Raw genomic sequence first — 57027 nt, 5'->3', positions numbered from 1 at the left:
AATTCAAGCTGCCCAGCGAGGTCGCGACTGCCACGCTGTCGCTACCCGTGCTGACCAACGGTGAGCCGATCAAGCGTTGGAGACAGTACCCAAAACTGTCGGATCGAGCTCCAGGCCGATGTACTCCTCGGCATGCGTCGCGAAGCCGTCCTCAGTTTTCACGATGATGGTGTTGTGGATCTTCTGGCCGTTGATCTCGCCGGAGAACTGCACGAGGAAACCGGTATCAGTCACAGTGAAACGGCGGTTGGTCATCGTGGGCAGACCCCCGACAGTGTGTACGTTCTCGATCGCCTTTTCGAACGAAATCCAGATGTTGTCGTTGGAATGCCAAACCTGTGCGCCGGGCGCGCAGAGCGGGGCGAAATTGTCGACGTTGTCCAGTGCGTCGAGCCATGCCTGCGCGAGCTCTGCGTTCGTACGGGTGCTGGTTGTCATCGTTGACTCTATTCTCTTGGCCCGACGGGGTGCCGGGATTTTGTGAATTGCTGTGCGGATCAGGTGTTCCGACAGCGGTGATATTCAGTTGTGGTCCGGTGGGATCTCAGACGGCTTGCGTCCACGTGTGTAAGGCGTCGAGATCGACGAGCGCGCCGAGTGCGGTGCGCATGATGCCTGCCATATCGACTGCGTCGGGTTGCACGGCCCACTGCAGCTGCACGCCGTCGAGCAGGCCGATCACGCTCGACGCGGCATCCGCGTGGGAGAACTTCCCGCGGTATATCCCTCGCTCGTCAGCCAGTGCGAAACGCTGGGCCAGCAAGTCGCGGTAGGTGTTTCGGCGAGAGCGAAAGTGTTCGTAGGCCGGATGTGCGGGCGAGGTGGCCTCGGCGACGAGCATGACGTACACCCGAACCAATTCAGGCGTGTGACTCAGGGCGTCGGCCAGATCGATGATGCCGAGTAGTAAGCCGAAGTCTCCGGGCCGGAACGCGACAGTCTGCGCCCACTCGTCGCGCTGCTCCAGCACCGCGAGAAGCAGCGCTTGTTTGTCGGCGAAGTGATGGAAAATGTTTGCTGGACTGATGCCGGCATGCTCGGCGACGTTGCGCAATGTGCCGCACGCATAGCCCGAATCAGCGAATACCTGAAGTGCGCTGGCCAGAATGGCCTCACGCTTCGCCTCGCTCTTGGCGTAGCGGCCGCGCGTCCCGCAGCGGGTTCTGAGCTGGGTCATCGTCGTCCCGTCCATGTGCCCGGCAGGCCGGGATGCAAACACTATATTAAATATCTACCAGATGTTCAATATTATATTTTGTATGGCGATGGCGTGCTAGCTTCAGCTCGGTAGCCGCCACACGGAACATCTTTCGACCCTGGTGCCCCCGATGCGGGGGACCGACAGAACGGAGCAGTCGGTGCCGACTGACTTGGAACGATTGATCGCGATCGAGGACTGCAAGCAGGCCCGATACAACTTCCACCGGTCCCTGGATACCAAGGACCGCGACCTCTACCTCTCGACAGTGTCAGCCGACCTGGTGTTCATCCCGAAGGACGCGAACAACCCCGACCTCGGCGAGATCGTCATGAACGGAGCCGACACGTTCTGGGGTTTCGCCGAGCAGGTTCTGCTCTCGCGCAAGTCGATCCATCTCGGCGTCGCGCCACAGATCACGGTGATCGACGAGAACAACGCCACCGGGTTCTGGTACATCTACGGCTATGGCGAGCTCACCGAGGCGGAGGCGGCAGAGAAGGCCGCCGAGGCGAAGGAGATCGATGAACACGCCAAACAGGCACTCGAGATCTTCGCCGCGGATGCGGGCGGCAGCAAGAAGAGCCTCGCCTTCGAGAGCATCGAGGACGAGTATGTCCGGATCGATGGCAAGTGGGTCATCTCGAGGATCCTCGTAACCGCCCTCGCGAGCCTCTGAGGTCGCAGCCGCACGACGGTGTTCGGTCACCGCAGGTACGTGCCTGCGGTGATACGGAATCTGGTGAGGGGTGTTCGCGGCGCTTCTTGGGAACAGATTCTCCCCTGCAACGGGTGGTCGGCGGGTGCCACCATCGACTCGGACATCGCCACGGCACGACGCCGTGGGCCGTGCGCCACCCACCGTCTGGACGCGGATAAGCGGTTGGCGCCGAGTGGATCGAGGAGACCGTCATTTCTACCAATATTTCCGAGCAACCGTCGCTCCATGCGGCGACACTGATCGTCGGTGGCTCGTTGGGTGGGTTGACCACAGCGCTCGCGCTGGCGGCTCGCGGAAGGGCGGTCACCGTTCTCGAGCGGACAGGTGGGCGCACACAGCGGGGCGTGGCCATTCTGGTATCCGGCGCGAGCTTGCGTGGGGCGCTCGGTGCGCAAGCGCGCGAGATCGTCGGTAAGGCACTCGGTCCCGCGTCGATGCGGCAAGGGGTCTACCCACACTCCTGGTGGGACGTGTATTCGGCACTGCGCGATGCCGCCGATGCGGAGCCGCTCATCACAGTGGTCGAGAACGCTCACGTCACCGAGGTCGGACAGGACGACGACGCTGCCTGGGCCCGCCTAGCGGACGGATCGGTGTGGACCGGCGACGTGCTGCTGGGCGCCGACGGCTACCGCAGCGTGGTTCGCCGCTGGGTGGATTCGGCCCGGCCTGTCGCCGACTACGCGGGATACGTTGTGTGGCTGGGGCAGTCGGATCTGCCGGAGTACTACCTCGAGCGGGCAGGCGGCCCCGACTTCTTCTCCGGGGAGGACGACATGCTCGCCGCATACCCGTTGATCGATCGCGACGGCGGCGTCACCCGCTACGGATGGGGCTGGTTCGATCCGCACCACACCTCGTTGTTCCGGCGGATCGGAGCAATCGACGGTGCGGAGGTCAAGTACACGCCGCGCGTGGACGCTGTCCCCGGCGAGGTCTACGACGAAATGATCCGCACCGCCGAGGCTCGGTGGCCCGAACCCTGGCGCACGGGTGTCGTCGAGGCGTTCCGGGCGAGGGATGTGGTGGCCACCCCGATCACCGAATACCTGCCGCATCGGGTGGTCAACGGCCGCATCGGCGTACTCGGTGACGCCGCGCACGCTCAGACGCCCATGACCGGTGCCGGATTCGAAGAAGCAGTAGCGGATGCGGTCGCGCTGGCAGAGGCGCTCGACGGCGTGGATGCCGAGCAAGGCCTCGAACGCTATGAAACGGCCCGGTTGGCCGGAATGCGCAGTCGGGTATCGGCAGGGCAGTCCTTCAGCCGGTCCTTCGCGGGCATCTAGAATTCTTCGGAGCTGCGAGAATCATGGTCGTCGAACTCGATGTGATTGCGGCGCAACAAGATCCACCCTGACGCCGCAAGCGGACCTCGACCGGTGTCGAGCCCCGCTTGCCGTGCCGGTGCGGCTCGTCAGTCCAGGTTGATGTAGACCGCTTTCGGGTAGAGGTAGGACTCCACGTGTTCCTTGGCGCCCTTCCATCCGTATCCGCTCATCTTGTACCCGCCGAAGCCGATCGAGGGGTCGAGGACGCCGTAGCAGTTCACCCAGATCGTGCCGGCCTGGATACCGCGGGAGACGTTGTGCGCGGTGGACAGGTCACGGGTCCATACCCCGCCCGCCAGTCCGTATTCGGTGTCGTTGGCGATGCGGAGGGCGTCGTCGACGTCGTCGAAGGGAATGACCGAAGCGACGGGCCCGAAGATCTCCTCGCGCGCGATGGTCATGGTATTGGTGGCATCAGCGAAGATGGTCGGTTCCAGAAAGTAGCCCGCACCGAGTTCGTCGAGGCGCTTGCCGCCGGCGACCAGTTCGGCGCCCTCGGTGCCGCCGATCTGGATGTACTGCTGCACCCGGTCGAGCTGACGCTGATTGATCAGCGGTCCCAGCTGCGTGTCCGGGTCGAGGCCGTCGCCGACGCGCACGGTCTTGGTGAATTCGCCGATGCGGGCGACGAATTCGTCGTAGATCGGGCGCTGCACGAGGATGCGGGAGCCGGCGACGCAGACTTGACCGCTGTTGGTGTACACGCCCATAGCGGCTCCGGGCACGGCCTTGTCCAGGTCGGCGTCGGCGAAGACGATGTCGGGTGACTTGCCGCCCAGTTCCAGCTGCAGTCGTTTGAAGTTGGTCGCCGAGGCGCGCACGATCGACCGGGCGGTGCCGACCGAACCGGTGAACGCGAGCCGGTCCACATCGCGATGTTCGGACAGCGCCTGGCCCGCTTCAATGCCGTAGCCGGTGACGACATTGATCACGCCGTCGGGTACGCCGGCCTCGGCCAGCAGTTCCGCGATACGCAGTACTGACAGCGAGGCATCCTCAGCGGGCTTGAGCACCGCGGTGCAGCCGGTAGCGAGCGCGGGCCCGAAGATCCACCACAGGCCGATCAGGGGGCCGTTCCACGGAATGACGCCGCCGACCACGCCGACGGGGGCGAGGTGCTTGAGGGTGAGGAAGTTGCCCGGCAGTGAGTTGGGGGGAGTGGAGGCAGTCGCGAGGTCGCACTGGGAGGCGAAGAACTGCAGGACCTGCGAGGTCCATTCGGCCAGCCCGCGCGTGCGCTGCAGGGGGGCGCCCATGTCGAGGGTCTCGATGGTGGCGAGCTCCTCGAAGTTGTCGAGCACCACATCGTGGACCTTCAACAGCAGCTTGCGTCGCTGGTGCGGCGTCCAGCGGCTCCACTCACCTTCGAACGCGCGCCGGGCGGCGGCGACAGCGCGGTCGATATCGGTGGCATCGCCCGCGGCGATCTGCGAGATGACCTGCCCGGTGGCCGGATTGACGACGTCGATCTGTCGCCCGGAGGCGGCGTCGACCCACTGGCCGTCGATGAGATGGCGCTTCGGGCCGGAGATGAACGCGGGCACTTCATGAACTGATGCGAGCATATACGGCATAATATATTCTCTTGAAGGCACTTGTCGCTGTTTCGGCCAGGCATCCGAAAACAGGCCGAGCCCTCGGATGGAACCGGGATCGGTAGTGGTGTTGCGGTCAGAGATCGTCGTCGAGGTGGTCGTCGTCCACGGGGCAGGTCAGCAGCTGCTCGATGAAAATTTTCGTGGCGGGGCTGAATTCGCGTCCGCGAGCGGTAGCGAGGTGGATCCGCCGCTCGGCCCATGGCTCGTCGAGGTCGAGTACGGCGACGCGACCGGTCCATTCGTGGCCCACCAGGCATTCGGGCTGCACGGTGACGCCCAGCCCGGCATTGACCAGGCTGATCGCGGCGCCGCCGCTGCGCAGGACGTGCTTGGGCGTGTACTCCTCGCCGACACGCTGGGCTGCCGCGCGCAGCGCCCCGACCAAGGCGCGTGGAGCGATCAGATTCTCCGGCAGCAGATCCCGGATCGTCACGCTGGGCCGCTCGCTGAGCGGGTGCCCGAGTGGGACCACCGCGACGATGCGGTCGCGCCGATACGGGGTCACCTCGACACCGTCGAGGTCGAGCCCGTACGCCGAGGCGAAAACGCCCAGGTCTGCCTCGCCTCGTGCGACCTCCTGGACGATGTCAGCGTTCTCGACCTCGTGCACGACCAGATCGACCAGCGGGTATTCGCGGTTGAAGTCGCCGAGCTCACGGGCCAGGAACGGCACGATCACCGACCGCGCCGACACGATCCGCAACTCGCCCTGCACGCCCTCGGTCAGTGCGGCGAACTCCGTGCGCATGTCGTCGAGACTGTCGAAGATCATCCGTGCGTGACGGGCCAGGATCGCACCCGCCGGACTCGGCACCACGCCCTTGGGGCTGCGGTCGAGCAGCTTGACACCGGCGATGTTCTCGAGCACTTGGATCCGCTTGGTCGCGGTAGACGCGGCGATGTTCTCGCGGATCGCGGCCAGGCCGATCTGCTGTTCTTCGATCGCGGAGAGGAACAGTCGCAAGGTGAACAGGTCGACCTGTCGAATCAGGTGCAACCGGTTGAGCGTGCCCATCTCACCTCCGCGGACGATCTGTGGCCGGTGACTCCGAGCATAGTCCAGATGCCGACAAAGAATATTTAATATCTCGCATTCAGGAAGTCGGCACCCGTTCGATGAGAGCGACCTTGACATGGTCGGGGCGTTTCAGGGTGCCGTCGGGCACCAGCTCCACGACCGACTTCACATTGAGCGCCGAACGCACCCGCCCTTCGATGGTGGTGCGCAGGTCCTCGCGCTGCTCGGCGCTCAGATCGTGGGCGTACTCGACCACCAGCGGCAGTGGACGCTGGGTCGAATGACCCTCGAAGTCGGCTCGGATGCGCATCTCGCCGGTGGTCGCGGGAACCAGTTCCATGACGAGCTCCTTGACCGCCGACGGGAACAGGTTGATGCCACGCACGATGAGCATGTCGTCGGTGCGTCCGACGCAGCGCACCTTGTAACCCGTTCGGCCACAAGCGCAGTCGGTGCCGGTCACCACCACGTGGTCGCGAGTGCGGAACCGCAGCAGGGGAGAGGCCTGGCGGCGCAGGGCGGTGTAGACGAGCTCACCGCCGGCGCCGGCGACCGGCGCCACCTGTTCGCCGGTCTCCGGGTTGATGAGTTCGGCGATCATCAGATCCGGCGACAGGAAGTGCATGCCGTCGCCGACCTCGCATTCGCCCCAGTAGGTGCACGCGATATCGGTGCCACCCAACATCTCCCGTGCCGTGGCGCCCCAGAGCGACTCGAGCTTCTCGCGCACCGCGGGCAGCCCGCCGCCGGGTTCGCCGCCCACGCTGATCGCGCGCACCCCTAGCTCGGCGGCGGCGCGGCCGACGATCTGCGGAGCCTGCTCGGCCAGGTGGGTGAGGAAGTAGGGGGTGCCGATCAGGGCGTTGGGGCGCTGATCGGCCTGCACACGAAGCAGTCGCTCGGCGCCGGCCTCCGCGCCGATCGGGATATCGACGATGCCCATGTACTGCAGGATCTGCACGATCGGCAGGCCGCCGACAAAACCCTTGCTCATGCCGAAGCCGTGCAGCAAGCGGTCGCCGGGCCGAAAACCGTTGGCGTACAGGGCGCGTGCGCCCAGCTCGCTCCAGGTTCGGATATCGCTGACGGTGAGGCCGACGTAGGACGGTGAGCCGGTGGTGCCCGACGAAGCCTGGATCTGCACGATATCGGCATCGGCGGCCGCCACATGCGCACCCAGCGGCGGAGCGGCGGCGAGGCTGTCGCGCAGTTCCTGCTTCTCGGTGAACGGGAGATCCGCCAGATCGGCGACCGTCTCGATCTTGCCGACGTCGACACCGTGCTCGGCGAACTTTGCCTGGTAGAACGCGCTGTTTGCGGCCAGATAGGCGAGCTGCTCCCGGAGGCGCTCGTCTTGGACCCGCCGCGACTGAGTCGCCGACAAGGTCTCGACGGCACTCCAGTACTGCGCCGAGAAAGGAACACTTCTCATGATGACTCCCGAATGGCCGTTGCAACGTCGCCGCGCTACCGTTGCGGTTCGGCGACGATTGTTCCCTGACCATAGTTGGGCTATTACAGCTATTCAATTCACTGTCTTCGAACTACCACTTCGGAATTTTTCACTTGCTAACAGACTGGGTGCGGGTCAATCTCGAACTATCGGCGGCATGCCTGCCTGACCTGCTGGTTCATGGGCGGTTGTGGGTAGGCCGGCTCGATTTGGTCGAGTATCGGACTCGGATCGGACCACCCGCCGGGGGATTCGAAGCTGTCGAATGACGAATTCGAAGATCATCACTTGGCGCCCGAGTGGGCGGGAATTAACGTACTGCTCGGCGAAACAATTATCCGAAACATCGCATTACGGAGCGCAAGAATGAATTCGAACTTCCTGGACGAGTCGCAGGCCGACTGGCTCGACACCGTGAACAAGTTCATGGACAACGAGATCACCGTGGAGTACGTGCGCAAGTGCGACACCGGCCGGGAGTACCCGTACGAGGCATACGAGAAGATCGCCGCGCAGGGCTGGCTCGGCATCCTCATCGACGAGGCCGAGGGTGGCTCCGGCGGTGACATCTTCGACTACTCGCTGATGGCCGAGGGCCTGGGCAAGTACGGTTTCGACTTCGCCTGCTCGGTGCTGGTGCCGACCTTCACCGCGATGAACATTCTCAAGTACGGCACCGACGAGCAGAAGGCGCGCTACGTCAAGCCGTTCATCGACGGCCAGATCCGGTTCTCGGTCTCGATCTCCGAGCCCGACGCCGGTTCCGACGCCTCCAACACCAAGACCCGCGCCCGCCAGGAAGCCAACGGCGACTGGGTGATCTCGGGCCAGAAGCTGTGGTGCTCGGGTGCCGCGGCCAAGGACACCGTCATCGCGATGCTGGTGCGCACCGATGCCGACGACAAGCACGGTGGTCTCTCGGTCCTGCTGATCCCGAACGACACCCCGGGCCTGGACATTCGCAAGCTGCCGACCCTGTCGCGTCATGCGACCGGTACCACCGAGATCTTCCTCGACGAGGTGCGTGTGCCCGCCGACGCGCTGCTCGGCAAGGTCGGACAGGGCTGGAAGATCATCACCGATCACCTCGAGCTCGAGCGTTGTGCCGTCGCCGCGGCTTACGTCGGCAACGCCCAGGAGGCGGTCCGCGCGGCCAACAAGTACGCCCATGAGCGTATCCAGTTCGGCAAACCGATCTACGAGTTCCAGGTGCTCAAGCACATGCTGGCCGAGAACCAGACCCGCGTCGACGCCGCGCGTCTGCTCTGCTACCGCGCCGCCAAGATGAAGGCCGCCGGTCTGCCCGCCGCCCGCGAGACCTCCATGGCCAAGCTGTACGGCTCCGAAACCCTCAAGCAGTGCGCCCTCGACGGTATGCAGATCCTGGGTGGCTACGCCAACCTGCCCGAGGCCGACATGGAGCGCTACCTGCGCGAGAGCGTGCAGTCCACCATCGGTGGCGGCACCTCGCAGATCCAGCGCACCATCATCGCCAAGTCGATGCGCCTGTAGTCCGGCGTGTAAATCACCCTCCCGAAAGCACTCTGAGGAGAACTTCGATGGCCACCATCAACAATCGCATCGACATGCCGCTCGACGAGATCGAGGTCGGCACCGTGTTCCGCTCCGGCGGACGCACCATCACCGAAGCCGACGTCGTGAATTACTGTGCGCTGACCGGCAACTGGATCGAGATCCACTCCAACGTGCACTACGCCGCGCAGACCCGCTTCGGCAAGCGCCTGGTGCAGGGTTCGCTGACCTACTCCCTGATGACCGGCCTGATCCAGTTCGGCCCGTCGATCCAGGCGAACTACGGCATCGACAACCTGCGCTACCTCAAGCCGGTGCTGATCAACGACACTATCTACGTCACCGCCGAGGTCATCGCCAAGAAGGACAAGGACGAGAAGTTCGGTGTCGTCACCTTCCTGATGAAGGCGCTCAACCAGGACGGCGACGTGGTCCAGCGCAGCGAGTGGAGCCTGCTGATGCTGCGTAAGCGCGAGGACCTCGACGCACTCGTCGGCGCCTCGCTGCCGACCGAAAAGGTGCGGGGCTGACCTCATGACCGCACAACCCGTCGCAGCGATCGTCGGCATGGGCGATGCCTATGCCACGCGCGCCAATCGCAAAGACCCGCTGCAGCTGGCCGTCGAGGCCACCGTGGCGGCACTCGCCGACGCGGGGATCACGAAGAATCAGGTGGACGCCCTGTTCACCGGTCGTTCGCCGTGGGCCGACAAACGCTCGCAGTGGAACAACATCTTCGCCTCGCACATGCAGATGCCGTTGACGTTCACCAGCGAACTCACCCTGCACGGCGCCGGCCTCACCGCCACCCTTGCCCAGGCATCACAGATGATCGCCGCGGGCAAGGCGGAATACGTGCTGTGCCTGCAGAGCGATGCGACGGAGTTGTTCGTCGACGCCGTGGCCATGGGCGCGGAGGCCGACGCGGATCCGCAGTTCGAAGTGATGTACGGACCGACGATCCCGTCCCTCTACGCCCAGGCCGCGCGCCGGTACTTCCACGAATTCGGCATCACCGAAGCCGATCTCGCCGAGGTCGCCGTCGCCAACCAGCGCTGGGGCGCCCACCACCCGCACGCGGCCAAGGCCAAGCACGGCGAGATCGATGTCGCCACGGTGCTCGCCTCGCCCTACGTGGCCACCCCGTTGCGCCGGTGGATGTGTTCCACCTGGGGCGGCGGCACCGGCGGTGCGCTGGTCGTCACCGCGCCCGACAATGTGCGGGCCGACCAGAAGCCGGTCTACCTGCACGGGTACGGCTCGGCCACCACGCACGAGTACCTGTCGGACCGGATGAACATGCGCACCTGCAAGTTCGCCGACTTCGGCACCCTGCCCAACCTCACCCACACCGCCACCATCGAGGCGGCGCGGCAGGCCTACGCGATGGCCGATCTGGGCCCCTCCGACATCGACATGGTGCAGATGTCGGTGAACTTCGCGCACATGGGCCCGATCGTCATGGAGGACTTGGGTTTCGCGAAGAAGGGGCGTGGTATCGACATCTATCGCGAAGGCCGCACCGGCGTCGACGGCGACCTGCCGACCGACACCAACGGCGGCTGGCTGTCCTTCGGCCAGCCCGGCATCTCCTGCAACATGGACACCATCATCGAGACCGTGCGCCAGCTGCGCGGACAGGCACTGGGACTGACGCCGACCCGCAAGCCGGAAACCGCACTGGTGCAGGGCGCGGGCGGCATGTTGGCGGCGGGCAGCGTCCTGGTGCTGGCGTCCTGAGCGGGAATCGGAGAACATCATGAGCGAATCAACCAACGACTGGCCGCATCCGTACCAGCTGCTCGACGCCGCGCCCTATTGGGCGGCGCTGGACGATCAGCGCTTGACCTTTCAACGCTGTGCCGACTGCGCCGAAGCCGTCTGGCCCGCGCATTCGTACTGCCCGTACTGCGCCTCCGCAGCACTGGCCTGGGAAGAGTCGGCCGGACGCGGCACGGTCTATTCCTTCAGTACGGTGATGCGCGGCCCGACCCCGGTGTGGGCGTCTATCACGCCCTACACCGTCGGATTCGTCGAGATGGCGGAGGGCTACATGCTCTTCGCCCAGATCGAAGGCGACCCGGAGTCCATCGCGATCGACCAGGACGTCACCGTCCGCTTCGTCGAACGTGGCGCCCAGACCATCCCCGTTTTCACCGCCGCGAACCCCGGGTAGAGGTGCACGATGACACAAGACGATCGATCACGACCAGGGCAGGAGTAGGCGATGCAGAACGAACTTCCGCTGGCCGGGATCGTCGTGGTCGAGCTCGGTGACAGCGCCTCGGCGCCGTTCACCGGCAAGATCCTCGCCGAACTCGGCGCCGAGGTGTGGAAGGTCGAGCGGCCGACCGGGGATTCGTCGCGAGGCTGGGGCCCGAGTATGTGGAAGGGCAGCGGCGCTGCGTTTCACGCACTCAACCGCGGTAAACGGTCCATCAAGATCGACATCAAGGACCGCGATCAGCTTGCGCTCTTGCACCAGTTGATCGCAGAACGCGCCGATGTGTTCCTGCACAATCTGCGACCGGGCTCGGCGGCCAAATACGGCCTGGATGCCGAAAGCCTGCGGGTGACCAAGCCCGAACTCGTGCATTGCGAGGTCGGCGCCTTCGGACACAGCGGGCCGATGAACATGCTGCCAGGCTATGACCCGCTGATGCAGGCGTTCTCCGGAATCATGAGCATCACCGGCGAGAACACCGGACCGCCGGTGCGCGCGGGGGTGTCGATCATCGACTTCGGCACCGGCATGTGGGCCGCGATCGGCATCCTGGCCGCGCTGCATCGCCGTCAGTCCAAGCTCGACGGCGCCGCGGTGAACGCGTCGCTGCTGGAAACGGCGATCGGATGGATGTCGATCGGCGCGGCCGGCTACAACGCCGACGGCGCACCCGGCGAACGCCACGGATCCGGCGTCGCGTTCATCGTGCCGCACCGCGCGTACTCGGCCGCCGATGGCGATCTGATCGTCAGTTGCGGCAACGACGGCCTGTTCGCACACCTGAGCCGGGCGTTGGATCGGCCGGAGTGGGCGAGCGATGAGCGGTTCGCCACGAACGCGGGACGGCTGGCCAATCGGGCCGAGATCGACCGGCTGATCGGCGATCGGCTGGCCGAACACCCGCGCGAATACTGGCAGAAACGGTTGCGGGACTTCGGTGTCCCGGTCGCGCCGGTACAGACGACCGCCGAGATGGTCGCTCACGAGCAGACCAGGGCGCTCGGCATTATCGGCGCACCCTCCCAAGACGAGATCGGGGTCGTGGGTCTGCCGTTGTCGTTCGACGGCAAACGGCCACCACCGTTGGCGGCCGCGCAAGATATCGGCGGAGCCGACGACCAACTGCGCGACAGTCTCCGAATGGGTGGAAACGGCAATGGGTAGTGCCAGTGGCCCGCTCGCGGGCATCCGCATCGTCGAACTGGGCGGGGTCGGACCGACCCCGTTCGCCGCGATGCTGCTGTCGGATCTGGGTGCCGACATCATCCGGTTGGATCGCCCCCCGGGCTACGACGGTGGCGCGCCGATCAACGCGCGGTTCAATCTGCTCAACCGGGGCAGGCGCAGCGCGGTCTTCGACTTGAAGAAGCCCGCGGCGGTCGAAGCGGTGCTGCGACTCGTTGCTGAGGCGGACGTGGTGCTCGAAGGATTTCGGCCCGGCGTCGCGGAGAAGCTCGGCCTCGGCCCCGAACAGTGCACGGCGGTCAATCCGGCGCTGGTCTACGGCCGGATGACGGGCTGGGGCCAATTCGGCCCGCTCGCACAGGATCCCGGCCACGACGTCAACTACATCTCACTGACCGGCGTCTTGCACTCGGTCGGCCGCGCCGGTGAACCGCCCGCCATCCCGCTGAACCTGGCGGGTGATTTCGGCGGGGGCTCCTTATATTTGGCGCTGGGTGTGGTGTCCGCGCTGCTGGAAAGCCGCACCTCGGGTCGGGGCCAGGTGGTCGACGCCGCCATGGTCGACGGCTCGGCCTCGCTGATGACCCTGTTCTACGGCCTGTTCGCCGCCGGCTACTGGAGCGACGAGCGCGGCGTGAACCGGCTCGACTCGGGCGCGCCTTGGTACAACGTGTACGAAACCGCCGACGGCGGCTGGGTCAGCGTGGGCGCCAACGAATCCCGCTTCTGGCGCAACCTGCTGCGCATCATGGAAATCGACGAATCGGAGATGCCCGATCAGCACGACAAATCGCAGTGGCCGTCGGTGCACAAGCGGTTCACGTCGGTATTGCTGACGAAGACCCGCGACGAATGGTGTGCCCTCGCAGAGGGGCAGGAGGCGTGCCTGGCCCCAGTGCTCTCGCTCACCGAAGCACCGCGACACGCGCACCTGCGTGCTCGCGGGACCTTCGTCGACATGGACGGCGTGGTACAGCCCGCTCCCGCACCGCGATTCAGCCGTACACCGGGCATGATCCAGCGCCCACCCGCCGAACCCGGCGAGCACACCGACGAGGTTCTGCATGATTGGGGCTTCACTGCTACCGAGCTCACCGCCCTGCGTGATCAACAGGCCATCGCCTGACCGCAGTGTGACCGACGAAGCGCTCGGCGCGAAACTTCCGCCGAGCGCGTTCTCGTTGCCCGGTGTGGCTACTTCGAGCCTGTCGGCCCGAAGTTGAATTCCGAGGGTTGGAGAATGACAAACCCTTCGCCGAGGAATCGCACCTGCGCGACCTCACCGGACCCGCCGCGCAGCATCGATCCGAAACTCTGGGTGCGCACGATGGAGGTCTGCAGGCTTGAGGACCAGCCGATCAGGGCATCGGAATCGGCGAACACCGGTTGCTGGTGACTGACTGGGATGACGATCGGCTGACCGTGGCTGGTGATCGCCAGCCGACCCTGTCCTTGGAACACACAATTGAACAATCCGCCACCGACGAAAGCGCCTGCGCCGGAGACCATCTGGATGTCATAGCCGAGCGAAGGCTCGTAGACGAGGATGTGTTTGCCGTTGATCGACAGTGAATCGCCGGGGTCGAGGTCGATCAGAAAACACTCCGAGGAATGGTGCGCGAACCAGACCTCGCCCTGCCCGCGGCAGCTCATCAACGGCACCCCCTCACCGGTCGCGAACCGCTTGACCAGGTTGCCCAGCCCCTGGCTCTTGACCTCGAACGCGAATTGCCCGCGGTAGCCGATCATGGCACCTTGGCGGGCGTACACCTCGCCGTTCACGCAGGCCTTCACACACCTGGAGTGCTGCAGGGTGATGCCGAGTTGCGTTGCCTGCTGGGCCATATTGTCGGCGTGGAAGATCTCACTGCGCATGCGCGTCTGTGCTCCTGAACGATTGCGGGGCCGCCTGTTCGGGTCGGCGCGGGCCGGCCGAGCGCCTGCCCCACGATACCGAGCTGCCGGAGCGGTGCCCACCACGCGATCTTCGGTATCAGCGGGTGAGTTCGCTCGTTAGCCGGCGATGTGGTCCTCCTCGGCTCGAGGCGGGTCGCATCGGGGTTGTCAGACGTCGGTGCGAATCTGCAACGTCTCGGGCGTGAAGGCCGCGCCGGTGGACACCAGATGATCGATCTCGTCGGCACCGAACCCGTACTCGCTGAGTACCTGGACCGAGTTCTCGCCGAGTCGCGGTGCGGGATAACGCAATTCGGGTGCGTCCTCGCTCCACTGCTGGGGGATGCCCAGCGACCGGAGTGGTCCTTCGGTCGGGTGCTCCTCCTCGACGAAGAAGCCGACATCTTTCATGTGCGGGTCGTCGAGAAGGGACTCTGGTGTGTTCATTTCGATGGCGGGGATGTCGGCCTCGGTGAGGATCTGCACCCATTCCGCTGTCGTCTTGGATTCGAGTACTTCGGCGAGGAAGCCGTAGAGCAGGGCAATGTTCTCGGTGCGGCCACCGATATCGGCGAAGCGGGGGTCCTGCGACATGTCCGGTTTCCCCGCCAGTGCGAAGAATCGGTGCCAGTGCTTGTCAGTGTAGACGTTCACGCCGAGATAGCCGTCACGGGTCCGGTACGGGCGTCGGTCGGAGTTCATCATCCGGGCGTAGCCGGAGGTGCCGATCGAGGGGATGAACGTGTGGCCGTAGAGGTGATCGCCCATGGCGAACTGGGCGAAGGTCTCGAACATCGGGACCTGGACCTCCTGGCCGTGTCCCGAGCGTTCGCGGCGGTACAGCGCGGTGGTGATCGCGTTCGCCGCGGCCATGCCGACGACGCGGTCGGCGATCGCGGTGGCGATGTAGGTTGGCTCACCGGTTTTGCGGCTCTGCAGTACCGGCATGCCGACGGCGGCCTGGATCAGGTCGTCGTATGCGGGCCGGTCGGCGTACGGGCCGTTCTGACCGAAACCGAAAGCGCCACAATAGATCAGGCGCGGATTGCGCTCGCGCACCTGTTCGTAGGCCAGGCCGAGACGGGCCATCGACTTCGGGCGCAGGCTGTAGAGCAGCACGTCGGCCGAGGCCAGCATGCGCTGCAACGCGGCATTGCCGTCCGCGGATTTGAGATCGAGCACCACACTGCGCTTGTTGCGGTTGAGGTGCAGGAAGATCGCGCCCATGCCGGGGTTGCGGCGTGGACCGACACCGCGCGTGGTGTCACCGGCGGTGGATTCGATCTTCACCACATCGGCGCCCATGTCAGCGAGCAACAGGGTCGCGAAGGGGCCCATGAAGTTCGAGGTCAGGTCGAGGATGCGCACGCCGTCGAGCGGTCCGGTCATGTGTTCGTCTCTTTTCGTGGTGCGGGAGACGCGGCCGGGCTGAGCCACCGGCAGCGATCATCGATCGTGCCGGGAGAACCCGAGGTCCGGTCACCGGCTCCTCTCATCGTAAAACGCGAGTGCTATCGAACCCAGTGACATGTTACGAAGCCCGAATTCGCGGACGCCGAATCAGTCGGAACTCGTGATCTGACAGTAGTTCTTACTGGGGGTGGGGGTTCATGGGAAGAATCTTTCCCATTGTCGGGAGGTTCTGCCGGCGACAAGCTTGTCGCATCGGCTTCGAGCCGGAGCAGATCTCATCGAAAGGATCGTGCCTGATGCGCACAAGCGTCAACTTCTCGAGCAACGGCCTGCGCATGGCGGGCATCCTGTTCACCCCCGACAACCGCACGGGTGAGCGCCTGCCCGCCGTGGTGGTGTCGCACCCCGGCGGTGGTGTGAAGGAGCAGACCGCCAGCATCTACGCGCAGCGACTGGCCGACAAGGGCTACGCCGCGCTCGTCTTCGACGCCGCCTACCAGGGTGAGAGCGAAGGCGAGCCCCGCTTCCTGGAGGACCCCTTCCAGCGCAGCGAGGACGTCAAGTCCGCGGTCACCTTCCTGACCACCCGTGACGATGTCGACCCCACCCGCATCGGCGCCCTCGGTATCTGTGCCTCCGGTGGTTATGTGCCCTTCGCCGCGCAGACCGACCACCGCATCAAGGCCGTGGCCACCGTCAGCGGTCTCGATATCGGCGACTACCTGAGCAACGGCCTCGGCCGCACCCAGGACCCGTCGGTGCTGCAGGAAATGCTCGACGCCGCCGGTGCGCTGCGCACCGCCGAGGCGCAGGGCGCGGAGCCGAACTACCAGATCTGGGCGCCGCCGAGCGCCGAAGGTCTGGAACAGGCGCCGGAACTGTTCCGCGACGCGCACGACTACTACCGCACCCCTCGCGGGCAGCACGAGCGCTCGGAGAACAAGTGGCCGCTGCAGAGCATCGACCGGATCGCGCAGTTCGACGCGTACGCCAAGATCGCCATGATTTCCCCGCGTCCGCTGCTGATGATCGTCGGCTCCAAGGCTGACACCGCCTACTTCAGCGAGGAGGCCGTCGCCGAGGCCGCCGAGCCGAAGGAACTGTTCGTCGTCGACGGCGCGACCCATGTCGACCTGTACGACCTGGACCAGTACGTCACCCCCGCCGTAAACAAGCTCGACGAGTTCTTCGGCAAGGGTCTGGCCGGCTGATCCCGGCCGACGCTCACACAGGCGTCTGCCCCGCACGGGTGATCCTCGTGCGGGGCAGACGTTTTCGTGTCTCGGTCAGGGGGTCTTCACCAGGATCGGACCGTCGCCGAAGATGGTTCCGGTATCGACCGAGGGCAGCGCGGATCGGGTCAGCGTGCCGTCGGCGTTGACGTCGAAGATGTGGATCTTCGTTGTCACCGTGGTGGGCAGGCAGTCGGCGACGTAGAGGTGGCGCTCGTCGTCGCTGAGTTTCACCAACCCGGGATAGGACCCGGCCGGCGCACGGTACGGGGAACCGGGCAGCGGCGTCAACGCACCATCCGGACCGATCGAGAATCCCGCGATCGCGCCGCCGGCGACCTCGGGAATGTAGACATAGCGTCCGTCCGAGGTGACCTCGGCCGCGTGCGGCATCCCGCCGGTGGCGTACGGCGAACCGGGGGTGGGCGTCAGGCTTCCGTCGTCGCCGACCGCGAAACCTGAAACACTGCTGCCTTGTTCATTGCTCACGTAAACGAACCGGCCGTCGGGCGTGTAGCCCGGATTGACCGGGAGCCTGCCGCCCGGCACGGGATCGCCGAGCGCGGTGAGCTCGGCGTCCGCACCGATCGCGTAGCTGTGAATCTTGGCGTCGGCGGCACTGGTGAAGCGCAGATAGCGGCCGTTCGGGTCGACGGTGATCATCGGGAAGACGGCGAATCCGTCGACCGTGGTCTCGCGCAGGAAGGTGAGCGCGCCGGTGGGGGAGACGGCGTAGGTGCTGATCCGTCCCGGTACCCCGCCCGCCCCGATGAACAGGAATCGTCCGTCGGGCGTCAGGATCGAGGTGACCACCGGGCCGCCGCTGAACGCGACCTCACCACCCGGGATCGGATGCGCCGTGCCGTTGTCGTCGAGGTGGTAGCCGGTGACGCGCTGCGCGCCCACCTGAGTGACATAGACATCGCGGCTCTCGGGTGCCGCGGCCACCGACAGCACGGCGGGACCCGCGCCGAACGGTGAGCCGGGCACTGCGGACAACCCGCCGTCGTCGGCGATGCGCAGGACCGCCACATTGCCGGTGGCGGTGCCGCCCATCAGCAGGAACTGTGACTGTTGACCGGGTGCTCCGGCGGCGGTGCCTGCCGCCCAGCCGGCGCCGAGGACCACCGCCGCGAGCGCGGCGGTCGGCTTCAGGAGCAGCGGGGCGCGACGGCCCGCCCTACGTCGTGGGAATGTCGTCATCGACTACCTATCCGAACTATCCGCTGTGTCAGACGCCGAGGAAGTCGTGGTAGCGGAAGGTGATGTCGCCGTCGAGCATCTCGAGCAACTCGGCGATGACGCCGGACTCGTCGCGCCAGGCGAGATAGGCCTCGAAGTTCGCGCGGGTGTCCCACTTCTCGACGAAGAGAATCCGGGCGGGTTCGTCCTGATTACGTGCGACCTCGACGCTGATATTGCCCGCGAAGCTGCGGGTACCGGGCAGGTTCTTGATGAACCATTCGCGCAGATCGTCGAAACGGTCGGCTTTGGCGGACATGTCGATTGTTACCTGAACAGCCATGGAAATGCAGACTCCTGTCGGCAGGAAAGGGAATGTTCGGCGGAAACTCCGGCAGCGAACGAAACGACCGTAACGCGCATCACAGTCCAAGCCAATTGGCGAATTGGCAAGTGGCGATTCGATCAGCGCGAAGTGGCTGGTCAGCGAGGTCTGGGTGGGTTCGGGGCCGGTGAAGTGAGGGTTCGAAAATCGTCAATTGATTCGCACCCAGGTCTGGATATGATCGAGGTCACTCATTCGGAAACTATTCCGGGAGTTCCTTTTGCAGCGTGGCAACGGCCATCTCGTCGATGGTGCGGTGCGTGCGGCTGTATTCGTGCGGCAGGAGTTCGATGTGGCGGTGCGGCGAGAAAACCGTTCGAGTCTGTATATTGGCGGTCAATGGGTCGCCCCGGTGACCACCGATACTTTCGAGGTCGTCTCACCGTTCACCGGGCAGCCGATCGGTCGCGTAGTGGCTGGCTCTCGCGAGGACATGGACCGTGCAGTGTCCGCCGCCAGGTCGGCGTTCGACACCGGCCCGTGGCCGCGGATCAGCCTGGCCGAGCGGATGGCGGTTCTGAGTCGGCTCGGTCAGGCGATCGCCGAGCACCGCGGCGAGATCGCGGCGTTGATCACCGAGGAGATGGGCTGCCCGATCACGCAGACGCTGGCCTCCCAAGCAGGCGCGGCGATCGCGCTCATCGAGACCAATCTCGAACTGGTGCAAGACTATCCGTGGCGGACTGTGCGGCGTTCGGCGATCGGCAACGCGCTCGTCACCAGGGAACCACTCGGTGTGGTCGCGGCGGTTGTGCCGTGGAACGCGCCACTGTCGGTGGCGATGCTGAAACTCGCGCCCGCGCTACTGTCCGGCTGCACCGTGATCCTCAAGCCGTCGCCCGAGGCGCCGTTGAGCGCGTATCTGCTCGCTGAACTCTCTGATGCCGTCGGTTTTCCGCCCGGCGTCCTGAACATCGTGGTCGCCGATCGCGCCGAGAGCGAATACCTGGTCACCCACCCCGGGGTGGACAAGGTGTCGTTCACCGGCTCCACTGTGGCGGGACGTCGTATCGCCGCGCTCTGCGGCGACGACCTGCGCCGCTACACCCTCGAATTGGGCGGCAAGTCGGCCGCACTCGTCCTCGACGACGCCGATCTGGCTGCCGCTGTCGCTTCGCTGCGCACGCTGTCGTTCCGCTACAACGGGCAGGCCTGCACGAACAAGACCCGCGTGATCGTCTCGCGTTCTCGCGCGGACGAACTCGTCGAACGCCTCGCCGACGCGGTACGTGGACTGCGGATCGGTGATCCCGCCGATCCCGCGACCGAGATCGGTCCGCTGGTCAGTCCACGCCAGCGCGCCCGCGTCGAGGGATACGTCGCCGGTGGCCGGGCTGACGGCGCGAAAGTCGTGGTGGGCGGCGGCCGCCCGGATGGCTTCGAGCACGGTCTGTTCGTGGAGCCGACCGTGTTCGCCGAGGTGACGTCGGACATGGCCATCGCCCAGGAAGAGATCTTCGGTCCTGTCGTCGCGGTCCTGGCGTGCGACAGCGAGGACGAAGCGGTCGCGATCGCCAACGACACCGTCTACGGGCTCAGCGGCGCGGTCTACAGCGCCGATACCGACCACGCTCTCGCGGTGGCTGCCCGGCTGCAGACCGGCAGCGTCGAGATCAACGGCAGCAGTACGGGTTTTCACGCACCGTTGGGCGGGTTCAAACACAGCGGCATCGGCCGTGAAGCCGGCCTCGAGGGGTTCGACGCGTTCGTCGAACCCAAGTCCTACGGCATCTCCGGCGACATCGCCGCTGCCCTGTCCTGAACTTCACCCGCACTCCGAAAGGCACGTCAATGTCGACTGCACAACGTCTGTGGCCACTGGCCGGGGCATCGATCACGCTGGACCACGGACTCATCACCATGGGTCAGCACGGTCCACTCACGGTGCCGATCCCGACCTTCCTCATCGAGCACGAGCGCGGGCTGGTCCTGTTCGACACGGGCCTGGTGCCCGAGGCATGGAACGATCCGCGCGCCGTCTACGGCGACCTCGTCGATGTGTTCGCGCTGGACTGCCCGCCGGAGAACACCCTGGAACTCCAGCTCGCGAAGGCCGGGTTCGCACCGTCCGACGTCACCCACGTGGTCATATCGCACTCGCACTTCGACCACACCGGCGGCATGTATCTGTTCCCCGACGCCGAGTTCTACATGTCGGAAGTGGATCTGCGCTATGCCTTCTGGCCCGACCCGCCCTACCAGGGCTTCTACCGGCCGCAGGATCTCGAGCTCACCCGCTCGTTCGCGTGGAATCCGCTGCGCGAGGACTACGACCTCTTCGGTGACGGCAGCATCCAGATCCTGCAGACTCCAGGACACACACCCGGCGAGGTGAGTCTGCTGGTGACGCTGCCGTCGCGGAAATTCCTGATCACCGGAGACGCGGTTCACCTGCGGTCGGGCCTGGTCTCGGAGTGCCCGTGCCCGGTCGACGTCAACGCCATCCAGGCCGTGCAGTCGATCCAGCGGATCAAGCAGATCAGTGCCGCCCAGCAGGCCGAGGTATGGGTCCTGCACGACCCGCAGGACTGGGAGCGGCTGGGAACCGTCGAAGGCGGCTACGCCTGATGACCAGCTCCGGTACCGGATCGGTCGGTGTCACCGCGCGACTGGCCGAGCACGTGGCCGCCGTGGCGAATTCCTCACTCGGTGCCGACGATGTCGAGGCGATACGGCGACTGTTCCTCGACAACTTCATCGTCTCGCTGTGGGGCAGTACCCGACCTGCGGCAGGTCGGGTTCGGGAGTGGTCGAGGCGCTTCGCGGGTACCGGTAGAAGTCCGGTGCTGCAGTCTGATTGGTGTACCGAAGCGTCGGTGGCGGCGTTGGTTCACGGGACGGCGGCGCACAGTTACGAGCTCGACGACACCCATGACGTGACCACCAGTCACCCGGGGTCGGTCGTGATCCCGGCGGCGCTGGCCGTCGCAGCGGAGACGGGCGCTTCGCAAGCCGACCTGTTCCGGGCGGTGGCCGCGGGCTATGAGGCGATGGTTCTGATCGGCACGGCAGCGGGTGGTTTGGAGACCGTGCATCGGGGGTTCCATCCGACGTCGGTGTTCGGTGCGTTCGGTGCGGCCACGGCAGCAGTGAGCCTGCACGCTTACCGCGATGGGCAGCTGGTCGATCCCGAGATCCTGGTGGCGGCATGGGGTCACGCGCTGTCGCAACCCAGCGGGTCGATGCAGTTCTCGGTCGAGCCGACCGGTGGTGAGGTGAAACGGGTCCACGCCGGGCTCGGCGCCCGAAACGGTGTGCTGGCGGCGGATTTCGCGCTGATACCGGAGCTGACGGCGCCCCGCCTGGTCGTCGAGGGCACCTACGGTGTCGCGGCGAGTTTCGGCGGTCCGCTGCGCGAGGTGACGCCGGGAGACCGGCTGCGTATCCACACCATCAGCTACAAGCCGTACTCGTGTTGCCGCCTGTTCCATTCGACGATCGACGCGTTGGCCGAGGTGACCGACGGATTCACGATCCCGGTCGAGCGGATCACCGAAATCGTGGTCGGTGGGCCACAACTCGTCGCCGACCAGCATATGACCGAGGCCGAGTCCACGATGACCGCGCAGTACAGCTGTCCGTACATCGTCGGTGCGACGCTGGCCTACGGTCCGACCCGTTACGACGCCTACGGCGAGGAGTTCCTGAGGGACGAACGGATCCTCGCGATCGCCGCGAAGGTCCGCTTCGAGGTCGACTCGGATCTCGAAAAGCGCTACTACCCAAATCATTTCGCCTCGTCGGTGCGTCTGCGATTCGCTGATGGCAGTTCCGCGTCGGCGACCGTGATCGACAGCGTCGGCACCGTGGCGGCTCCCATGACCACCCCGCAGCTCATCGCGAAAGGCGCCGGGCTCGCAGCCCGTGACCACGTGCCCGACGGAACCCGGATCGCCGCCCTGCTCTGGGACGACGCCACCGATGGCCGAGATCTGGCCGTGCTCCTCGCGGCCGGGCATTCGACGAAAGAACAAGCGTGAGAATACGAGACCGTATCGGCAGAAGACGGCGCATGATGTCGCTGGGCATCCTCGCGACCGCCGCTCTGCTGATACCCCTGCCCGTCTCCCCGGCGCTCGGCGCCCCCGGCACCGACTATCTGTATGTGGCCGGTGCTGCCTCGGACCGGCTGCTCGGCTACCGGGTCGGCGCCGATGGGGCACCGCGACTCGTCGCGGACGTACCCACCGGATTCGGCAACCTGTCGGTGAAGGAGTCGGCGGATCACCGCTTCCTCTATGTCCTGACCATCACACCGGCCGCGGCGATCTTCGCCTACGAGATCGGTGCGGGCGGCGACCTGTCCCCGGTTCCCGGCACCCCGACCGTCCTGTCGGAACCGCCGCTCGGGATGAACCTCTCACCCGACGGCAAGCATCTGGTGCTGCTCACCGGCCCCAGCCTCGATGGCGGTGCCCACCTGCAGGGCTACTCGGTGGCCGCGAACGGGGCGCCGACGCCGCAGGGCGTGCCGGTGGCGATCGGCCCGGTCGGCATCGCGGGTGGCCCGGTGCCGATGCCGGTGGTCTCGCCCGACAGTCTGAATGTCTACGTGTCCAACTATTCCGGCGGCACGATGACTCGGTTCGAGCTGCGTGCCGACAGCACGGTCTCAGCAGCCCGCGAGTCTGTGCGTACCGGCGGCGGACCGGTCAGTCCGACGTTCTCACCGGATGGCCAGTTCGTCTATACCTCGAACGAACATACGTCGAGTGTGTCGGCTTTCCGGTACCAGCCGACGACCGGCGCGCTCGTCGAGGTGCCCGGATCGCCGTTCGCGGCGACGGGGCTGACCCCGCACGGCATCGGGCTCAGCCCCGACGGGAGGTTCCTCTACACCCCGAACGCGCTGACCAATGACGTCACCGGTTTCGCGGTCCAACCGGACGGGGCGTTGCGGCCGTTGCCGGGTTCGCCTTTTCCAGGCGGGCCCGTCGGCACGATGCCCGGTCAGGTGTTCGTTTCCTCTGATGGTCAGCGGCTCTACGCCGTCGATCTGGCGGGGACCTCGCCGACACCCACGGTCGCGTTGCGTGGCTACCGCATCGAGCCCGACGGCGCGCTGACACCGGACGCGGGCGAAGCGGTCGGCACCGGACTGCTTTTTTCCGCGGCTTCGCTGCTCGTGGCCGGTCGGTAGCGGAGATACATCGCGTCGACTGTCCAGAAACATGGACATCCGCGCGTCCTGGATGTCCCTACCGTCGAGACATAGGACATGGTTCGCGAAAATCATGGCGAATGCGAATTCAAATGTCCCACTGCGTAATTCATTCACATACCTGCCCGCCGGAATCGCCGGCGAAACAGATCCCCAGAGGTGAGAAATGACTGCCACCCTTCCCGCTACGCCGGCTGTCGACCGTGACGGCGTGCCGCACTACCGGCTCTTCATCGACGGTTCGTGGGTAGATACCGACACCGCCATCCCGGTGATCAACCCGGCCACCGAGGAGGTCGTCGTCACCGTCGCCCAGGCCGATATCAGCCACGTCGACGCCGCGGTGGCGGCCGCCAAGCGGACCCACGAGTCCGGTGTCTGGCGCAACACCCCGCCTGCCGAGCGGGCTGCCGTGATCGACCGGGTGATCGCCGCGCTGAGCGCCAAGATGGACGACCTCGCGGTGCTCAGCGCCAAGGAGACCGGTATGCCGCTGCGGCTGGCGGGCGCCATCGGCGTCGGCTTCCCGCTGATGCACCTGGGCCACTACGCGGAGCTGACCCGCACCTATGAGTTCGAGCGCTCGGGACCGGTCGCCGGTCAGGTGCTCTCGGCGAGCTTCATCCGCAAGGAGCCGGTCGGGGTGTGCGCGGGCATTGTCCCGTGGAACTTCCCGGCGGTCATCGCCGTGTGGAAGTCGATCCCGGCACTGGCCGCGGGCAACACCGTGGTGCTCAAGACCGACGAGAAGACCCCGATCTTCGCCCTCGAGCTGGCTCAGCTGCTCCAGGACGCCGGACTGCCCGACGGCGCGCTCAATGTCGTCGTCGGTGACGGCCCGACCGTCGGCGGCCACCTGGTCAAGCACCCCGATGTGCGGCTGGTGTCCTTCACCGGGTCCACCGCCACGGGCCGGCAGGTGATGGCAGACGCGTCGGGCACCGTCAAGCGAGTGCTGCTCGAACTCGGTGGCAAGGGCCCGAACATCGTGCTCGACGACGCCGATATCACTGCGGCAGTGGATGGTTCGATCTACGCCTTCCTGCTGCACGCGGGCCAGGCCTGTGAGTCCGGCACCCGCCTGCTGCTGCCCGCCTCGATCCACGACGAGTTCGTCGCCCGTCTGGTGGAGCGCCTGAAGACGCTGAAGATCGGCAGCCCGCTCGACCCGGCCACCGACATCGGCGCGGTGATGAACAAGACCCAGCACGAGCGGATTCTCGGCTACATCGAGAAGGGCAAGGCCGAGGGCGCGACCGTGGTCATCGGTGGCGGTGTGCCGACCGGCGAGGGCTTCGACAAGGGCTACTGGGTGGAGCCGACGGTGTTCACCGGTGTCACCAACGACATGACCATCGCCCGCGAAGAGATCTTCGGCCCCGTGCTCTCGGTCCTGAAGTACGACTCCGAGGACGAGGCGATCAAGATCGCCAACGACACCGAGTACGGCCTGGCGGCCGCGGTGTGGAGCCGCGACAACCAGCGTGCTCTGGAGGTCGCCCGGCAGATCGAGGCGGGTTCGGTGTGGATCAACGACTACCACAACATCTCCCAGTACCTGCCGTTCGGCGGTTTCAAGCAGTCCGGCACCGGCCGTGAGCTCGGCCCCGACGCGCTGAGCGAGTTCACCCAGGACAAGGGCATCACGATCGACCTGTCCGGCGATGTGAGCCGGCGCGCCTACGGCCTCGTCCTCGGCACCCCGCCCTCGGCCGAATAGCAGTTTCCGCGGTACCGGTGCGCGCCCGAGCGTCGGGCTCGTGTTCGAGAAGATCCAACGGAGAATCTTATGATCAAAGGTCAGTTCACCAATTTCAAGCTGATCGTTCGCGATCTCGACCGCTCGCTGGCGTTCTACGCGTTGTTCGACCAAAAGGTCGGCGCGCTGCTGGAATTCGTCGACCCGGAACTCACCGAAGTGATGCTGGAGGATTCCGCGGGCGTGCGCACCCTGGTACTGCTCCACGGCGATCTGCTGCCCGCACCCGCCCCGATTCCCGGGTATGCGCCGCTGGTGCTGGTCGTGGACGACGTCCACGCCGCGGCGGCGGAAATCAAGGCCGCGGGTCATGAATTGCGGGTCGAGCCCACCGATTTCGGTCCGGTCAGCCTGGCCATGGTCGCCGACCCCGACGGTTACCTGGTCGAGCTGGTCTCCGGTGACCCGAACGCGGTGCAGAGCCCGCCGCCGGGCACCAAGATCCCGCACCCGGTTCCCTACATCCACGATCACGCATGAGCTCGGTGGTGACAGTGGAAGCGGCGGTGCGGCCCGCCTTCGGTTCCGGCGGCGTCGGGCACCTGCTCATCGATGGTGAGTGGGTGCCCGCTGCCACGGGCGCGACGTTCGAGGTGATCGATCCGGGCACCGAACAGGTGGTCGGGCAGGTCGCCGAGGCGTCCGCGGCCGATGTCGATGCCGCGGTGCGGGCCGCGCGGCGCGCTTTCGACGAGGAGCGCTGGCTGCGCCTGTCCTCGGCACAGCGCGGTGTGGTGCTGTGGCGGGCGGCTGATCTGATCGAGGACAGGTCCGAGGAGCTGGCGCGACTGGAGAGCCTCGACGTGGGTGTTCCTGTCTCCCAAGCGAAGCTGATGGTGGCCGAGGCGGTCAACCAGTTCCGCTACTTCGCGGGCTGGGCCGACAAGATCGTGGGTACCACCGTCGACCTCGGCACCGCCGAGCGCCGGATGCAGGGCGCGACCTACCGGGAGCCGGTCGGTGTCGTGGCGATGATCGTGCCGTGGAACGCACCGCTCATCGCCATGTCGATGAAGTTGGCGCCGGCGCTGGCGGCCGGGTGCACGTGTGTGCTCAAGCCGTCGGAGGAAGCACCGCTGTCGGCGCTGGCCTTGGGCCGGATCCTGCTCGAAGCGGGCGTCCCGGCCGGTGTGGTCAACATCGTCACCGGTTTCGGGGCAACGGGCGCGGCGATGGCCGAACATCCCGGGGTCGACAAGATCAGTTTCACCGGCTCCACCGAGGTCGGCCGCAAGATCGTCGCGGCGGCCACCGGCAACCTGAAGAAGGTATCGCTGGAACTGGGCGGCAAGTCACCGGTGATCGTGCTCCCCGATGCCGACCTGACGGCCGCGGCCGCGGGCATCGCGCTCGGCGTGTTCTGGAACTCGGGGCAGATCTGCACCTCGGGCACCAGGCTGTTCGCACACGCCGACATCTACGACGAGCTCGTCGAAGGGATCGCCGAACAGGGCCGTGCCATGAAAATGGGTTACGGCACCGACCCGGATGTGGTGCTGGGACCGCTCATTTCGCGGCGTCAGCTCGATCGCGTCACCGGGTACGTCCACGGCGGGATCGCCGCAGGCGCCCGGGTGGTCTGTGGCGGCAAGCGGGTGGGCGAGACCGGCTTCTATTACGAGCCGACCGTTGTCGCCGACGCCTTGCCCGAGATGGCGATCGTCCGCGAGGAGATCTTCGGACCGGTCATCGCCGTCCTGTCGTTCACCGATCTCGACGAGGCGATCCGTTCGGCCAACGACACGGAATACGGTCTGGCGGGCAGTGTCTGGACGCGCGATGTCGCGCTCGCGCATCGCATCGCCCGACGACTGCGTGGTGGCCGGATCGGCGTGAACATCCATCGGGCAGGCGGGGTCCAGATGCCCGTCGGTGGATTCAAGCAGTCCGGCTGGGGCCGAGAGAACGGTCCTGACGCGCTCGAGGGATACCTCGAGACCAAATCAGTCGTCACGCTGCTCGACCGCTGAAGGCGCGGTTTCGCCGTTACCGTCAAACGACACCCGAAAGTTGTATTGCTATGACAGAGCACGAGAATGACCTGGAGCAGATGACCCGGTGGGTCGTCGACCTCGAGGAAATCAAGATACTGATGGCGAAGTACTGCCACGGTATCGACCAGAAGAACGAAGAGACCTTTCTGAGCATTTGGTCCGACGATGCCGATTACCTGTTGCCGCGAGGCGCGGGCCACGGTATCGACGGGGTCAGGGAACTGGTGCGCAAGGTATGGCGCGAGGTCCCGCAGTGTCATCACCACATCACCAATCCGGTGATCCAGATCCAGGGCGACACCGCGACCGCGGCGACCGATGTCTTCTATTTCCGACTCACCGCGGACGGTACCCGGGTATTGCTCTCGGGCCGATACGCATTCGAGTTCGTCCGGCGTGACGGAGAGTGGAAGACCAAGCGGCTGGAATTCGCGAGCTTCGTGTCGGACAGCCCAGTTTTCGCGTAGCACCGACCTATGCCTGAGGCCCTGCGACAGTCGTCGCAGGGCCTCAGGCGTCGCATCAGCGTCAGTGGCCTTCGGCCCCAGCGCTCGACTCGGCGGTTGCCGCGCGGGACAGGCGCACGGCCAGACCGCCCAGGATCAGTACGAGGGCTACGATGACCAGCCACGGCGGCAGCCAGTAGGCCGCGCTCGCCGTGATACCGAGCACCGCGGCGCCCACCACGCGCGGGAGCCAGCCGGTGCCGGTCTCCCGGCGGAAGTAGAAGGCCTGCGACAGCAGATACACCGCCGGACCGATCATGATCAGCACACCCGCGACGCCGGCGCGATCGGTGTGGGCATGCCCGAGTACAGTTTCCGCACCCGCGGCGAATATCACCAGGCCGGCAACCACGCCGTAGATCACACTGAGCCCCAGGTGTACCGCGGCGATCGGGTCGGCGGTGCGGGTGATGTCGCGGACCACGTCGCTCTCGGCGCGGGCGAAGTAGATCTGCCACAGGCAGACCAGCGCCAGGAAACAGCCGAAGGCGAGCGTGAGCACCAGCGCGTCGTCGTGGTGTTCGGTGATTACCCGGCCCAGTGTCAGCACGGTCTCGCCGAGCATGATGATCAGGAACAGTCGCATTCGCTCCACGACGTGCTCGGCGTCGAACGCCAGCTGCCGTGAATCGATCCGTCGACCCGGCACGGGATGCGCCAGCCAGGTACCGATCAGGTCGACGGCGGCCGCCGCGGCCCACAACCACAGGCGCGTGCCGGGCTCCACCATCGCACCGATCAGCCACAGCGGGGTCGAGACCATGAACCACAGCAGGACCCGCAGGTAGTGCCCGCGCAGGGCGTTGTCAGGTGCAGTGACAGCGGCGTATACGCTGGGCCCGATGAGCGCCGCCAGCATCGGCACCACGAACAGCCACGGGCTGTCGTCGAAGGCATGCGCGATGCCCGCATTGGCGAACAGACCGAGGGCCATCACCGCCACAGTGATCAGCTTCGTGCCCTTGCGCTCGATATCGAGCATGGTGATCTCGAAGGTGGTGAACGTCCAGATGCCCACCACCGCGATCAACGCCACCAGCGTCTCCGCCCCGCCCCGCCAGGTCAGATGCGCGACGAAGTGATGGGTCAGCTGGCCCAGCGCCAGGACGAAGACCAGATCGAAGAACAGCTCGAGGGGCGAGACCGCACGCGATAGCGGCATACGCGGTGCGCTCATGGCTTCCTCCTAGGTGACGCCGTGTTCGAGCACTTCGCAACGCGGCCTCAGCCTACCTATCTGCGAGTGCTCGAGCCGTTAGCTGCCACGCCGGTGCAACCCCGTATCACAGTGGCCATTGCACATGTTTGACCTCGAAGAATTCCCTGAACCCCTCCTCGCCGCCCTCTCGGCCGATACCGCTGTGGCCGGGTCCGCCCCAAGGGGCGTCGGCGCGCATCCCACCGCCGCCATTGATGGTCACCGTGCCCGAACGCAGCCGCCGGGCGAACTCGATGGCGTGTACGGTCGGCCCCCAGACGTTGGCGTTCAGTGCGTATTTGACGTCGTTGGCCATGCGGACGGCATCGTCTGGATCGGTGTAGGGAATGACGACACCGACCGGCGCGAACAGCTCTTCTTGGGCGATTTCGGCCTCGTTCGGCACTCCGGTTACCAGGGTGGGTTCGAGAAAGAATCCGTCGTCGAGGCCTGCGGGTCGTCCACCGCCGACAGGGATCTGGGCACCCGTGGCGCGGGCCCGGGAAAGAAAACCTTCGACATTGTCGCGGTGTTCGCCGGTGATGAGTGGGCCCAGAACAGTATCGGGTGCGAACGGATCGCCGACGATGAGACTGCGCAGGAACACACCCGAGCGTTCGACGTACTCGTCGAAGTCGGCTCGGGGCACCAGGGTTCGTGTGGTTGCGCCGCAGGCTTGACCGCTGTTGCGGGTGAAGCGCAACGCTGAGGCTGGAACGGCGCGTGCCAGGTCGGTGCCGGGCAGCACGATGTTGGGTGATTTGCCGCCGAGTTCGAGGACGACTTTCTTCAAGGTGGGCGCGGCGAGGGTGAGGATCTTGCTGCCGACGGTGGGGGAGCCGGTGAAGGTGACCATGTCGACTTCGGGGGCGGTGACGACCTGTTCGGTGACCGCTGGTGGTCCGAAGACGAGATTGACTGCGCCAGTGGGGAATCCGGCTTCTTCGACCAGTTTGACGAATGCCGAGGTCAGTAGAACGGCTTTGGGGGAGGTGACCAGGATGGTGGAGCAGCCTGCGGCGAGGGCGGCGCCGAGTTTGTAGGCGCTCATCATGATCGGGACGTTGTAAGCGACGATCGCGGCGACCACGCCTGCGGGTTGGCGCAGGAGCAGGCTGCTGGTGGTGATCGGGTCGTGGTCGAGGGGCAGGGGTTGTTCGTAGCCCTCGCGTGGTCCGCGGGTGGCGGCGTCGGCGAACCAGCGGAAGAATTTCGCGGGTAGGTCGACGTGGAGGGTGGGTCCGCTGCTGATCGGGGTGCCGATCTCGGTGGCTGCTATGTGGACCAGAGTCTCCCGATTGTCTTGGAGCAGGTCGGCCAGGCGGTGGAGTAGTGCGCCGCGTTCGGTTGGGCCCAGGCGGCTCCATTCGCCGCCGTCGAAGGCGCGTCGCGCGGCTGAGATGGCAGTGGTGACCTGGTCGGGGCCGGTGGCGGGGGTGAGTGTGACCTGCTGGCCGGTGGCGGGGTTGATCGTGGTGATCGGGTCACCGTCGCCGCGGGTCCAGCGGCCGTCGATGTAGCTCGCGGCCTCGCCGATGAGGGCAGTCATGCGTGAATCCTTTTCGGGTCGAGAGGTGTCGGGAAGTGAGAAGCGCCCGAGGTTCAGTGATTTCAATACAATATATTTGCTGGCGTGGAGGGTGTTTCCGCAATTCGCAGACTGTCCAATTTCCTGGACAGATGTGGACGAGAGGCGACCGTAATCTCCTGAAATCGGCACGACGGAGTTCCCGTGCAGCCGTGGAGAGTTGGGTAATCACACATGAGCAAGATTTCCGAAGCAGACAAAATTGCCGAAGCGTCGATGGCGGTCGTCGACCGGCACATCGCCGCGATGGGCAGCCGCGACGTCGACACGATCGCCGCGGACTATTCCGAGGACACGGTCATCATCACGACATTGGCCCCGGAGCCGCTCGTTGGCAAGGCCGCTATGAAAGCCTTCCTGGCGACGCTGTTGGCCGCTGGAGCCGACGAGCTCGATGCCGCCGCCGCACCTACTTTCACGCGCAAAGAGGCTGTCGGCGAATACGTCTACCTCGCTTTCGATCTGGGCAACGGCAAGACCGCGACCGAGACCTACCACGTCAAGAACAACGAAGTCGTGTTCGAGACCGCTACTTTCTGACAGTGGTGACGACGAAGTAGCCGATCGTGGCATCGGTGCCTTCAGACACCGATGCCACGATCATGCTCCTAACGCGGTGTATTCGGTGTGATGGTCGCGAATGACCAGGGCTGAGCGCAGGTTCCACAGACCGGTCGGGTCTGTGGAGTCGTAGCCGGTGAGTCGCAGAATTCGTTTGAGCCGGTAGTCGACACTGTTGGGGTGCAGGTGCAGCCGACGGGCGGTACGACGGCGGTCGAGGCCGCTGTCGATGTAGCAACGCAGGGTCGCGAGAAGATCGGGGTGTTCCTCGAGCGGATCGAGCACCGTGGACAGTGCATCGCGGCCGGGCCCGGGACGGGTCAGCTGATATTCGACCGCGATATCGCTGAACCGGTGCAGCCGACCTGTCATGCCCAGCCTGGTGGCCAGATCCAGTGCAGCGTGGACCTGTTCGGCCACCGCCGGCAAGTCGGTGGTGAGTGCGTGCATCGTCAGCGCTGTCGGAACGGTGCCGTCGGCAGTGACGAGGCAATCGTTGAAGGCGGCGAGTGCGGCATAGTCGTTGGGCGCGGTATCGGGAATCAGGATGGTTGCGCCGTTGTCCGCGAGCAAGGTCAGAGCGTTCGGGCCGAAACGGCGACGCACCTCGAAGTACATTCGAGCGGCGACCGGTTCAGCGGCGGTGGGCGGTCCCTCGTGATGCCGGCCGCGCAGCGGCGGAAGGCGCATCGCGAGGATGGTGTAAGAATCGGCGACGCCGATGTGGCTGCAGTGGCCGAGTATTTTCGCCGAGTCGCCCCGCAACAGTGCGGCGGCGACGGCACGGCCCTCGTCGACCCGTTCGTTCGATCGGGCCTGCTTGTACACCCGTGCGACGATTTCGGTCGCCGCACGTACCGCACGCAGGACTGAATCCGCCGTCGGTGGTGTCTCGATGGATATGACCAGTTCCATGGCCCCGATGACGATCGACAGTGTGGTGTCGAGGCTGACGCCCAAACGAACACAGCCGGCCACAGCACGCTCCAGTTGTGCGGCGGCGTCGCTGTCGAGATCGGTGGCCGACGCGAATGATCTGGAGGCGAGTGTGAGTAGCTGCTCGCGCACCTCATCGGACGCGCTGTGTGCGCTCATCGCGGAGTCGACCATCCGGGTGATCGTGTGGTTCACCTCGTGAACTCCCATCCTGCGGTTCCTCGACTGGGCGGCTGCGGCGAGTCGAGTGCGCCCAGTACTGGGCAACTCAGGCGAGCCTATGTCTCGATGTTGCGGTGCGGTGTCCAGCAATTTGGACACGACCTGACCTGGTCAACTGCACAGAAAGTGGGTGTTACAGAGGGGGCTGATGACATGTATGAGGCATAATGCATAAATAAGCGACCGAAAGGACCGACATGGAAACCACGCTGCAGGGTTTGCCGCGCAGTCCGAACAAGCAACGTCACCAGCTGTCGGAGGACGTCGCGACCTACGTTCGCGAGCTGATCATCACCGGTCAGGTGCGGCCGGGCGACTTTTTGCGGATCGAACCGGTCGCCGAGGCTGTCGGCGTCAGCAACACCCCGGTGCGGGAAGGGCTGCTGCTGCTCAGTGGCGAGGGTTTCGTCGAGCTCGTGCCGCGCCGCGGGTTCATGGTGTCGGCATTCAGTAAACAGGATGTGCGCGACTTGTTCTGGGCGCAGGCCACGATGGCGGGGGAGTTGGCGGGAAGGGCTGCCAAGTCGATCTCCCCGCGCGAACTCGATCATCTGGCGGGTGTCGTGGAGGCGCATGCCAGGGCGGCCGCGAGTGGATCCGATGACGAGCTCGTCACCTACGGTCACGAATTCCATCGCTCGATCAACTTGGCAGCGGACTCGCGCCGGTTGGCAATGTTGCTGGCCACGGTCGTCAAGCAGCTGCCGAATCGCTTTTACATCAATATCGAAGGCCATGGCGAGGACACGCTGCGCGACCACCCGCTGATCCTCGAAGCGCTGCAGAAGCGCCGCCCCAAGGCCGCCAATGCCCTGATGCGCGAACACATCATGTCCAGTGCCGACGAACTGATCGGCATGCTGGAGAAGCAGGGGCTGTGGGCCGAGCTCCAGAAGTCCACGGCCTGAACCGATCCCGTCGAACGACGTGATCGGTGCGTCTGCGAAGCCACCGAATCGCTCGATAGAGTCCCTCGCCCAGGCTCCTGGGCTGATCACCGTGCTGGCGTGCCGATATGAAATATAGTATATATAAATGGTACGTTGCGTGCGTCACAGTGGCGAGAGGACTTTCAATGACGAAGTCGGTTATGACCGGGGTGCTGCCTGCCCATCCCGAGGCGTCTTACATCGATGGCAGCTGGGTTCCGGTGTCATCGTCGGAGACCTTCGAGGTCGTGAACTGCAGCACCGAAGAGGTCGTGACCGCCGTCGGCGCGGCAACCGTCGACGATGTGGATGCCGCGGTGCGGGCGGCACGCACGGCATTCGACACCGGGCCGTGGCCGCTGATGTCGCCCGCCGAGCGAGCCGGGTACCTGCGAGCGATCGCCGCCGAGCTGACCAGACGGGGCGACGACTTCGCCCAGTTGTGGTCGGTCGAATCGGGTATCGCGTATGCGCTGGCGAAGACCAGGCTTCCGCTGTTCCTGTCCGGCGCGTTCAACGCCTATGCGGATCTGGCCGAGACCTTCGCCTTCCGGGAGTCGCGCACACCCGCGGCCGGTGGTGCCGGTCTGCTCGTGCGCGAGCCGGTCGGTGTCGTGGCGGCGATCGTGCCGTGGAACGGTCCGGCCGGGTTGATGGCCTACAAGTGCGCGCCCGCTCTGCTGGCCGGGTGCACCGTGGTGCTGAAGCCGCCGCAGGAGGCGCCGACCTCGGCCTACCTGTTCGCCGAGATCTGTGACCAGGTCGGACTGCCCCCGGGTGTGCTCAATGTGGTGACCGCCGACCGGCAGGTATCGGAATCGCTGGTCCGTCACCCCGGAGTCGACAAGGTGACCTTCACCGGTTCGACGGCGGCGGGGCGTGCGATCGGCGCGATCTGTGCCGACCGGATGGCGCGTTGCACCCTCGAGCTCGGCGGTAAGTCGCCGGCCCTGGTGCTCGACGACTACGACATCGGCACGGCGGCGAAGGTGCTCGCGGGTGGCATCAGCTACCTGGCCGGGCAGGTCTGTCACAGCCTGACCCGCGTGATCGTGTCCGAGAAGCGCCACGACGAACTGGCCGACGCGCTCGGTACCGCGATGAGCGCGCTGCGTGTAGGTGACCCGTTCGACGAGACCGTCAACATGGGACCGCTCGCCTCCGCTCGCCAACGTGAACGCGTCGAAAGCTACATCGCCGCAGGCAAAGCCGCCGGCGCGCGTCTGGTCACCGGCGGCGGCCGACCGGCCGGGCTGGAACGCGGCTTCTTCGTGGAGCCGACCGTTTTCGCGAACGTCGACAACAAATCGGTGATCGCGACCGAGGAAATCTTCGGACCTGTGCTCGCCGTCATCGCGGCGAAGGACGAGGACGACGCCATCGCGCTGGCCAACGACAACCCCTACGGGCTCAACGCCGCGGTCTTCACCAACGACACCGACCGCGCCTACCGCGTCGCGCGCAAACTGCGCACCGGCACAGTGGGGCACAACGGTCCGCGCACCGACTTCTCGATCGCTTTCGGCGGCTTCAAGCTGTCGGGCGTCGGCCGCGAGGGCGGCACCGAGGGTCTGCTGCCGTTCCTGGAGACCAAGACGCTGGTGCTCGAGAACCAGCCGACCGACGCCTCGGGATTCGGCAACTAGTTTTCGCACCGACAAATTTCCGGAGAAGGGCCCTGTCGACTTCTGTCGACAGGGCTCTTCTGCTGTTCGTTGAAATCCAGAATTACTGCTGACCGAAATATTTTGTATGTCCACATTATTGGACATCTTGTTGCTGGATTCCTGCTTAGTCTCGCAGAGGAAGGACGGCGCGCAGGTTGGCGCCGTTTTCCTTATGTGAGCGCATATCGCGCGAATTCTGATCGGTCGGGAGCAGCGGTGCTCGCCGACCAGCTGGAGGTTTCACGAAATGTTCTGGACCAAGAACTCTCGTCCCCGACGGGCCGCGGCCGGTCTCACCCTCGCGCTCGCTCTCGCATCGGGTAGCTGGCTGGATTCCTCGGTCGCACTGGCGGATCCGGGAGCGAGGTTTGTGGTGATCACCGGGGCCGGTTCGTCGAATATCAGCGTGCTGGGTCTCGACAGCGCAGGCGGGTTATCGAAGGTGGCGGGATCGCCGTTCGCCTCGGGAACCGGTGCGCTGTCGGTGACGATTACTCCAGATGGCCGGAAGGTCTATTCGGCGAACGTCGTGTCGGGCACAGTGAACGGATTCGATCTCGGTGCCGACGGCAGGCTCACTCCCATCGCCGACGCGCACTTCGACCTCGGCGGCCCCGGTGTGGGAATCCTGGCGGCACCCGATGGCAAGACAGTGTTTGTGACCACCGGCACGGTGACGAACGAGATCCGTGCCTACCGGATCACCAGCACGGGCGGACTCACCCCGACCGGGGCAACTCCGGTGCCGATCCCTGGGATCAGCGGACTGAGCATGCCCGCCATCTCGCCCGACGGAAAGTATCTCTTCATGGTGGGCTGGCTCGACGCCACCGTGCTGAGCTATGCCGTGGGGCCGAACGGCGCGCTGACGCAGGTGGATTCGGTACCCGCTGGATTGATGTCGACTATTCCCGGCGTCACTCCGGACGGACGCTTTCTTTACACCAGCAATGAGGCAGAGGGCAATGTATCGGGCTATTCGATCGGCGCCGACGGGAAACTGACACCGGTACCCGGATCCCCCTTCCGTACCGGCTTGATGCCGCTGCCGCACGGCGCGATGTTCACTTCCGACAGCAAACGCATGTACATGGCCGAGGCGATGGCGGGCGGCATCGCCGGATTCGAGATCGCCGAGAACGGCGCGCTGACCACGCTGCCCGGTACGCCCTACAAGGCGCCGGCGGGCACGCTGCCGGGCCGTGTTCTGGTCGACTCGGTATCGCAACATGTCTTCCTCATCGACACTCTCACCGTTCAAGGCACTTCACGAGTGCATACCTATGCGATGGCGCCCGACGGGCGGCTCACGTTGACCGATGCCCCTTCGGTCGATACCGGCCTGCTCTTCGCCGACGGGCCGAATGCGTGGGTGGCGACCCAGTGACGATCGGTCCGAGCCCCTCGCGCGGCGGGATATTACATATATTATATTCAGGAAGGACTCATATTTCAGCTGCCAAGGGAGGCACACGATGAAACCGTACCGCTCGATGCTCTTCGTCCCCGGTCACAAGGGCGCCTGGGCCGACAAGGGCGTCGCATCCGGTGCTGACGCGCTGATCCTCGACCTCGAAGACTCGGTGCCCGCCGCCGACAAGATCGAGGCACGCGGCATCGTCGCCGCCACCATCGACCGCCTCACCGCCGAGGGCGTGCGCCCCGACCTGTGGGTCCGGGCCAACCCGGAGATCAGTGGACTGCTCGGCGGCGACCTGGAGGCCATCGTGCGTCCGGGGCTGGCCGGACTGTTCCTGGCCAAGGTGTTCACCGCCGAGGAGATCGTGCGCCTGGACGCGGTCCTGAGCCACATCGAACAGCGCGAGGGTCTCGAGGTGGGCACCGTGCAGTTGATCGTGTCCTTCGAGACCGCGGTGTCGATGGCGCACTGCGAGGACATCGCGGGCGCGAGCCCCCGGGTGGCCTCGCTGCTCGGTGCCACCGGTCCCAATGCCGACGTCGGCCGGGAACTCGGCTTCGAGTTCACTCCCGGCGGGCTCGAAACGCTGTACCTGCGCAGCCGGATCATCCTGGCGGCCAAGGCGAACGGGCTGCACCACCCGGTGACCGGCGTGTGGCAGGACATCAAGGATCTCGAGGGTGCGCGTCGTTTCTGCCTGGACAACCGCCAGCTCGGCTACCGCGGTCTGGTGGCGATCCACCCGTCGCACGTGGCCATCGCCAACGAGGTGTTCTCGCCGTCGCCCGAGACCGTCGACTACTGCCGGCGCATGATCGTGGCGTTCCGGGAAGCCGAAGCCGCAGGCAGCGCCGCGGTCGACTTCGAGGGCCAGCACGTCGATCTCGCCCACGTCAAGACCGCCGAGGGCATCATCGCCCTGTCTGACGCGGTGTCGGCCAACGCGTAACCAGCACAAAAAGGAAGGGGGTGGCCGCGGCCACCCCCTTCTTCATGTTCTGAGCTGATCAGCCCACGATCAGCAGAACCGTCTCTGCGACGCAGGCCGGCTTGGCCTCACCGCCGTCGAGCACATACTTCGCCGTCACCGAAGCTCCAGCCGGAGTCTCGGTGACATCGGTGATCGTGACGGTCGCCCGCAGTTCCGATCCGGCGCGCAGCGGCGCCGGAAAGCGAACCTTGTTGACGCCGTAGTTGACCCGGGCCGAGCCGAAGGTGAAATCCAGGAGCTCCGGCCGGAAATGGGAGATCAGCGAGAGCGTGAGATATCCATGGGCGATGGTGCCGCCGTAGGGTCCCGTGGCAGCACGCTCCGGGTCGACGTGGATCCACTGCTCGTCGTCGGTGACCACGGCGAACGCGGAGATCCGCGTCTGGTCGACGAGAAACGGTTCACTCGGGCCGATCGGCTCGCCCACCGCGGCGCGGACCTCGTCGAGGGTGGTGAAAACGCGGGTCACGATGTCTCCTGGCTAATCGGTGGTGAGATCGACGGTGGCATTCGGTCCGGCGGATTCGCCAGCGGGGCCGAACAATTCGAGTGCGACACCGTCGGGTACCTCGGTGGCGAGCAGCCGGGCAGGCTGACCGCAGAACAGCGGCGCCCTGCCCCGGTGCCGTAGCTCGCGTGCGGGCGACCCGCCCATCAACCGGTGGACCTCCGCCAACGCGATGGCTTGCAACGGGCCGTGCACGACCAGCCCGGGGTAACCCTCCACACCGGTGGCATAGGGCCAGTCGTAGTGGATGCGGTGCGCGTTGGCGGTGGCCGCGGAGAACCGCGCGAGCAGTGACGGATCGGTGCGCAGCTCCCAGGCGTTGTCCGAGGCTCGGTGCAACGGGGGGCCCGGAACGGTGTTCTCGGCCTGCGGGAACACCGCGGGCCGCTCGGGGGCGGGCGCGGCCTCCCGATAGATCAGGTTCTGCGTCTCCTCGACGGCGAGTTCGTCAGTGTCGTCGAACAATCGGATCTGGACGTCGACCACCACCAGTGCGCCCGAGCGCCCCTTCTTCTCCGACACCGAGATGACCTCGGCCTCGCGGCGCACGGTCGATCCGACGAGAAGTGGTGCGTGGAAACGGATCTCACCACCGGCGAACATCCGACGCGGCAGGTCGACCGGCGGCAGGAACGACCCGCGTCGCGGGTGTCCGTCGACACCGAGGACACCGGAGGCAGCCCACCGGGGCAGGGCCACCCAGTGCCACAGCGGTGGCAGCGGATCACCGGGGCCCGGGGTGGGCAGACCGTCGTCGAGCAGGGCCGCCAACGCGGCCACCGGAGCGGGATCGAGGAGCTCGGTGGAGGTTTCCAGATGCGGCTGCCAGTCGGAGGCGGTCACATGAACCGCCCGCCGGTCACCTCGAGCACGGTGCCCGTCATGTACGAGGACATGTCGGAGGCGAGAAACAGTGCCACCGTGGCGATCTCGTCGATCTCACCGGCGCGGCCGAGGGGAATCTCGGCCATCTTCTGGTCCCATACCTTCTGCGGCATGGCTTCGGTCATGGCGGTACGGATGAGGCCGGGCTGGATGGCGTTGACCCGAACACCCAGGTGCGCGAGCTCTTTCGCCGCTGCTTTGGACAGGCCGACGATGCCGGCCTTGGCCGCGGAGTAGTTGGTCTGGCCGGGCAGGCCGATCTTGCCCGAGAGCGAGGACATGTTGATGATGGCGCCGTTGCCGCGCTCGCGCATCACCGCACCGGCCAGGCGGGTGCCGTTCCAGGTGCCCTTGAGATGCACGGCGATGACCTGGTCGAACTGGTCCTCGGTCATTTTGCGCATGGTCGCGTCGCGGGTGATGCCCGCGTTGTTGATCATGACGTCGACGGGGGAGAAGGATTCGGCGGCGGCGTCGAGCAGGGTCTGGACATCGTCGGCGACGGTGACGTCACAGCGCACACCACGAGCGACAGCCGCGCCGCCGAGCTTGTCGGCGGCGGCTTCGGCGGCCGCACCGTCGATGTCACCGATGATGACGCGGGCACCCTCGGCGATGAACCGTTCGGCGATCGCGTAGCCGATGCCCTGGGCGGCGCCGGTGATGACGGCGGTCTTGTCGGCCAGAAGTGGTCCGGTCATGATGCTTCCTCACTGTCGGTGGTGGCGTCGAGCTGCGCCAGGATGCGTCGGGCACGGTCGAGGACGGGCTTGTCGACCATGGCACCGTCGACAACGGCGACACCCGAAGTGTCGGTGATCGCCGCGAAGATTTTTCGGGCCCACGCCTGTTCGTCCGCGCTGGGCCGGAAGGCTGTGGCCACGGGGTCGAGTTGGCGTGGGTGGATGCAGAGTTTGCCGGTGAAACCGAGCCGCCTGCCGTAACGGGCGTCGTCGTCGACCAGGTCGGCGTCATCGACGACGGCGGTAACGCCGTCGATCGGGCCGGGCAGGCCCGCTGCGGCCGAAGCGAGCACGAGAGCGTGCCGAGTCCCGGCCAGCGCGTCGCGGTCGGTGGGGTCCACACCGAGTTCGGCGGCGAGGTCGAAGGTGCCGACCGCGAGTCGATCCACTCCCGGTGTGGCGGCGACGGCTGCTGAATGCAGCACCCCCGCAGCGGTTTCGATCAAGGCGATCAGCAAGGGTTCGGTCCGGCCGATGGCGGCTTTGGGACGGTAGGGACCGCTTCGTCGACTCGACTGCCCCTCGGCGAGCGCCGCGACGACACCGTCGAGAACCCCGACTTCGGCTTTCGGCAGCATCACGGCGCAGCGCAGCGGTGCCAGTGCTGCGAGATCGTCGTCATGCCAGACGGTTCCGGCCGCGTTGATGCGCACGGCGCACTCGTTGCCCGCGTCGATCCAGGCCACGGCGTTCTCGCGCGCGGCCTCTTTGGCATCGGGGGCGACGGCGTCCTCGAGATCGAGCACGACCAGGCCGGGGTTCGCCGCCGCGGCCTTGGCGAAACGTTCGGGACGATCGGCCGGGACGAACAACAGCGTCGCGGCGGAGCGCACTCGCGTCGCCAGATCGGTGGCGATACCGGTACTCACGCGCGCTTCTTCGCTTCGCGCACGAGCCCGCCACCGATGATCAGGCGCTGGATCTCGCTGGTGCCCTCGTACAGGCGCAACAGGCGGACATCGCGGTAGATGTGCTCCACGGTGACTTCACGCATGTAGCCGCTGCCGCCGTGGATCTGCACCGCGTTGTCTGCGACCCGGCCGACCATCTCGGTGCAGAAGAGCTTGGCCACCGACGGTGAGATCCGCCGGTCCTCGCCGGAGACGTACTTGGCGGCGGCGTCGCGCACCAACGCGCGGCCCGCCATCACGCCGGTCTGCATATCGGCGATCATCGCCTGGACCAACTGGAAATCACCGATGGCCGTGCCGCCCTGGGTGACGGTGGCGGCGTAGGCAACCGACTCGTCGAGCGCGCGCTGGGCGGTGCCGACAGCGAGCGCGGCGATGTGGACGCGGCCACGCGACAGAGAGGCCATCGCGGCCTTATAACCTACGTTCTCCGAGCCACCTACCAGGGCGTCTGCGGGAACGCGGACATCGGTGAAGGTGACATCGGCGGTCCACGCACCCTCCTGACCCATCTTCGCGTCCTTGGGTCCGACGATGACTCCCGGTGTATCGGCGGGCACCAGGAATACGGCGATACCGGGACCGTCCGGGCCGGGCTCCGCGGTGCGGGCGAACGTGACGAACAGATCGGCCAGGGGAGCGTTGGTGATGAAGCGCTTCTGACCGTCGATCACCCAGTCGTCACCGTCACGCCGTGCACGGGTGCGCAGCCCCGCGGGGTTGGAGCCCGCACCGGGTTCGGTGAGCGCGAAGGAGGCCAGCACCTCGCCCGAGGCGATCCGCTCGAGCCACTGCTTCTTCTGCTCATCGGTGCCGTAGTTCACCAGCACCTGGCCCGCGATGCCGTTGTTGGTGCCGAACAGCGACCGCAGCGACAGACTGGTGTAGCCGAATTCCATGGCGAGCTCGACATCCTGGGTGAGATCGACGCCGAGGCCGCCCCACTGCTGCGGAATCGCGTACCCGAACAGCCCCATCTCGGCTGCGGCCTGGCGGATGTCGTCCGGAATCGCGTTGGTGTCGAGGATCTCCTGCTCGCGCGGGACCACCTTCGTGCGGATGAAAGTACGGACGTGGGCCAGGATCGGATCGAAGTCCTCGGCACTGAGTTCGGACACTCTCGGCTCCTTTGTTTGAGCGCAGTTGATACTAGATATAATATATGATGATACAATATATGATGAGTCCGCACGGTGGGGTACCATCCGTCCGGCACCATCTAGTACATAATATATTCTGAGAGGACGCGACATGGCTGGCCTGTATTTCGAGGAGTTCGAGCCGGGAATGGTCATCGACCATCCCACCCGCCGCACGGTCACCGAGGCGGACAACACGTTCTTCAGCGTGATGACCCTGAACCTGGCGCCGCTGCATCTCGACGCCGAGTACAGCAAGAACTCCATCTACGGTCAGCGACTGGTGAACAGCCTGTTCATCCTCGGCCTGGTGTCGGGCATCACCGTGCCGGAGACCACCCAGGGCACCACCCTGGGCAACCTGGGCTTCGAGCAGATCAAGTTCCCCAAGCCCGTCTTCCACGGCGACACGATCCACGTGCAGACCAAGATCGAGAGCAAGCGGGAATCCAAGAGCCGCAACGACTCCGGCATCGTGATGTTTCGCCACCTCGGCATCAACCAGCGTGACGAAGTGGTCTGTGACGCCCTGCGCGTCGGTCTGATGATGAAGCGACCGGCCGAGCAGGCCTGATCCGGTCCGACGAATCACCAACGAGGAGGACACGTCATGGTGGACGTTCAGCCTGTCGAGCAGCCGGCCTGGGTTCCCGACGAGCAGATCCGTGAGCGCAGCCGTCTGCTGACGGCGATGCGCGGCTGGGGCTTCGGCGACGATGCCACGGCAGTTACCGAGCTCAATCGCCGGGCGATCGCCGAACCCGAATGGTTCTGGCAGGCGGCGGCAACCGACCTGGGCGTGGACTTCTCGGTCCCGTTCGACCGCGCCGTCGACGAATCGGCCGGAAAACCCTTCCCCCGGTGGTTCACCGGCGGTGGTGTGAACATCGCGCAGCTGGCCGCGCATCGGCACGCACAAGGAAGCAATGCCGACCGCACCGCGATCGTTTACGAGGGTGACGAGGGTGAGCGTCGCACGCTGACCTTCGCCGAACTCGACGTCGAGGTGCGCCGCTTCGCCGCCAACCTCACCCAGCTGGGTGTGCGGCGTGGCGACCGGGTGGTGCTGTTCATGCCGGTGGTGCCCGAAGCGGCCGTGGCGTTCCTCGCGATCGCCATGATCGGGGCCGTCTCGGTGCCGACCTTCAGCGGGTACGCACCGGACGCACTCGCGACCCGCCTGCAGGATTCCGAGGCGGTGCTGCTGGTGACCGCGGACGGTACGACCCGGCGTGGCAAGCGCGTCGAGCTGAAGGCCACCGCGGACGCGGCGCTGGAGGCGGCGCCCTCGGTCCGCAAGGTCGTGGTCATCCGGCATCTGGGCACCGACGTGCCGATGCACGCCGGCCGCGATGTGTATTACGACGAACTCGACGCCGACCCGGCCCTGGTGGCGACCGCCGACACCGAGTCCAACGACCCGCTGACCATCGTCTACACCTCGGGCACCACCGGTCGCCCGAAGGGCATCGTGCACTCGCACGGAGGCTTCGCGGTGAAGACCGCGGTCGATTTCGGCTACGGCTTCGATGTGCACGACGGCGATGTCGTCTCCTGGATCACCGATCTCGGCTGGCTCGTCGGTCCGATGCTGATGACCGGCCCGCTGCAACTGGGCGCGACGATCGTGATGATCGAAGGGCTGCCCACCCATCCGACCGCGAGCCGGATGTGGGAGATCATCGAACGCAACGGCGTCACCGTGGCCGGTATCGCGCCCACCGCGGCTCGAGCGCTGAAAGCGGCGGGAGATGCTGTCACCCACGAGATGCCGAGCCTGCGGACCTTCGTTTCCACCGGCGAAGCCTGGGATGAACCCACCTGGTGGTGGCTGTTCTCCGAGGTCGGCGGTGGCAAGCGACCGATCGTCAACTACAGCGGCGGCACCGAGGTCGGCGGCGGCATCCTGATCGGCTATCCCTTCCTGCCTGCGGCCCCGGCGGCCTTCACCGGTGCACTGCCCGGCGTCGACGCCGCGGTATTCGGCGAGGACGGCAAGCCGGTCGTCGGTGAGATCGGGGAACTGGTGGTGCGCAACACCTTCCCCGGCATGACCCACGCCTTCTGGCAGGACCGCGAGCGCTACCTCGAGACCTACTGGAACCAGTGGGACGGTATCTGGGTGCACGGCGACCTCGCCAGCATCGATGATCAGGGCATGTGGCGCATCCACGGCCGCTCCGACGACACCATCAAACTCTCGGGTCGCCGGGTCGGCCCCGCCGAGATCGAAGCGGCGCTGTTGCGCGACAACAGGATCGCCGAAGTCGCCGTGATCGGCGTCCCCGACGAACTGCGCGGACAGCGCGCGGTGGCCTTCGCGGTCCTGCGCGCCGCGGGGGAGACCCCACATGACCTGCAGGACACCGCGACCGGCAACGCGGGGCGCTCGTTCGCCCCGGCGGTGGTCGTCGTGGAAAGCCTGCCCAAGACCAAGAACGGAAAAATCATGCGCCGGGCCATTCGGTCCCGGTTCCTCGGGTCACCGATCGGCGACATGTCCGCTCTCGACCCCACCACCCCACTCGAAGCGATCCCCGTGTCCGCGGGCGACGAACAGGAGTAGCAATGACTGCCGCTACCGACACCGACGACAACGTCGAGGTCGTCCGTCAGGCGACGCGCGAGCTCGCGCGCAAGTTCGACAACAACTACTGGCTCGACAAGGACAACAAGCACGAATACCCCTGGGACTTCGTGAAAGCCTTCGCCGCGGGCGGTTGGCTCGGCGCGATGATCCCCGAGGAGTACGGCGGCATCGGGCTCGGCCTGAAAGAGACCGCGGTCATGCTGGGCGAGATCTCGGCCTCCGGCGCCGGCATGAGCGGTGGCTCGGCGATCCACTTCTACGCGTTCCCGCCCGCGCCGATCGTGAAGTACGGCTCGGAGGCGATGAAGCGCGAGTTCCTGCCCCAGCTCGCCTCCGGCGATCTGCTGATGGCCTTCGGCGTCACCGAACCCACCGCGGGCGTTGACACTTCGCGGATCAAGACCAAGGCCACCAAGGTCGACGGCGGTTGGGTGATCAACGGGCAGAAGGTGTTCATCACCAATGCCCAGAACGCGCACAAGATCCTGCTGCTGGCCCGCACCTCGCCGCGTCGCGACGACAAGCCGCTGTGGGGCATGTCGCTGTTCCTGGCCGACATGGATCGCTCCAAGATCACCGTCCGCGAGATCGACAAGCTCGGCCGCGCCGCGATCGACACCAACGAGCTGTTCATCGACAACCTCGAGGTGGCCGACGATCGCCTCGTCGGCGAGGTCGACAAGGGCTTCTACTACCTGCTCGACGGCCTGAACCCCGAACGCATCGTGGTCGGCATGGAAGGTGTGGGTCTCGGCCGCGCCGCGCTCGAGATCGGCGCCGAATACGCCAAGAACCGTGTCGTCTTCGATCGCCCGATCGGCCAGAACCAGGCTGTGGCACACCCGTTGGCCGATTCCTGGATCCGTCTGGAAGCCGCTGAAGGCATGATCATGCGGGCGGCGGACCTGTTCGACGCGGGTCTGCCGTGCGGTCCCGAGGCGGCCGCGGCCAAGTACCTCGGCGCCGAAGCCGGCTTCGAGGCGTGTGACCGCGCGTTCTCCACGCTCGGCGGGTACGCCTACGCGAAGGAGTACCACATCGAGCGGCTGTGGCGGGAGGTGCGTCTGCTGCGTAATGCGCCGTTCTCCCAGGAGATGGTGCGCAACTACATCTCCCAGCAGGTGCTCGGCCTACCGCGTTCCTACTAGGAGGGAAGAACCGATGACGGGACCGTTGACGGGTGTGCGTGTTGTCGTGCTGGCAGGCATGGGGCCGGTGCCCTACGTGTCGATGTTGCTGGCGGACATGGGCGCCGACGTCGTCCGGGTGGTGCGCCCGCCGCACCGCTCGGCGCGCGAGCTGAGCCAAACTGTCGGCCTGACCGAGGAGACCGATGTGGTCAATCGCGGTGTCGGGTCGATAGCGGTGGATCTGAAGGACCCGGCCGGGCGCGAAGCTGTTCTGCGCCTGGCTGATTCGGCCGATGTGTTCATCGAGGGCTATCGCCCCGGTGTCACCGAACGGCTGGGTCTGGGCCCCGAGGAGGCCACCGCGCGCAACCCCCGTCTGGTCTACGTCCGGCTCACCGGTTACGGCCAAACCGGTCCCCGTGCGCAGGACGCCGGACACGACATCAACTATGTCGCCCAGTCCGGCGCCCTGCACGCACTCGCGTCCGAGGGCGGCGCGCCGAGACCGCCGATCAATCTGCTCGGCGATTACGCGGGCGGCGGTGCGATCGGCGCGTTCGGCATCGCCTGCGCACTGGTGGAAGCCGCGCGCACCGGGCGCGGTCAGGTGATCGACGCCGCGATGGTCGATGGCGTCGCGGTGCTGACCGCGAAGTTGCAGGGGCTCCGTGCCGCCGGGCTGTACTCCGACGAGCCGGGTACCAATTTCCTGGATTCGGGCGCACCGTTCTACGACACCTACCGGTGCGCGGACGGTCGGTACCTGGCCGTGGGCGCCCTCGAACCCGACTTCTATCGCGAGTTCCTCACCAAGCTCGGTGTCGACACCAGCGACTGGCCCGGGCAGGACGATCGCGACGAGTGGCCACGGCTGCGCGAACTCATCGCCGAGGCGGTGGCCGGGCGCACCCGCGACGAATGGCAGCAGATCTATCAGGGAACCGATGCCTGCGTATCGCCGGTGCTCACCTTCGACGAAGCGGCGCAGGATCCGCACAATGTCGAACGCGGTGTGTTCGAACGGGTTTCGGGTGTCCTGCATCCGGCGCCCGCCCCCCGGTTCGGCCGGACCCCCGCTCGGGCGCCGTCGACACCGCCCGTGGGGCTGGGCGAACTCGATGACGTTCTCACGCGGTGGTCGACCACCGCGACTTCTACCGGCGCCGCTGCGGTGTCGATCAGCGAATGAAAGGACAATACGTGCCCGGCTACGAGGACTTCTCGTCGTTGACGATCGATCGGCCCTCGGAGGGCGTGCTGCGTATCGTCCTCGACGGGCCGAATCTGAATTCGGTTGGCGCCGAGGCGCACCGGCACCTTGCCGACGTCTGGCCGGTGATCGCACTCGACGAATCCGTGCGCGCGGTGATCATCCGCGGCGCGGGGGAGCGGGCCTTCTCCGCCGGTGGCAGCTTCGACCTCGTCGAGGACATGATCGGTGACTACAGCTCGCGGACACGGGTCATGCGCGAGGCGCGGGACCTGGTGCGCAACATCATCGAAGTACCCCAGCCGATCATCTCCGCGATCAACGGGCCGGCCGCCGGTGCGGGCCTGGTGGCAGCGCTGCTGGCCGACATCTCGGTGGCGGGTCGCCGCGCCAAGATCGTCGACGGGCACGTGCGCCTCGGCGTGGCGGCGGGCGATCACGCGGCGATCTGCTGGCCGTTGCTCACCTCGATGGCCAAGGCCAAGTACCACCTGCTCACCAACGAGGTACTCACCGGCGAGGAAGCCGAGCGTATCGGCATGGTGTCGCTGTGTGTCGACGACGACCAGGTCCAGGACCGGGCCATGGAGATCGCGCAGAAGCTGGCCGCCGGTTCGCGGGCCGGTATCCAGGGCACCAAGATGGCGCTCAACGGCTGGTACCGGCAGGCCATGCCGATCTTCGACGCATCGCTGGGCCTGGAGTTCTACCACTTCGGCGGCCCCGATGTCGCCGAGGGCGTCGGCTCCTACCGGGAGAAGCGGGAGCCCAAGTTCTCATGAGCACCGCACGCGCGCACGGCCCGCTGGCCGGTGTCACGGTGATCGGTCTGGAACAGGCCATCGCCGCCCCGCTGTGCACCCGCCATCTCGCCGACCTCGGCGCCCGCGTGATCAAGGTCGAGCAGCCCGGCTACGGCGATTCGACCCGTCACTACGACACCGTGGTCGGTGGCCTGTCGGCGCACTTCACCTGGCTCAACCACGGCAAGGAATCGGCGGCACTGGACCTGCGCGCGGCCGATGACCTCGCGGTCCTCGAAGCCATGCTGGCCGGGGCCGACGTGCTGGTGAGCAATCTCGGACCCGGCGCACTGGACCGGCTCGGCCTCGGCGTCGACGAACTCGCACGCCGCTTTCCCCGGCTGATCATCGTCGACATCTCCGGCTACGGTCGCGGCGGACCACTCGACCACAAGCGCGCCTACGACCTGCTGATCCAGGCCGAAGCGGGCTCGTGCAGTATCACCGGCACACCCGGCAACCCCGCCAAGCCCGGTATCCCGGTCGCTGATATCGGCACCGCGCTGTACTCGTATTCGGCGATCCTGGCCGCGCTCTACGACCGCGAGCGCACCGGACACGGTGCGGTCGTGCCCGTGGCGATGCTCGATGTGGTGTCGGAGATGATGGGATTCGCTCTCAATCAGGTCCTGCACGCCGATACCGAACCGGTGCCGGTGGGAATGGGCTCGCCGATGATCGCCCCGTATGGCGCCTACCCGACTTCGGACGGGCAGACGGCGGTACTCGGAACTACCAGCGACCGTGAGTGGCGGCGGATGACCGACCTCATGGGTCGCCCTGAGCTGGCCGATGATCCGCGCTATCTGCACAACGACGATCGCGTCGCCCGCCGTGGCGAGGTCGATGCGATCGTCCAACAGTGGTGTGCCACCAAGACATTGGTCGAGATCCAGGACAGTGCCGACAAGGCTGGGATCGGGAACGCGCGACTCAACGGTGTGCGCGAACTCGCCGAGCATCCGCAACTGCGCGAGCGTGACCGTTGGCGCGAGATCGGCACTCCGTCCGGCCCTGTGCCCGCCCTGCTGCCGCCGGGTACCGCACGTGACTGGCCGGTGGTGAACGGGTCGGTGCCTGCTCTCGGTGCCCACACCGACGCGATTCGCGCCGAGTTCGCGCCGACGGTGGAGTCGGGGAAGACCTGATGGATCTGCCACGCGTCGCGCAACCACCGAGCCTGAAAGCGGCTGCGGTGCAGGAGATCCGGCGCCGGATCTTCGCGGGTGAGCTCCGTCCGGGTGACAAGATCGATCAGGACGAGATCGCCGAATTCCTGGGCATCAGCAAGCTACCCGTGCGCGAGGCGCTGATCGCGCTCGAGCTGGAGAGCATCGTCGACATGCCGCCGCGCCGTGGCGCGTTCGTGGCCCCGATGACGCGTGACGATGTTCGCGATCACTACTGGCTGCTCGGCGTGGTATCGGGTCTGGCTGCCGCACGTGCGGCAGCCAGGATCTCCGATGTGTCACTGGACGCGCTCGAGGCGATCCTGAATCGGATGGAAACATCGTCGAGCCGGGACCGCGAAACCCTCAACTTCGAGTTCCATCGAATGATCAACCGCGCCAGCGGATCCCGCCGCCTGCTCACCGAGCTCAAAGTACTGGGCAGCGCGGGACCACACGGCTTCTACGAAGCCCACGACGACTGGCCCGAGACGGCCGACCGCGACCACCGCGAGATCCTGACCGCGCTGCGGGCACGCGACGCGGACACCGCCCGCACCACGACCGAGAAGCACTTCCGGCACGGCGGCGACCGCGCGGTCGAGATGCTCGAAGCCCGCCAATTCTGGGCCTAATATAATATTTTATGCGTGAACTAGGAAAGGGTAGGCATGAGCCTCACAGCCGATGAGCAGCAGATGGTCGATCTGGTCGCCGACTTCGTCGATCAGCGGGTCCGCAACCGCGTGCGCGAGTTCGAAGAGGACGACATCTATCCCGAGGAGTTCATCGAGGAGATGAAGAAGCTCGGCTTCTTCGGACTGCTCGTGCCCGCCGAATACGGCGGTGTCGACGTGAGCACCGCCTGTTTCGCCGGCGTCACCGAGGAACTGGCGCGCGGCTGGATGAGCCTGGCGGGCGCCATCGGCGGCCACTCGGTGATCAGCTACCTGATCAAGACCTTCGGCACCGACGAGCAGAAGTCGAAGTACCTGCCGAAGATGGCCGAGGGCGCCATCCGCGCGACGATGGCACTCACCGAGCCCGCGGGCGGCAGTGACCTGCAAGCCATGCGCACCACCGCGGTGCGCGACGGCGACCAGTGGTCCATCTCGGGTTCCAAGACCTGGATCTCCAACGCCGCCCACTCCGGTCTGATCGGCCTGCTGTGCATCACCGATCGCGACGCCAAGCCCGCCCACAAGGGCATGAGCGTGATCCTGGTGGAGCCCGGTGACGGGATGATCATCTCCAAGAAGCTGCCCAAGCTGGGCTACCGCGGTGTCGAAGCCTGCGAGCTGGTGTTCGACGGCCGCAAGGTCGGCGACGACGCCATCCTGGGTGGCGTGCCGAACCTGGGCTGGAGTCACATGATGCGCGGCCTCGAGGTCGGCCGTATTCAGGTGGCCTCGCGTGCCTTGGGTGTCGGCCAGGCCGCGCTCGACTCCGCGGTGCGCTACGCCCAGGAGCGCCAGTCCTTCGGCAAGCCGATCTGGAAGCACCAGTCCGTCGGAAACCTCCTCGCGGACATGGCGACCAAGCAGCGCGCGGCGCGGCTGCTCACCCTCGACGCGGCCCAGAAGCTGGACGCGGGGGAGCGTGCCGACATGGAAGCGGGCATGGCCAAGCTGTTCGCCTCCGAGACCGCGATGCAGATCGCACTCGACGCGATCCGCGTGCACGGCGGCTACGGCTACTCCAAGGAATACGACGTGGAGCGATACTTCCGCGACGCGCCGCTGATGATCGTCGGTGAGGGCACCAACGAGATCCAGCGCAATGTCATTGCCGCACAGCTCATCGCGCGCAACGCGATCTGATCGGAGTCAGAAGATGTCAACTCTGCGCCGGGCCGCGATCGTTGCCCCCACCCGTACCCCCGTCGGCACCTTCGGCGGCTCACTTCGTGACGTCGCGGTCGAAGACCTGGGCGCCACCGTGGTCAAAGCCGTGGTCGAGCGCTCGGGTATCGATCCCGAACGCATCGACGACGTCGTGTTCGCCCAGTCCTACGCCAGCTCCGAGGTGCCCTGCGTCGGACGTTGGCTCGCCCTGCACGCCGGACTGCCGATCACCGTGCCCGGCATGCAGCTCGACCGCCGCTGCGGTGGTGGCCTGCAGGCGCTGGCCACCTCGGCGATGATGGTGCAGACCGGAGCAGCTGACGTCGTACTCGCCGGCGGTGTCGAATCGATGAGCCGCATCGAGTACTACTCGACCAGCACCCGCTGGGGTGCCCGCGCGGGCACCGTGCAGCTGTTCGACCGGCTCGACCGCGGCCGCGAGCGCTCCCAGCCCGAGGCCAGGTTCGGCAAGATCTCCGGGATGATCGAGACCGCCGAGAACCTCGCGCAGGACTACGGTCTGATGCGCGAAGAGGCCGACTCCTTCGCCGCCCGTAGCCATCAGCGTGCCGCCGCGGCGTGGGCGGAGGGCCGTTTCGCCGACGAGGTGGTGCCGGTGACGGTGCCGCAGCGCAAGGGCGACCCGGTCGTCTTCGCCGCCGACGAGGGCATCCGCCCGGACTCCACGGCACAGACGCTGGCGAAGCTGCGCACGATCACCCCCGGCGGCACCGTCACCGCGGGCAACTCGAGCCAGCAGAACGACGCGGCAGCGGGGCTTCTCGTCGTCGCCGAGGACCAGCTCGACGCCCTGGGCCTGGAGCCGATCGGCTACCTCACCGGTTGGGCCGCCGCGGGCTGCGAGCCCTCGCGCATGGGTATCGGTCCGGTACCCGCCGTCGCGAAACTCGCCGCGCGCCAGGGTAGCGACACGGTGTCGCTGCTGGACTCGATGGACCTGGTCGAAGTCAACGAAGCCTTCGCCGTGCAAGTCCTCGCAGTCCTCGAGGGCTGGAACTGGCGCGACCACGACCGCCTCAATGTCAACGGCTCTGGCATCTCCCTCGGCCACCCGATCGGCGCCACAGGCGTGCGCATGGTGACTACCTTGCTGCACGAGCTGCGTCGTCGTGGCGGTGGCCGTGGCCTGGCCACCATGTGCATCGGTGGTGGCCAAGGGATGGCCGCCACCTTCGAGACCGCCTGATCACCGTCAGGCACCGACTGTGCCCCGGCGAACCGAACAGGCCCGCCGGGGCACAGCCATTTACTCGAAAGTCGAACGTGATCCTATGAAGCAAGTCAGCACACCATGAAGCACGACAAGCAATCACCGTGTCCGGAAGAGCCCGACATTCGCCTGATGGTCCAATTCGCCACCATGCGTATGGAATTCGTGGCCTGCCTGACAGCAGCGATGGTGTTCGTCCAAGACGTGGCCCGCCGTCGCCTCTGCGATGTCACGGTGGCGGCGGCGCACTACACCGACCTGCCCCGACTGCCGAACGAACGCTTGTATTTGCTGCCTTGAGAAAGCTGAAGCCGGCTCGAACCTGAATCGCCCTGAGGCGATAAGGTCCGAGCCGGCTTCGGTCGTTTCAGGGACGCAGCAGTGCGGCGAACTCGGCGATCGGGGTGGTGGGGCCGCCGGTGGTGATCGCGGCGAGCAAGGCTTCGCTGCGGTCGGCGCCCATGTCGGCGACGGTCAGGTCGCGGAACTTGGTGTCCAGATCGGCGGGGGTCATGGGGTTTTCGGCGGTGCCGCTCGGGTTGTCGACGAAGATGTGTTCGGTGGTGCCGTCGTGGTAGACGACGGTGATGTCGGCGACCCAGCGGCCAGGATATTCGGCGTCGAGTTCGGTATCGACCTCGATCTTCACCCGCCGCGCCATGGCGGCGACCTCGCTGCCCTCACTCAGATCGAGGCGGCCCGCCATGAAGTCGTGGTGGGCGCGGAAACCGTTGCCGCGGCCCAGGATCGCCAGGGCGAACTGGAACGGCAGGCTGTACTGCAGGTGCTCGATGATCTGGGGGGCGTAGGCGTTGGCGTTCTGGTTGCCGATGATCACGTCGCCGCCGGACTGGATGCCCAGGCGCACGGATTCGACGTCGGCCGCCCGGGCGGTGAGCTGCTGGGCTCCGTCGATGTAGGCGTGGTTGATGCCGCAGCAGCAGTAGGGCTTCACCCACACGCGGGTGATCTCGAACGAAGCATCCGGTGCGAACAGCTCGGCCGCGTCGTCCGCGACCGGCCTGCCGACAAAGGTGCGGTAGAAACCCTTGCCACCGGAGAGGAACGTGGTCGGGCCGGTGATGCCCGCGGCGGCCATCTCCGCGGCGCGAATGCCGTTGCGCGTTCCGATACCCGAGTGCAGCCGCTTCACCGAGCCGCCCGAGGAGGTGTATTCGGTGGTGCCCGAGCTGTGGCTCATCGCGATCGAGAGCGCGTGCGCGGTGCGTTCGACGTCGAAGCCGCGCATCTTCGCGACCACCGCCGCGGCGCCGAAGGCCGACAGCAGACCGTGTGGGTGGAAACCGCGTTCGAGCAGTTGCGGCGCGGCCAGGATGCCGATGCGGGTGTAGACCTCGTAGCCGGCCACGATGCCGGTGATGACCTCGCCCAGCGACGCCCCGAGTTCCTCGCCGACCGCGATGGCCGCCGAGACCACCGCGCTGCCAGGGTGACTGGAACTGGAACGATGAGCATCGTCGTACTCGAAACCGTGCCCGTAGGTCGCGTTGACGAAAGCCGCGTCGGCAGCGCTCATTTCGTCACTTGACGCGGTGACGTGAGCGGCACCGGGCGCGTGCGAGGCCTTGGTCAGCTCGAGCACGGCCCGGCTCCACGGCAGCGAGGCACAGCCGATCTGCACCGCCAGCTGGTCCTGCATCAGCCGGCGCGCGCCCGCGAGCGCGTCGGCCGGGATCGAGTCGTAGTCGAGTCCGGTGACCAGCTGGGCGACCGCGTTCTCGAGTGGGGGTAGGGAAGGCATGAAAGACCTTTCGGGGTATGCGAACGTCAGGCCAGCGTGTCCAGCAGTGACTGCGGGAGGCCGTAGGACTTGGACTCGACATAGGCGTCGAAGCCTTCGAGGCCCGCTTCACGACCGATGCCGCTGTTCTTGAAGCCGCCTAGCGGAGCGAAGAAGCCGGCGGGAGTGCCGTTGAGTTCGACTGTGCCGGTGCGGATGTGGCGGGCCACGGCCAGCGCGTGCGCGGGGTCGGCGGCGAAGACCGAGCCGTTGAGGCCGTAGTCGGAGTTGTTGGCGATCTCGATCGCCTCGGCCTCGGTGTCGAAGGTGTGCACGGTCAGCACCGGACCGAACACCTCCTCCTGGGCGATTCTCGCGTTGGGGTCGACGTCGGCGAAGATCGTGGGCTGCACGTACCAGCCGCGGTCGAGGTCCTCGGGCCTGCCGCCACCGACGAGCACCTTGTTGCCGTCCGCCCGTGCGTCGGCGATGAAACTCTCGACGCGCTCACGCTGGCCGCGACTCACCAGCGGGCCGATCTCGGTCGCCGGATCGAACGGATCGCCCACCGGCATCGAGGCGACCATCTCGCGCAGCCGGTCGTAGAGTTCGTCGCGCAGGGAACGGGCGACCACGATGCGGGTCTTATTGCTGCAGACCTGCCCGGTGTTGCGCAGCGACAGCGCCCGGATGATGGGTACCGCGACGTCGAGAGCGGTGTCGTCGAGCAGGATCGCGGCGGACTTGCCGCCGAGCTCCAGGGTGACGCGGCGCAGGTCTTCGCCGCAGATGGCGGCGATCCGGCGGCCCGCGGCGGTCGACCCGGTGAACGAGACCTTGTCGACGCCGCGATGGCGGACCAGGTGCTCACTGACCTCGCGGCCGGCGACGACCACGTTGACCACACCCTCGGGCAGACCGGCCTGCTCGAAGATCTCCGCGAGCAGGTAGGCCGACATCGCGGTCTCGGGCGACGGCTTCAGGATCGCGGTGCACCCGGCCAGCAGTGCGGGCGCGAGCTTGATGATGGCGATCTGCAGCGGTGCGTTCCACGGCACCACAGCCGCGACGACGCCGACCGGTTCGCGGGTGACCAGTGCGTTGCCGGTCACGGATCGGCGGATATCGGACCACTGGTACTGCGGCGCGAGTTCGAGGAACGCGTCGAGCAGCATCCGGGTACCCATCGACTGCATCCTGGTCGACAGCGTGATCGGGCAACCCATCTCGGCGCTGATCAGCCTGGCCACCTCGTCCTGGCGCGCGGCGAGCGCCTCACTGACCCGGGTGAGCACCGCGATCCGTTCGGCGAGTTCCATGCGGGGCCACGGGCCGGAGTCGAACGCGGTGCGCGCGGCGGCGACGGCGGCGTCGATATCGGCTTCGGTGCCCTCGGCAACTCGCGCCAGCACCTCCTCGGTGGCGGGGGAGACGACCTCGAAGGTCGCCTCCGACGACGGCTTCACCCACTCGCCGCCGATGAACAGCTTGTCGAACTGTCCCTGCCACAACTCTGTCTGAACACTCATTGGTCGACCTATCGTCTTCGTCGGCGATCGTATGCCGGGGTGCGAATTGCCTGGTCAGCACCGTTTGTGGGAGGCATTCTGACCGCGCCGTGTGATCCGGCTCATGTAAAGTATATGATATAACCGAGGCCATCGGCGGAAGTTTCTGTGTCCGCCGCCACTATGCCTATCATGTCGGTTACCTGGCTCACGCATGCCCACCGATCCCGCTGGAATGTGACCGGTGGCACCACTGCGTGGAGATAATATATAATATGAGCCAGTGAGAAAAGGGAGACAGGCTATGCAGCACAGGCCGCTCGACGGTATCCGGATCCTGGAGATCGGGGGCTACATCGCGCTCCCGTACGCCACGTCGATGTTGTGCGCGCTCGGCGCCGAAGTGGTGAAGGTAGAGCGCCCGGTGGTCGGCGAGGACTTCCGGCGCCATCAAAACGATGCCAGCCCGTACTTCCGGCAGTACAACACCGGCAAGCGCAGTCTCGCCGTCGACCTGAAGACCCCCGAGGGCATCGCGCTGGTGAAGGCATTGGTGCCGCACTTCGACGTCGTGCTCGAGAACCTCCGTCCGGGCAAGGTCGCGGCGATGGGGCTGGGGCCCGAGGATTGTCGCGCGCTGCGACCCGACATCGTCTACGGCTCGGTGACCGGCTTCGGCAACGGTGGACCGCTGGCGAACCGTCCCGCCTACGACACCATCGGACAGGCGTTCGGCGGCCTCTACTCGCTCTTCGGCGACGAGGGTCACCCCCAGCTGACCGGCGGTCTGAGCGCCGACCTGGTCACCGGGCTGAGCACTGCGGCGGGTGTGCTCGCCGCACTGGTCGGTCGATTGCGGACGGGGCAGTCGCAGCACGTGGAGACCTCGATCATGGAGGCGGTCAGCGTGCTCGCGGCCGACGGCATCAGCCAGGCATTCGAGCTCGGCGCCGATCCCACCCGCCAGAGCAGGCATCCGCAGGCCCAGAACTTTTGTGTGCGGACCGCGTCAGGGGAGTTCTTGGCCGTCCATCTGTCCTCGTCGCAGAAGTTCTGGCAGGCGTTGTGCCGGGCGATGGACCGCACCGATCTCGCCGCGGACCCGCGCTTCGCCGAGTACCGGCCGCGCGAGGCGAACTACCACGAGCTGGTGCCACTCGTCGCCGCCGAGTTCGAGCGCCGCACATTCGACGAGTGGGAGAAGGTCCTGACCGCCGAGGATGTGCCGTTCGCGCCGGTGTTGTCGATGACCGGCTACGTCGAACACGAACAGGTCGACTGGCTGCGCATGATCGAGCCGCAGGACGACGGGCTCGCGCTCGTGCGACCGCCGTGGCGCTTCGAAGGTGAGCGGCCGGACCGTCCGGGCGCGGCGCCGCGCGTCGGCGCCGACACACGCTCCGTCGCGAGTGAGATCTACTCCGCGGAGCAGATCGACGAACTCCTGGCCGCGGGCGTGATCTCGGTGGAGGACTGACCGTGGCGCGCGCGACCACGACGAGCACTGTGGCGCAACCTGTTCCGATAGCGGACAGATCGGCTGTGGTGGCCGAGCTGTTGTCGAGCAGGTGGAGCTGCCGGGCCTTCGAATCGCGTGAAGTGCCACGGCCGACGATCGAGCGACTACTCAGCCTTTCGCAGCGGTCCGCGTCCTGGTGCAACACCCAGCCGTGGCAGGTGATCGTTACGACAGGGGAGGGCACCGAGCGGTTCCGGGCTGGGCTGGCCGACTACGCCGCGGGGAAGGGCGGTGAGCTCGGAGAGGAATTCGACTTCGCCCCGCCCGCGGAGTATCGCGGCGTGTATCGCGAGCGCCGCAGCACGACCGGTTGGCAACTGTGCGAGGCCGTGGGTGTCGAACGCGGTGATCGTGCGGCGTCGGCGCGGCAGGCTTTCGAGAACTTCCGGCTGTTCGGCGCACCGCACGTCGCGATCGTCACCACCGCGGCGGAGCAGGGTGTGTACGGCGCCGTGGACAGCGGCCTCTACATCGGCACCTTCCTGCTCGCCGCGACGAGCTTGGGAATCGCCACGATTCCGCAGGCCGCGCTGGCAGGCCGCTCGGCCTTCATCCGGGACTACTTCGACATTCCCGAGGATCGAAAGGTGCTGGCGGGCATCTCTTTCGGCTACGCCGCCGTCGACCATCCCGCCAACAGCTACCGCACCGCGCGGGCGCCACTGAACGAGGTCGTGACCTGGCGTAGCGAGTAGTCCGTCCGGTTCGCGTCGAGGTCGAGGCGAACTCGGTCGGTATCGAAAGACAGTGGCCGGGTCGGTTGCGTCGGTACAACGAAGTACCGCGCAACCGACC

Annotated in this window: 53 protein-coding genes; 34 read left to right on the top strand and 19 right to left on the bottom strand. The window is 66.3% G+C overall.

The window, feature by feature from the left end; genetic code table 11:
• Window positions 1-69 precede the first annotated feature (69 nt).
• Both ACFULV_RS32145 and ACFULV_RS32140 read right to left on the bottom strand, forming a co-directional pair.
• Entirely contained in the window at window positions 70-438 is a 369-nt protein-coding gene (locus ACFULV_RS32145; protein ID WP_378663316.1) for a hypothetical protein, read from the bottom strand.
• 106 nt (window positions 439-544) lie between these two features.
• Window positions 545-1192: a TetR/AcrR family transcriptional regulator gene (locus ACFULV_RS32140; RefSeq protein ID WP_378663314.1), complete on the bottom strand. Its 648-nt coding sequence runs from the start codon at window positions 1190-1192 to the stop codon at window positions 545-547.
• A 166-nt stretch (window positions 1193-1358) separates the two neighbouring features.
• Between ACFULV_RS32140 and ACFULV_RS32135 the strand changes: the two genes are divergently transcribed.
• Together ACFULV_RS32135 and ACFULV_RS32130 are read left to right on the top strand one after the other, a co-directional pair.
• On the top strand, window positions 1359-1877 hold the full coding sequence (locus ACFULV_RS32135; RefSeq protein WP_378663312.1) for a nuclear transport factor 2 family protein: 519 nt from the start codon (window positions 1359-1361) through the stop codon (window positions 1875-1877).
• 386 nt (window positions 1878-2263) lie between these two features.
• Window positions 2264-3208, top strand: a complete 945-nt coding sequence (locus tag ACFULV_RS32130; RefSeq protein WP_378663309.1) for an FAD-dependent monooxygenase — start codon at window positions 2264-2266, stop codon at window positions 3206-3208.
• 128 nt (window positions 3209-3336) lie between these two features.
• Here the strand turns inward: ACFULV_RS32130 and ACFULV_RS32125 are convergent, their stop codons facing one another.
• The 3 genes from ACFULV_RS32125 to ACFULV_RS32115 all read right to left on the bottom strand — a co-directional run bounded on the left by ACFULV_RS32125 (window position 3337) and on the right by ACFULV_RS32115 (window position 7298).
• Window positions 3337-4815, bottom strand: coding sequence for an aldehyde dehydrogenase family protein (locus ACFULV_RS32125; RefSeq protein WP_378663307.1), 1479 nt, complete (start codon window positions 4813-4815; stop codon window positions 3337-3339).
• Window positions 4816-4921: 106 nt separating this feature from the next.
• On the bottom strand, window positions 4922-5863 hold the full coding sequence (locus ACFULV_RS32120) for a LysR family transcriptional regulator (protein ID WP_378663305.1): 942 nt from the start codon (window positions 5861-5863) through the stop codon (window positions 4922-4924).
• Window positions 5864-5942: 79 nt separating this feature from the next.
• The gene (locus tag ACFULV_RS32115) at window positions 5943-7298 is read right to left on the bottom strand and encodes a phenylacetate--CoA ligase family protein (RefSeq protein ID WP_378628062.1); all 1356 of its coding nucleotides are present in this window, start codon (window positions 7296-7298) and stop codon (window positions 5943-5945) included.
• Between the two features lie 387 nt (window positions 7299-7685).
• Here ACFULV_RS32115 and ACFULV_RS32110 point away from each other — a divergent pair, with 387 nt between their 5' ends.
• The 6 genes from ACFULV_RS32110 to ACFULV_RS32085 are packed head-to-tail and all read left to right on the top strand — an operon-like array spanning window position 7686 to window position 13387.
• Window positions 7686-8831 carry an acyl-CoA dehydrogenase family protein gene (locus ACFULV_RS32110; protein ID WP_378628064.1) on the top strand — a complete coding sequence of 382 codons (1146 nt, stop codon included), beginning with the start codon at window positions 7686-7688 and terminating at the stop codon, window positions 8829-8831.
• Between the two features lie 47 nt (window positions 8832-8878).
• Window positions 8879-9382 (top strand): MaoC/PaaZ C-terminal domain-containing protein, encoded by a 504-nt coding sequence (locus tag ACFULV_RS32105; protein WP_364708891.1) that lies wholly within the window; start codon window positions 8879-8881, stop codon window positions 9380-9382.
• A 4-nt stretch (window positions 9383-9386) separates the two neighbouring features.
• Window positions 9387-10592: a thiolase family protein gene (locus ACFULV_RS32100; protein WP_378663303.1), complete on the top strand. Its 1206-nt coding sequence runs from the start codon at window positions 9387-9389 to the stop codon at window positions 10590-10592.
• Window positions 10593-10611: 19 nt separating this feature from the next.
• Complete coding sequence (locus ACFULV_RS32095; protein WP_378663300.1) at window positions 10612-11028, top strand: Zn-ribbon domain-containing OB-fold protein; 417 nt, start codon at window positions 10612-10614, stop codon at window positions 11026-11028.
• A 51-nt stretch (window positions 11029-11079) separates the two neighbouring features.
• A complete protein-coding gene (locus ACFULV_RS32090; protein ID WP_378663297.1) occupies window positions 11080-12240 on the top strand; it encodes a CaiB/BaiF CoA transferase family protein in 1161 nt (386 codons plus the stop codon).
• Window positions 12233-13387: a CaiB/BaiF CoA transferase family protein gene (locus ACFULV_RS32085; RefSeq protein WP_378663294.1), complete on the top strand. Its 1155-nt coding sequence runs from the start codon at window positions 12233-12235 to the stop codon at window positions 13385-13387. The genes ACFULV_RS32090 and ACFULV_RS32085 overlap by 8 nt, the downstream gene beginning before the upstream one ends.
• A gap of 68 nt (window positions 13388-13455) precedes the next feature.
• Here ACFULV_RS32085 and ACFULV_RS32080 read toward each other — a convergent pair whose 3' ends face one another.
• Window positions 13456-14136 (bottom strand): AIM24 family protein, encoded by a 681-nt coding sequence (locus ACFULV_RS32080; protein ID WP_378663292.1) that lies wholly within the window; start codon window positions 14134-14136, stop codon window positions 13456-13458.
• Between the two features lie 189 nt (window positions 14137-14325).
• A complete protein-coding gene (locus ACFULV_RS32075) occupies window positions 14326-15546 on the bottom strand; it encodes a CaiB/BaiF CoA transferase family protein (protein WP_378663290.1) in 1221 nt (406 codons plus the stop codon).
• A 320-nt stretch (window positions 15547-15866) separates the two neighbouring features.
• Here ACFULV_RS32075 and ACFULV_RS32070 point away from each other — a divergent pair, with 320 nt between their 5' ends.
• Window positions 15867-16781: an alpha/beta hydrolase gene (locus ACFULV_RS32070; protein WP_378663287.1), complete on the top strand. Its 915-nt coding sequence runs from the start codon at window positions 15867-15869 to the stop codon at window positions 16779-16781.
• A gap of 75 nt (window positions 16782-16856) precedes the next feature.
• Here ACFULV_RS32070 and ACFULV_RS32065 read toward each other — a convergent pair whose 3' ends face one another.
• The gene (locus ACFULV_RS32065) at window positions 16857-18005 is read right to left on the bottom strand and encodes a lactonase family protein (RefSeq protein WP_378663284.1); all 1149 of its coding nucleotides are present in this window, start codon (window positions 18003-18005) and stop codon (window positions 16857-16859) included.
• Between the two features lie 28 nt (window positions 18006-18033).
• Window positions 18034-18327, bottom strand: a complete 294-nt coding sequence (locus tag ACFULV_RS32060) for a putative quinol monooxygenase (RefSeq protein ID WP_378663282.1) — start codon at window positions 18325-18327, stop codon at window positions 18034-18036.
• Between the two features lie 394 nt (window positions 18328-18721).
• Here ACFULV_RS32060 and ACFULV_RS32055 point away from each other — a divergent pair, with 394 nt between their 5' ends.
• The 8 genes from ACFULV_RS32055 (at window position 18722) to ACFULV_RS32020 (ending at window position 27750) form a co-directional block, all read left to right on the top strand.
• On the top strand, window positions 18722-20131 hold the full coding sequence (locus ACFULV_RS32055) for an aldehyde dehydrogenase (RefSeq protein ID WP_378663280.1): 1410 nt from the start codon (window positions 18722-18724) through the stop codon (window positions 20129-20131).
• Between the two features lie 29 nt (window positions 20132-20160).
• On the top strand, window positions 20161-20937 hold the full coding sequence (locus ACFULV_RS32050) for an N-acyl homoserine lactonase family protein (RefSeq protein WP_378663277.1): 777 nt from the start codon (window positions 20161-20163) through the stop codon (window positions 20935-20937).
• Window positions 20937-22349, top strand: a complete 1413-nt coding sequence (locus ACFULV_RS32045) for an MmgE/PrpD family protein (protein WP_378663275.1) — start codon at window positions 20937-20939, stop codon at window positions 22347-22349. The genes ACFULV_RS32050 and ACFULV_RS32045 overlap by 1 nt, the downstream gene beginning before the upstream one ends.
• Window positions 22350-22381: 32 nt before the next feature.
• Window positions 22382-23509 carry a lactonase family protein gene (locus ACFULV_RS32040; RefSeq protein WP_378663272.1) on the top strand — a complete coding sequence of 376 codons (1128 nt, stop codon included), beginning with the start codon at window positions 22382-22384 and terminating at the stop codon, window positions 23507-23509.
• 187 nt (window positions 23510-23696) lie between these two features.
• The gene (locus ACFULV_RS32035; protein ID WP_378663270.1) at window positions 23697-25250 is read left to right on the top strand and encodes an aldehyde dehydrogenase family protein; all 1554 of its coding nucleotides are present in this window, start codon (window positions 23697-23699) and stop codon (window positions 25248-25250) included.
• A 69-nt stretch (window positions 25251-25319) separates the two neighbouring features.
• A complete protein-coding gene (locus tag ACFULV_RS32030; protein ID WP_378663267.1) occupies window positions 25320-25769 on the top strand; it encodes a VOC family protein in 450 nt (149 codons plus the stop codon).
• Entirely contained in the window at window positions 25766-27259 is a 1494-nt protein-coding gene (locus ACFULV_RS32025) for an aldehyde dehydrogenase family protein (protein WP_378663264.1), read from the top strand. Before ACFULV_RS32030 ends, ACFULV_RS32025 begins: the two co-directional genes overlap by 4 nt.
• Window positions 27260-27309: 50 nt before the next feature.
• Complete coding sequence (locus ACFULV_RS32020; protein ID WP_378663261.1) at window positions 27310-27750, top strand: nuclear transport factor 2 family protein; 441 nt, start codon at window positions 27310-27312, stop codon at window positions 27748-27750.
• Window positions 27751-27811: 61 nt separating this feature from the next.
• Here the strand turns inward: ACFULV_RS32020 and ACFULV_RS32015 are convergent, their stop codons facing one another.
• Both ACFULV_RS32015 and ACFULV_RS32010 read right to left on the bottom strand, forming a co-directional pair.
• Window positions 27812-28966, bottom strand: a complete 1155-nt coding sequence (locus ACFULV_RS32015) for a low temperature requirement protein A (RefSeq protein WP_378663259.1) — start codon at window positions 28964-28966, stop codon at window positions 27812-27814.
• A gap of 106 nt (window positions 28967-29072) precedes the next feature.
• A complete protein-coding gene (locus tag ACFULV_RS32010) occupies window positions 29073-30536 on the bottom strand; it encodes an aldehyde dehydrogenase family protein (protein ID WP_378663257.1) in 1464 nt (487 codons plus the stop codon).
• A gap of 213 nt (window positions 30537-30749) precedes the next feature.
• Here ACFULV_RS32010 and ACFULV_RS32005 point away from each other — a divergent pair, with 213 nt between their 5' ends.
• Window positions 30750-31115 carry a nuclear transport factor 2 family protein gene (locus ACFULV_RS32005; RefSeq protein ID WP_378628097.1) on the top strand — a complete coding sequence of 122 codons (366 nt, stop codon included), beginning with the start codon at window positions 30750-30752 and terminating at the stop codon, window positions 31113-31115.
• 60 nt (window positions 31116-31175) lie between these two features.
• Here ACFULV_RS32005 and ACFULV_RS32000 read toward each other — a convergent pair whose 3' ends face one another.
• Window positions 31176-32282: a PucR family transcriptional regulator gene (locus ACFULV_RS32000; RefSeq protein WP_378663254.1), complete on the bottom strand. Its 1107-nt coding sequence runs from the start codon at window positions 32280-32282 to the stop codon at window positions 31176-31178.
• A 209-nt stretch (window positions 32283-32491) separates the two neighbouring features.
• Here ACFULV_RS32000 and ACFULV_RS31995 point away from each other — a divergent pair, with 209 nt between their 5' ends.
• From ACFULV_RS31995 to ACFULV_RS31980, 4 genes are all read left to right on the top strand, one after another.
• Complete coding sequence (locus ACFULV_RS31995; RefSeq protein WP_378663251.1) at window positions 32492-33202, top strand: GntR family transcriptional regulator; 711 nt, start codon at window positions 32492-32494, stop codon at window positions 33200-33202.
• Between the two features lie 167 nt (window positions 33203-33369).
• Window positions 33370-34869, top strand: a complete 1500-nt coding sequence (locus tag ACFULV_RS31990) for an aldehyde dehydrogenase (protein ID WP_378663248.1) — start codon at window positions 33370-33372, stop codon at window positions 34867-34869.
• Window positions 34870-35137: 268 nt separating this feature from the next.
• Window positions 35138-36277, top strand: coding sequence for a lactonase family protein (locus ACFULV_RS31985; RefSeq protein ID WP_378663245.1), 1140 nt, complete (start codon window positions 35138-35140; stop codon window positions 36275-36277).
• Window positions 36278-36365: 88 nt separating this feature from the next.
• Window positions 36366-37259 (top strand): HpcH/HpaI aldolase/citrate lyase family protein, encoded by an 894-nt coding sequence (locus tag ACFULV_RS31980; protein ID WP_378663242.1) that lies wholly within the window; start codon window positions 36366-36368, stop codon window positions 37257-37259.
• Window positions 37260-37317: 58 nt separating this feature from the next.
• Here ACFULV_RS31980 and ACFULV_RS31975 read toward each other — a convergent pair whose 3' ends face one another.
• Genes ACFULV_RS31975 through ACFULV_RS31955 form a run of 5 tightly spaced genes read right to left on the bottom strand, consistent with a single transcriptional unit; the run spans window position 37318 to window position 41466 of the window.
• The gene (locus tag ACFULV_RS31975) at window positions 37318-37770 is read right to left on the bottom strand and encodes a MaoC family dehydratase (RefSeq protein WP_378628107.1); all 453 of its coding nucleotides are present in this window, start codon (window positions 37768-37770) and stop codon (window positions 37318-37320) included.
• Window positions 37771-37782: 12 nt separating this feature from the next.
• Window positions 37783-38652 (bottom strand): MaoC family dehydratase N-terminal domain-containing protein, encoded by an 870-nt coding sequence (locus ACFULV_RS31970; protein ID WP_378663239.1) that lies wholly within the window; start codon window positions 38650-38652, stop codon window positions 37783-37785.
• Entirely contained in the window at window positions 38649-39395 is a 747-nt protein-coding gene (gene fabG / locus ACFULV_RS31965) for a 3-oxoacyl-ACP reductase FabG (RefSeq protein ID WP_378628110.1), read from the bottom strand. Before fabG ends, ACFULV_RS31970 begins: the two co-directional genes overlap by 4 nt.
• A complete protein-coding gene (locus ACFULV_RS31960; RefSeq protein ID WP_378663237.1) occupies window positions 39392-40306 on the bottom strand; it encodes an HpcH/HpaI aldolase/citrate lyase family protein in 915 nt (304 codons plus the stop codon). Before ACFULV_RS31960 ends, fabG begins: the two co-directional genes overlap by 4 nt.
• Complete coding sequence (locus ACFULV_RS31955) at window positions 40303-41466, bottom strand: acyl-CoA dehydrogenase family protein (protein WP_378663234.1); 1164 nt, start codon at window positions 41464-41466, stop codon at window positions 40303-40305. Before ACFULV_RS31955 ends, ACFULV_RS31960 begins: the two co-directional genes overlap by 4 nt.
• Before the next feature lie 133 nt (window positions 41467-41599).
• Here ACFULV_RS31955 and ACFULV_RS31950 point away from each other — a divergent pair, with 133 nt between their 5' ends.
• The 10 genes from ACFULV_RS31950 to ACFULV_RS31905 all read left to right on the top strand — a co-directional run bounded on the left by ACFULV_RS31950 (window position 41600) and on the right by ACFULV_RS31905 (window position 51764).
• On the top strand, window positions 41600-42061 hold the full coding sequence (locus ACFULV_RS31950; protein ID WP_101463091.1) for a MaoC family dehydratase: 462 nt from the start codon (window positions 41600-41602) through the stop codon (window positions 42059-42061).
• Window positions 42062-42097: 36 nt separating this feature from the next.
• Complete coding sequence (locus tag ACFULV_RS31945; RefSeq protein WP_378663231.1) at window positions 42098-44053, top strand: AMP-binding protein; 1956 nt, start codon at window positions 42098-42100, stop codon at window positions 44051-44053.
• Window positions 44054-44055: 2 nt separating this feature from the next.
• Window positions 44056-45225 (top strand): acyl-CoA dehydrogenase family protein, encoded by a 1170-nt coding sequence (locus tag ACFULV_RS31940; protein WP_378663228.1) that lies wholly within the window; start codon window positions 44056-44058, stop codon window positions 45223-45225.
• Between the two features lie 13 nt (window positions 45226-45238).
• A complete protein-coding gene (locus ACFULV_RS31935; RefSeq protein WP_378663225.1) occupies window positions 45239-46396 on the top strand; it encodes a CaiB/BaiF CoA transferase family protein in 1158 nt (385 codons plus the stop codon).
• Window positions 46393-47199: an enoyl-CoA hydratase/isomerase family protein gene (locus ACFULV_RS31930; RefSeq protein ID WP_378628123.1), complete on the top strand. Its 807-nt coding sequence runs from the start codon at window positions 46393-46395 to the stop codon at window positions 47197-47199. Before ACFULV_RS31935 ends, ACFULV_RS31930 begins: the two co-directional genes overlap by 4 nt.
• A complete protein-coding gene (locus ACFULV_RS31925; protein ID WP_378663223.1) occupies window positions 47196-48368 on the top strand; it encodes a CaiB/BaiF CoA transferase family protein in 1173 nt (390 codons plus the stop codon). Before ACFULV_RS31930 ends, ACFULV_RS31925 begins: the two co-directional genes overlap by 4 nt.
• Window positions 48368-49024 (top strand): GntR family transcriptional regulator, encoded by a 657-nt coding sequence (locus ACFULV_RS31920; protein ID WP_378663221.1) that lies wholly within the window; start codon window positions 48368-48370, stop codon window positions 49022-49024. The genes ACFULV_RS31925 and ACFULV_RS31920 overlap by 1 nt, the downstream gene beginning before the upstream one ends.
• Window positions 49025-49060: 36 nt before the next feature.
• Entirely contained in the window at window positions 49061-50209 is a 1149-nt protein-coding gene (locus ACFULV_RS31915) for an acyl-CoA dehydrogenase family protein (protein WP_378628131.1), read from the top strand.
• Between the two features lie 13 nt (window positions 50210-50222).
• Window positions 50223-51440 carry an acetyl-CoA C-acetyltransferase gene (locus tag ACFULV_RS31910; protein WP_378663218.1) on the top strand — a complete coding sequence of 406 codons (1218 nt, stop codon included), beginning with the start codon at window positions 50223-50225 and terminating at the stop codon, window positions 51438-51440.
• A 105-nt stretch (window positions 51441-51545) separates the two neighbouring features.
• On the top strand, window positions 51546-51764 hold the full coding sequence (locus ACFULV_RS31905; protein WP_378628134.1) for a hypothetical protein: 219 nt from the start codon (window positions 51546-51548) through the stop codon (window positions 51762-51764).
• Between the two features lie 67 nt (window positions 51765-51831).
• On the opposite strand, the gene ACFULV_RS31900 is transcribed toward ACFULV_RS31905, so the two are convergent.
• Together ACFULV_RS31900 and ACFULV_RS31895 are read right to left on the bottom strand one after the other, a co-directional pair.
• Window positions 51832-53226: an MmgE/PrpD family protein gene (locus tag ACFULV_RS31900; RefSeq protein WP_378663215.1), complete on the bottom strand. Its 1395-nt coding sequence runs from the start codon at window positions 53224-53226 to the stop codon at window positions 51832-51834.
• A gap of 26 nt (window positions 53227-53252) precedes the next feature.
• Complete coding sequence (locus tag ACFULV_RS31895; protein WP_378663213.1) at window positions 53253-54734, bottom strand: aldehyde dehydrogenase; 1482 nt, start codon at window positions 54732-54734, stop codon at window positions 53253-53255.
• 283 nt (window positions 54735-55017) lie between these two features.
• On the opposite strand from ACFULV_RS31895, the gene ACFULV_RS31890 reads away from it, so the two are divergent.
• Complete coding sequence (locus tag ACFULV_RS31890; RefSeq protein ID WP_378663210.1) at window positions 55018-56190, top strand: CaiB/BaiF CoA transferase family protein; 1173 nt, start codon at window positions 55018-55020, stop codon at window positions 56188-56190.
• A 29-nt stretch (window positions 56191-56219) separates the two neighbouring features.
• Complete coding sequence (locus ACFULV_RS31885; RefSeq protein WP_378663320.1) at window positions 56220-56927, top strand: nitroreductase; 708 nt, start codon at window positions 56220-56222, stop codon at window positions 56925-56927.
• Window positions 56928-57027: the final 100 nt, after the last annotated feature.

Origin of the sequence: Nocardia sp. NPDC057272 (assembly GCF_042668615.1) — a bacterium.
Lineage (GTDB): Bacteria > Actinomycetota > Actinomycetes > Mycobacteriales > Mycobacteriaceae > Nocardia.
The sequence above is the reverse complement of the archived record's forward strand: the minus strand, read 5'-3'. Positions and strand labels throughout refer to the sequence as shown.

Bases quoted from the DNA above. Each gene is read 5' to 3' on its own strand.
- ACFULV_RS31920 (WP_378663221.1), top strand. From the start codon at position 48,368: ATGGATCTGCCACGCGTCGCGCAACCACCGAGCCTGAAAGCGGCTGCG.
- ACFULV_RS32060 (WP_378663282.1), bottom strand. From the start codon at position 18,327: ATGGCTGTTCAGGTAACAATCGACATGTCCGCCAAAGCCGACCGTTTC.
- ACFULV_RS32035 (WP_378663270.1), top strand. From the start codon at position 23,697: ATGACTGCCACCCTTCCCGCTACGCCGGCTGTCGACCGTGACGGCGTG.
- ACFULV_RS31990 (WP_378663248.1), top strand. From the start codon at position 33,370: ATGACGAAGTCGGTTATGACCGGGGTGCTGCCTGCCCATCCCGAGGCG.
- ACFULV_RS32045 (WP_378663275.1), top strand. From the start codon at position 20,937: ATGACCAGCTCCGGTACCGGATCGGTCGGTGTCACCGCGCGACTGGCC.
- ACFULV_RS32070 (WP_378663287.1), top strand. From the start codon at position 15,867: ATGCGCACAAGCGTCAACTTCTCGAGCAACGGCCTGCGCATGGCGGGC.
- ACFULV_RS31995 (WP_378663251.1), top strand. From the start codon at position 32,492: ATGGAAACCACGCTGCAGGGTTTGCCGCGCAGTCCGAACAAGCAACGT.
- fabG (WP_378628110.1), bottom strand. From the start codon at position 39,395: ATGACCGGACCACTTCTGGCCGACAAGACCGCCGTCATCACCGGCGCC.
- ACFULV_RS31900 (WP_378663215.1), bottom strand. From the start codon at position 53,226: ATGCCTTCCCTACCCCCACTCGAGAACGCGGTCGCCCAGCTGGTCACC.
- ACFULV_RS32125 (WP_378663307.1), bottom strand. From the start codon at position 4,815: ATGCTCGCATCAGTTCATGAAGTGCCCGCGTTCATCTCCGGCCCGAAG.
- ACFULV_RS31925 (WP_378663223.1), top strand. From the start codon at position 47,196: ATGAGCACCGCACGCGCGCACGGCCCGCTGGCCGGTGTCACGGTGATC.
- ACFULV_RS32140 (WP_378663314.1), bottom strand. From the start codon at position 1,192: ATGGACGGGACGACGATGACCCAGCTCAGAACCCGCTGCGGGACGCGC.
- ACFULV_RS31945 (WP_378663231.1), top strand. From the start codon at position 42,098: ATGGTGGACGTTCAGCCTGTCGAGCAGCCGGCCTGGGTTCCCGACGAG.
- ACFULV_RS32020 (WP_378663261.1), top strand. From the start codon at position 27,310: ATGACAGAGCACGAGAATGACCTGGAGCAGATGACCCGGTGGGTCGTC.
- ACFULV_RS32145 (WP_378663316.1), bottom strand. From the start codon at position 438: ATGACAACCAGCACCCGTACGAACGCAGAGCTCGCGCAGGCATGGCTC.
- ACFULV_RS32100 (WP_378663303.1), top strand. From the start codon at position 9,387: ATGACCGCACAACCCGTCGCAGCGATCGTCGGCATGGGCGATGCCTAT.
- ACFULV_RS31895 (WP_378663213.1), bottom strand. From the start codon at position 54,734: ATGAGTGTTCAGACAGAGTTGTGGCAGGGACAGTTCGACAAGCTGTTC.
- ACFULV_RS32025 (WP_378663264.1), top strand. From the start codon at position 25,766: ATGAGCTCGGTGGTGACAGTGGAAGCGGCGGTGCGGCCCGCCTTCGGT.
- ACFULV_RS32000 (WP_378663254.1), bottom strand. From the start codon at position 32,282: ATGGGAGTTCACGAGGTGAACCACACGATCACCCGGATGGTCGACTCC.
- ACFULV_RS32120 (WP_378663305.1), bottom strand. From the start codon at position 5,863: ATGGGCACGCTCAACCGGTTGCACCTGATTCGACAGGTCGACCTGTTC.
- ACFULV_RS31940 (WP_378663228.1), top strand. From the start codon at position 44,056: ATGACTGCCGCTACCGACACCGACGACAACGTCGAGGTCGTCCGTCAG.
- ACFULV_RS32090 (WP_378663297.1), top strand. From the start codon at position 11,080: ATGCAGAACGAACTTCCGCTGGCCGGGATCGTCGTGGTCGAGCTCGGT.
- ACFULV_RS32050 (WP_378663277.1), top strand. From the start codon at position 20,161: ATGTCGACTGCACAACGTCTGTGGCCACTGGCCGGGGCATCGATCACG.
- ACFULV_RS31890 (WP_378663210.1), top strand. From the start codon at position 55,018: ATGCAGCACAGGCCGCTCGACGGTATCCGGATCCTGGAGATCGGGGGC.
- ACFULV_RS32115 (WP_378628062.1), bottom strand. From the start codon at position 7,298: ATGAGAAGTGTTCCTTTCTCGGCGCAGTACTGGAGTGCCGTCGAGACC.
- ACFULV_RS31910 (WP_378663218.1), top strand. From the start codon at position 50,223: ATGTCAACTCTGCGCCGGGCCGCGATCGTTGCCCCCACCCGTACCCCC.
- ACFULV_RS32030 (WP_378663267.1), top strand. From the start codon at position 25,320: ATGATCAAAGGTCAGTTCACCAATTTCAAGCTGATCGTTCGCGATCTC.
- ACFULV_RS32065 (WP_378663284.1), bottom strand. From the start codon at position 18,005: ATGACGACATTCCCACGACGTAGGGCGGGCCGTCGCGCCCCGCTGCTC.
- ACFULV_RS32095 (WP_378663300.1), top strand. From the start codon at position 10,612: ATGAGCGAATCAACCAACGACTGGCCGCATCCGTACCAGCTGCTCGAC.
- ACFULV_RS31985 (WP_378663245.1), top strand. From the start codon at position 35,138: ATGTTCTGGACCAAGAACTCTCGTCCCCGACGGGCCGCGGCCGGTCTC.
- ACFULV_RS31905 (WP_378628134.1), top strand. From the start codon at position 51,546: ATGAAGCACGACAAGCAATCACCGTGTCCGGAAGAGCCCGACATTCGC.
- ACFULV_RS32105 (WP_364708891.1), top strand. From the start codon at position 8,879: ATGGCCACCATCAACAATCGCATCGACATGCCGCTCGACGAGATCGAG.
- ACFULV_RS32005 (WP_378628097.1), top strand. From the start codon at position 30,750: ATGAGCAAGATTTCCGAAGCAGACAAAATTGCCGAAGCGTCGATGGCG.
- ACFULV_RS31935 (WP_378663225.1), top strand. From the start codon at position 45,239: ATGACGGGACCGTTGACGGGTGTGCGTGTTGTCGTGCTGGCAGGCATG.
- ACFULV_RS32010 (WP_378663257.1), bottom strand. From the start codon at position 30,536: ATGACTGCCCTCATCGGCGAGGCCGCGAGCTACATCGACGGCCGCTGG.
- ACFULV_RS31930 (WP_378628123.1), top strand. From the start codon at position 46,393: ATGAAAGGACAATACGTGCCCGGCTACGAGGACTTCTCGTCGTTGACG.
- ACFULV_RS31980 (WP_378663242.1), top strand. From the start codon at position 36,366: ATGAAACCGTACCGCTCGATGCTCTTCGTCCCCGGTCACAAGGGCGCC.
- ACFULV_RS32085 (WP_378663294.1), top strand. From the start codon at position 12,233: ATGGGTAGTGCCAGTGGCCCGCTCGCGGGCATCCGCATCGTCGAACTG.
- ACFULV_RS32015 (WP_378663259.1), bottom strand. From the start codon at position 28,966: ATGAGCGCACCGCGTATGCCGCTATCGCGTGCGGTCTCGCCCCTCGAG.
- ACFULV_RS32080 (WP_378663292.1), bottom strand. From the start codon at position 14,136: ATGCGCAGTGAGATCTTCCACGCCGACAATATGGCCCAGCAGGCAACG.
- ACFULV_RS31915 (WP_378628131.1), top strand. From the start codon at position 49,061: ATGAGCCTCACAGCCGATGAGCAGCAGATGGTCGATCTGGTCGCCGAC.
- ACFULV_RS32110 (WP_378628064.1), top strand. From the start codon at position 7,686: ATGAATTCGAACTTCCTGGACGAGTCGCAGGCCGACTGGCTCGACACC.
- ACFULV_RS32075 (WP_378663290.1), bottom strand. From the start codon at position 15,546: ATGACCGGACCGCTCGACGGCGTGCGCATCCTCGACCTGACCTCGAAC.
- ACFULV_RS31950 (WP_101463091.1), top strand. From the start codon at position 41,600: ATGGCTGGCCTGTATTTCGAGGAGTTCGAGCCGGGAATGGTCATCGAC.
- ACFULV_RS32040 (WP_378663272.1), top strand. From the start codon at position 22,382: ATGATGTCGCTGGGCATCCTCGCGACCGCCGCTCTGCTGATACCCCTG.